The 57,671-nt window shown below is 71.0% G+C and carries 50 protein-coding genes; 34 read left to right on the top strand and 16 right to left on the bottom strand.

Annotated features, from left to right (window positions below; all coding sequences use genetic code 11):
• Positions 1-7 precede the first annotated feature (7 nt).
• Positions 8-550 (top strand): hypothetical protein, encoded by a 543-nt coding sequence (locus BL253_RS28135; protein ID WP_198946427.1) that lies wholly within the window; start codon positions 8-10, stop codon positions 548-550.
• Between the two features lie 179 nt (positions 551-729).
• Here BL253_RS28135 and BL253_RS28130 read toward each other — a convergent pair whose 3' ends face one another.
• Together BL253_RS28130 and BL253_RS28125 are read right to left on the bottom strand one after the other, a co-directional pair.
• Positions 730-1,461, bottom strand: a complete 732-nt coding sequence (locus BL253_RS28130; protein ID WP_076820320.1) for a flavodoxin family protein — start codon at positions 1,459-1,461, stop codon at positions 730-732.
• 84 nt (positions 1,462-1,545) lie between these two features.
• Positions 1,546-2,982 (bottom strand): aminotransferase-like domain-containing protein, encoded by a 1,437-nt coding sequence (locus BL253_RS28125; protein ID WP_076820319.1) that lies wholly within the window; start codon positions 2,980-2,982, stop codon positions 1,546-1,548.
• Positions 2,983-3,046: 64 nt separating this feature from the next.
• Here BL253_RS28125 and BL253_RS28120 point away from each other — a divergent pair, with 64 nt between their 5' ends.
• Positions 3,047-4,162 carry a pyridoxal phosphate-dependent aminotransferase gene (locus tag BL253_RS28120; protein WP_081438768.1) on the top strand — a complete coding sequence of 372 codons (1,116 nt, stop codon included), beginning with the start codon at positions 3,047-3,049 and terminating at the stop codon, positions 4,160-4,162.
• A gap of 37 nt (positions 4,163-4,199) precedes the next feature.
• Here the strand turns inward: BL253_RS28120 and BL253_RS28115 are convergent, their stop codons facing one another.
• Positions 4,200-5,987 carry a serine/threonine-protein kinase gene (locus tag BL253_RS28115; RefSeq protein WP_076820318.1) on the bottom strand — a complete coding sequence of 596 codons (1,788 nt, stop codon included), beginning with the start codon at positions 5,985-5,987 and terminating at the stop codon, positions 4,200-4,202.
• 321 nt (positions 5,988-6,308) lie between these two features.
• Here BL253_RS28115 and BL253_RS28110 point away from each other — a divergent pair, with 321 nt between their 5' ends.
• From BL253_RS28110 to BL253_RS28100, 3 genes are all read left to right on the top strand, one after another.
• Positions 6,309-6,746 carry a cupin domain-containing protein gene (locus BL253_RS28110; protein ID WP_076820317.1) on the top strand — a complete coding sequence of 146 codons (438 nt, stop codon included), beginning with the start codon at positions 6,309-6,311 and terminating at the stop codon, positions 6,744-6,746.
• Positions 6,747-6,752: 6 nt separating this feature from the next.
• On the top strand, positions 6,753-6,983 hold the full coding sequence (locus BL253_RS28105; protein ID WP_076820316.1) for a hypothetical protein: 231 nt from the start codon (positions 6,753-6,755) through the stop codon (positions 6,981-6,983).
• A 151-nt stretch (positions 6,984-7,134) separates the two neighbouring features.
• Positions 7,135-7,548: a nuclear transport factor 2 family protein gene (locus BL253_RS28100; RefSeq protein WP_076820340.1), complete on the top strand. Its 414-nt coding sequence runs from the start codon at positions 7,135-7,137 to the stop codon at positions 7,546-7,548.
• Positions 7,549-7,556: 8 nt separating this feature from the next.
• Here BL253_RS28100 and BL253_RS45530 read toward each other — a convergent pair whose 3' ends face one another.
• Positions 7,557-8,273 carry a tetratricopeptide repeat protein gene (locus BL253_RS45530; RefSeq protein WP_081438767.1) on the bottom strand — a complete coding sequence of 239 codons (717 nt, stop codon included), beginning with the start codon at positions 8,271-8,273 and terminating at the stop codon, positions 7,557-7,559.
• Positions 8,274-8,833: 560 nt separating this feature from the next.
• Between BL253_RS45530 and BL253_RS28085 the strand changes: the two genes are divergently transcribed.
• The 5 genes from BL253_RS28085 (at position 8,834) to BL253_RS28070 (ending at position 14,315) form a co-directional block, all read left to right on the top strand.
• Positions 8,834-10,360, top strand: coding sequence for a P-loop NTPase family protein (locus tag BL253_RS28085; protein WP_241835226.1), 1,527 nt, complete (start codon positions 8,834-8,836; stop codon positions 10,358-10,360).
• 105 nt (positions 10,361-10,465) lie between these two features.
• Positions 10,466-10,651, top strand: coding sequence for a DUF6174 domain-containing protein (locus BL253_RS44105; RefSeq protein WP_338013756.1), 186 nt, complete (start codon positions 10,466-10,468; stop codon positions 10,649-10,651).
• Between the two features lie 217 nt (positions 10,652-10,868).
• Positions 10,869-13,010, top strand: coding sequence for a phosphocholine-specific phospholipase C (locus BL253_RS28080; RefSeq protein ID WP_198946426.1), 2,142 nt, complete (start codon positions 10,869-10,871; stop codon positions 13,008-13,010).
• Positions 13,011-13,167: 157 nt separating this feature from the next.
• The gene (locus tag BL253_RS28075; protein WP_076820311.1) at positions 13,168-13,338 is read left to right on the top strand and encodes a CsbD family protein; all 171 of its coding nucleotides are present in this window, start codon (positions 13,168-13,170) and stop codon (positions 13,336-13,338) included.
• Between the two features lie 245 nt (positions 13,339-13,583).
• Positions 13,584-14,315 (top strand): type 1 glutamine amidotransferase domain-containing protein, encoded by a 732-nt coding sequence (locus tag BL253_RS28070; RefSeq protein WP_076820310.1) that lies wholly within the window; start codon positions 13,584-13,586, stop codon positions 14,313-14,315.
• Positions 14,316-14,334: 19 nt separating this feature from the next.
• On the opposite strand, the gene BL253_RS28065 is transcribed toward BL253_RS28070, so the two are convergent.
• Entirely contained in the window at positions 14,335-14,991 is a 657-nt protein-coding gene (locus BL253_RS28065; RefSeq protein ID WP_076820309.1) for a TetR/AcrR family transcriptional regulator, read from the bottom strand.
• 54 nt (positions 14,992-15,045) lie between these two features.
• On the opposite strand from BL253_RS28065, the gene BL253_RS28060 reads away from it, so the two are divergent.
• The 5 genes from BL253_RS28060 to BL253_RS28040 all read left to right on the top strand — a co-directional run bounded on the left by BL253_RS28060 (position 15,046) and on the right by BL253_RS28040 (position 21,499).
• Positions 15,046-16,773: an N-acyl-D-amino-acid deacylase family protein gene (locus tag BL253_RS28060; protein ID WP_076820308.1), complete on the top strand. Its 1,728-nt coding sequence runs from the start codon at positions 15,046-15,048 to the stop codon at positions 16,771-16,773.
• A gap of 19 nt (positions 16,774-16,792) precedes the next feature.
• Positions 16,793-18,010 carry an amidohydrolase family protein gene (locus BL253_RS28055; RefSeq protein ID WP_076820307.1) on the top strand — a complete coding sequence of 406 codons (1,218 nt, stop codon included), beginning with the start codon at positions 16,793-16,795 and terminating at the stop codon, positions 18,008-18,010.
• Between the two features lie 289 nt (positions 18,011-18,299).
• Positions 18,300-19,463, top strand: coding sequence for an acyl-CoA dehydrogenase family protein (locus tag BL253_RS28050; RefSeq protein WP_076820306.1), 1,164 nt, complete (start codon positions 18,300-18,302; stop codon positions 19,461-19,463).
• Between the two features lie 5 nt (positions 19,464-19,468).
• On the top strand, positions 19,469-20,431 hold the full coding sequence (locus BL253_RS28045) for an acyl-CoA dehydrogenase family protein (protein ID WP_241835224.1): 963 nt from the start codon (positions 19,469-19,471) through the stop codon (positions 20,429-20,431).
• 51 nt (positions 20,432-20,482) lie between these two features.
• Positions 20,483-21,499: an LLM class F420-dependent oxidoreductase gene (locus BL253_RS28040; RefSeq protein ID WP_241835223.1), complete on the top strand. Its 1,017-nt coding sequence runs from the start codon at positions 20,483-20,485 to the stop codon at positions 21,497-21,499.
• A gap of 77 nt (positions 21,500-21,576) precedes the next feature.
• Here BL253_RS28040 and BL253_RS28035 read toward each other — a convergent pair whose 3' ends face one another.
• Both BL253_RS28035 and BL253_RS28030 read right to left on the bottom strand, forming a co-directional pair.
• Complete coding sequence (locus BL253_RS28035) at positions 21,577-22,803, bottom strand: acyl-CoA dehydrogenase family protein (RefSeq protein ID WP_081438766.1); 1,227 nt, start codon at positions 22,801-22,803, stop codon at positions 21,577-21,579.
• The gene (locus BL253_RS28030; protein WP_241835222.1) at positions 22,793-23,872 is read right to left on the bottom strand and encodes an acyl-CoA dehydrogenase family protein; all 1,080 of its coding nucleotides are present in this window, start codon (positions 23,870-23,872) and stop codon (positions 22,793-22,795) included. The genes BL253_RS28035 and BL253_RS28030 overlap by 11 nt, the downstream gene beginning before the upstream one ends.
• 246 nt (positions 23,873-24,118) lie before the next feature.
• Between BL253_RS28030 and BL253_RS28025 the strand changes: the two genes are divergently transcribed.
• The 4 genes from BL253_RS28025 (at position 24,119) to BL253_RS28010 (ending at position 27,537) form a co-directional block, all read left to right on the top strand.
• On the top strand, positions 24,119-24,916 hold the full coding sequence (locus tag BL253_RS28025; protein ID WP_076820304.1) for an enoyl-CoA hydratase/isomerase family protein: 798 nt from the start codon (positions 24,119-24,121) through the stop codon (positions 24,914-24,916).
• Positions 24,913-26,550 (top strand): class I adenylate-forming enzyme family protein, encoded by a 1,638-nt coding sequence (locus BL253_RS28020; RefSeq protein ID WP_076820303.1) that lies wholly within the window; start codon positions 24,913-24,915, stop codon positions 26,548-26,550. Before BL253_RS28025 ends, BL253_RS28020 begins: the two co-directional genes overlap by 4 nt.
• A 97-nt stretch (positions 26,551-26,647) precedes the next feature.
• Complete coding sequence (locus BL253_RS28015) at positions 26,648-27,055, top strand: nuclear transport factor 2 family protein (RefSeq protein WP_076820302.1); 408 nt, start codon at positions 26,648-26,650, stop codon at positions 27,053-27,055.
• A 53-nt stretch (positions 27,056-27,108) separates the two neighbouring features.
• Positions 27,109-27,537 (top strand): nuclear transport factor 2 family protein, encoded by a 429-nt coding sequence (locus tag BL253_RS28010; RefSeq protein WP_076820301.1) that lies wholly within the window; start codon positions 27,109-27,111, stop codon positions 27,535-27,537.
• A 147-nt stretch (positions 27,538-27,684) separates the two neighbouring features.
• Here BL253_RS28010 and BL253_RS28005 read toward each other — a convergent pair whose 3' ends face one another.
• The 3 genes from BL253_RS28005 to BL253_RS27995 all read right to left on the bottom strand — a co-directional run bounded on the left by BL253_RS28005 (position 27,685) and on the right by BL253_RS27995 (position 32,299).
• Positions 27,685-29,013, bottom strand: coding sequence for an ABC transporter substrate-binding protein (locus BL253_RS28005; protein WP_241835221.1), 1,329 nt, complete (start codon positions 29,011-29,013; stop codon positions 27,685-27,687).
• Positions 29,014-29,823: 810 nt separating this feature from the next.
• Complete coding sequence (locus BL253_RS28000; protein ID WP_198946425.1) at positions 29,824-31,434, bottom strand: AMP-binding protein; 1,611 nt, start codon at positions 31,432-31,434, stop codon at positions 29,824-29,826.
• A gap of 94 nt (positions 31,435-31,528) precedes the next feature.
• On the bottom strand, positions 31,529-32,299 hold the full coding sequence (locus BL253_RS27995) for an SDR family NAD(P)-dependent oxidoreductase (protein ID WP_076820300.1): 771 nt from the start codon (positions 32,297-32,299) through the stop codon (positions 31,529-31,531).
• 292 nt (positions 32,300-32,591) lie between these two features.
• On the opposite strand from BL253_RS27995, the gene BL253_RS27990 reads away from it, so the two are divergent.
• The 5 genes from BL253_RS27990 (at position 32,592) to BL253_RS27970 (ending at position 37,990) form a co-directional block, all read left to right on the top strand.
• Positions 32,592-33,758 (top strand): Rv3169 family protein, encoded by a 1,167-nt coding sequence (locus tag BL253_RS27990; RefSeq protein WP_076820299.1) that lies wholly within the window; start codon positions 32,592-32,594, stop codon positions 33,756-33,758.
• Positions 33,755-34,954, top strand: coding sequence for a cytochrome P450 (locus BL253_RS27985; protein WP_076820298.1), 1,200 nt, complete (start codon positions 33,755-33,757; stop codon positions 34,952-34,954). Before BL253_RS27990 ends, BL253_RS27985 begins: the two co-directional genes overlap by 4 nt.
• Before the next feature lie 99 nt (positions 34,955-35,053).
• Positions 35,054-36,154, top strand: coding sequence for a phosphotransferase family protein (locus BL253_RS27980; RefSeq protein ID WP_076820297.1), 1,101 nt, complete (start codon positions 35,054-35,056; stop codon positions 36,152-36,154).
• Between the two features lie 96 nt (positions 36,155-36,250).
• Positions 36,251-37,105, top strand: coding sequence for an SDR family oxidoreductase (locus BL253_RS27975; RefSeq protein WP_241835220.1), 855 nt, complete (start codon positions 36,251-36,253; stop codon positions 37,103-37,105).
• A gap of 213 nt (positions 37,106-37,318) precedes the next feature.
• A complete protein-coding gene (locus tag BL253_RS27970; RefSeq protein WP_076820334.1) occupies positions 37,319-37,990 on the top strand; it encodes a TetR/AcrR family transcriptional regulator in 672 nt (223 codons plus the stop codon).
• A 65-nt stretch (positions 37,991-38,055) separates the two neighbouring features.
• Here BL253_RS27970 and BL253_RS27965 read toward each other — a convergent pair whose 3' ends face one another.
• A complete protein-coding gene (locus BL253_RS27965) occupies positions 38,056-38,973 on the bottom strand; it encodes an amidohydrolase family protein (protein WP_198946424.1) in 918 nt (305 codons plus the stop codon).
• 501 nt (positions 38,974-39,474) lie between these two features.
• Between BL253_RS27965 and BL253_RS27960 the strand changes: the two genes are divergently transcribed.
• Complete coding sequence (locus BL253_RS27960) at positions 39,475-40,665, top strand: amidohydrolase family protein (protein ID WP_076820295.1); 1,191 nt, start codon at positions 39,475-39,477, stop codon at positions 40,663-40,665.
• A 175-nt stretch (positions 40,666-40,840) separates the two neighbouring features.
• On the opposite strand, the gene BL253_RS27955 is transcribed toward BL253_RS27960, so the two are convergent.
• Complete coding sequence (locus BL253_RS27955; RefSeq protein ID WP_076820294.1) at positions 40,841-42,079, bottom strand: ABC transporter substrate-binding protein; 1,239 nt, start codon at positions 42,077-42,079, stop codon at positions 40,841-40,843.
• A gap of 741 nt (positions 42,080-42,820) precedes the next feature.
• On the opposite strand from BL253_RS27955, the gene BL253_RS27950 reads away from it, so the two are divergent.
• The 7 genes from BL253_RS27950 to BL253_RS27920 all read left to right on the top strand — a co-directional run bounded on the left by BL253_RS27950 (position 42,821) and on the right by BL253_RS27920 (position 49,499).
• Positions 42,821-43,201: a YciI family protein gene (locus tag BL253_RS27950; RefSeq protein ID WP_076820293.1), complete on the top strand. Its 381-nt coding sequence runs from the start codon at positions 42,821-42,823 to the stop codon at positions 43,199-43,201.
• On the top strand, positions 43,183-44,301 hold the full coding sequence (locus tag BL253_RS27945; RefSeq protein WP_076820292.1) for an RNA polymerase sigma factor: 1,119 nt from the start codon (positions 43,183-43,185) through the stop codon (positions 44,299-44,301). The genes BL253_RS27950 and BL253_RS27945 overlap by 19 nt, the downstream gene beginning before the upstream one ends.
• 94 nt (positions 44,302-44,395) lie before the next feature.
• Positions 44,396-44,938 carry a LapA family protein gene (locus tag BL253_RS44100; protein WP_241835219.1) on the top strand — a complete coding sequence of 181 codons (543 nt, stop codon included), beginning with the start codon at positions 44,396-44,398 and terminating at the stop codon, positions 44,936-44,938.
• Between the two features lie 805 nt (positions 44,939-45,743).
• On the top strand, positions 45,744-46,169 hold the full coding sequence (locus BL253_RS27935) for an ATP-binding protein (protein ID WP_076820291.1): 426 nt from the start codon (positions 45,744-45,746) through the stop codon (positions 46,167-46,169).
• A 199-nt stretch (positions 46,170-46,368) separates the two neighbouring features.
• Positions 46,369-46,557, top strand: a complete 189-nt coding sequence (locus tag BL253_RS27930) for a hypothetical protein (RefSeq protein WP_076820290.1) — start codon at positions 46,369-46,371, stop codon at positions 46,555-46,557.
• A 534-nt stretch (positions 46,558-47,091) separates the two neighbouring features.
• Positions 47,092-48,432, top strand: a complete 1,341-nt coding sequence (locus BL253_RS27925; RefSeq protein WP_241835218.1) for an ATP-binding protein — start codon at positions 47,092-47,094, stop codon at positions 48,430-48,432.
• A complete protein-coding gene (locus BL253_RS27920; RefSeq protein ID WP_076820288.1) occupies positions 48,429-49,499 on the top strand; it encodes a tetratricopeptide repeat protein in 1,071 nt (356 codons plus the stop codon). Before BL253_RS27925 ends, BL253_RS27920 begins: the two co-directional genes overlap by 4 nt.
• Here the strand turns inward: BL253_RS27920 and BL253_RS27915 are convergent.
• The 4 genes from BL253_RS27915 to BL253_RS27900 all read right to left on the bottom strand — a co-directional run bounded on the left by BL253_RS27915 (position 49,496) and on the right by BL253_RS27900 (position 54,798).
• Entirely contained in the window at positions 49,496-51,460 is a 1,965-nt protein-coding gene (locus tag BL253_RS27915) for a choline/carnitine O-acyltransferase (RefSeq protein ID WP_076820287.1), read from the bottom strand. The genes BL253_RS27920 and BL253_RS27915 overlap by 4 nt on opposite strands.
• A 235-nt stretch (positions 51,461-51,695) precedes the next feature.
• The gene (locus BL253_RS27910; RefSeq protein WP_076820286.1) at positions 51,696-52,670 is read right to left on the bottom strand and encodes a methyltransferase type 12; all 975 of its coding nucleotides are present in this window, start codon (positions 52,668-52,670) and stop codon (positions 51,696-51,698) included.
• Between the two features lie 179 nt (positions 52,671-52,849).
• The gene (locus tag BL253_RS27905; RefSeq protein ID WP_076820285.1) at positions 52,850-53,743 is read right to left on the bottom strand and encodes a HalD/BesD family halogenase; all 894 of its coding nucleotides are present in this window, start codon (positions 53,741-53,743) and stop codon (positions 52,850-52,852) included.
• A 308-nt stretch (positions 53,744-54,051) separates the two neighbouring features.
• Complete coding sequence (locus BL253_RS27900) at positions 54,052-54,798, bottom strand: SAM-dependent methyltransferase (protein ID WP_076820284.1); 747 nt, start codon at positions 54,796-54,798, stop codon at positions 54,052-54,054.
• A 527-nt stretch (positions 54,799-55,325) separates the two neighbouring features.
• Between BL253_RS27900 and BL253_RS27895 the strand changes: the two genes are divergently transcribed.
• Together BL253_RS27895 and BL253_RS27890 are read left to right on the top strand one after the other, a co-directional pair.
• The gene (locus BL253_RS27895) at positions 55,326-57,179 is read left to right on the top strand and encodes an MOSC and FAD-binding oxidoreductase domain-containing protein (protein WP_076820283.1); all 1,854 of its coding nucleotides are present in this window, start codon (positions 55,326-55,328) and stop codon (positions 57,177-57,179) included.
• 146 nt (positions 57,180-57,325) lie between these two features.
• On the top strand, positions 57,326-57,671 hold a 346-nt coding region (locus tag BL253_RS27890; protein ID WP_338013708.1), incomplete at its 3' end, for a DUF6444 domain-containing protein.

Here is a 57,671-nt window from a genome sequence, read left to right as displayed (position 1 = left end):
TTCGAGGATGCTGAGAACAGCAAGGCCAAGGAGAACACGCTGGGCGCTGGTGCCGGTGCTGCTCGCCGCGTCGTTCGCGCTCATCGCGAGCGGGGCCGGCGCGGCCCAGGCCGGCGGCGTGCCGAGCGCGAGCTGCGGCGGTACCCGGACGGACATCATCGTCCCTGGTACGGACGCTCCGGTTCACCCGGCCGTCCACGTCGAGACCGGCTTCTACGCGCTGAGTGGATACTACTGGCCGCCGACGACAATGATCACCTGCCGTACCCAGTTCAAGGTGGGCCACCCCGTCGTGCGCACGGGCGGCACCGGCTGCCACCAGGGCGCGCTGCCGTTCCAGATCCCGAGCGAGCTACCACCGGACTACTCGACGCCCCTGACAGTCGACTGGGGGACGTTCCTGCCCGGTGGCTGGTACTTCGGCGGTGATCGCGGCGCCGAGTGGGCGACCGTCTGCTGGTACCCGCGGCAGCCGGCGAACGACGGCACCCCGGCCGGCGCGCCGACGACGAGCCTGCCCGCTCTCCCGGYGGTACCGACGCCCAGCTGAGGCCACCCGCCGCGCCCTCGACGGCGCGGCAGCCCCGCCGAGACGCGCGCGCGCACATGTATATGTGCGCGCGTCTCGGCGGCCTGGTGGAAGAAGCCGGCCTACCTGTTCGAGGCGGGTGACTCTGCCCAGTAAGGGAACCCGTCCCGAGGTGGTCCCATGATCTACCCGTCGCCGAGTCAGGAGCGGTACTCGGGATTGGGGAAGTCGAAGCGCGCGCCGGCGTCCCACTCCTGCCGCTGATTGCCATGGGCCGGGAACCCGCCGGCGGAGCGGAGAAGGCGGGCGAGGTGCATCAGGTTCCAGGTCATGAAGGTGGTGTTCCGGTTGGTGAACTCGTTGTCAAGCCCGACGCGGGCGCCGTTCTCGAGCGTGTCGCCGTAGCTCGGGCCGGGGCCGGCCTCTCCGATCCAGCCGGCGTCGGACTGGGGGGCGACGCTGTAGCCAATGTGCTRCAGGCTGTACAGGACGTTCGACGCGCAGTGTTTGATGCCGTCCTCGTTCCCGGTGATGAGGCAGCCGCCCACCTTGCCGTAGTAGAGCCACTGTCCCTTGTCGTTGAGTTCACCGGAGTGCGCGTAGAGCCGCTCGATGATCTTTTTGGTCTCGCTGCTGTTGTCGCCGAGCCAGATGGGGCCGGCGATCACGAGGATGTCCGCGGCCAGGACCCGTTCGAACAGCTCCGGCCATGCGTCGGTTGGCCATCCGTGCTCCCGCATGTCGGGGTAGACACCGGTCGCGATCGGATGGTCGACGGCTCGGAACTGGTCGACGCGTACTCCGTGCTTCGTCATGATCGACGCGCTGGCTTCGACGAGCAGTTGGGTGTGGCTGATTCCGGGCGATCTGGTCAGCGTCGTGTTGATGAAGAGCGCGCTGAGACCGGAGAAGTCGGTGTTGAGGCCGTCCATGATCGAAAATCTTACTGATCACCGAGGTCGAGAGTCATTACCTGGTCCTTACGGCTTTCAGCTCCTTGCGTGCTGGGCCGGCGGTCAGATCGCCAGGGTCGGGGTGGAGGGGGTGGGGTGGGGCTGTGGGCGGTAGGCGTGCCAGGCGGTGGTGAGGCGGCGGACGGCTTCGCTGAGGTCCTCCGGGGTGGCGAGGAAGTGCAGGCGCAGGTATTCGTGGCTGCCCGCGTTCGCGTCCAGGCCGGTGCCCGGGAGGACCGCGACGCCGTGACGCAGCGCCGTCTGGGCGAACGAGGTGCCGTCGCCGTGGGGGAGGCGGACCCACAGCGTCTGGCCGCCGGGCACGGCGGGCGCGTCCCAGTCGGGGAGGTGGCGGGCGAGCTCGGCGCGCAGGTGGTCGTGGTGGGCCTGTCGCCGTGCGGCCTCGCGGCGCTGGATGGTGTCGAGGCAGCCCAGCAGGTCGGCGGCGGCGAGCTGGGCGGGGATGTTGCCGCCGAGGTCGTGCACCGCTCGTAGCCGGCCCAACCGGGCGACGAGCGGCGCCGGGGCACGCACCCAGCCGACTCGCAGGCCACCCCAGACGGCCTTGCTCAACGACCCGATCGTGATCACCTGGTCGTCGTGGGCCGCCAGCGGCGGCGGTGGCTCCCCGGCGCCGGGGAAGCCGAGGTCGGCGAGGGCCTCGTCGTCGATGAGGGCGACGCCCGCGGCGGCCGCGGTCCGCGCGAGGCGCTGGCGGCGCAGGGTGGGCAGGACCGCGCCGGTGGGATTGTGGAAGGAGGCGATCACGTAGGCGAGCGCGGGCCGGTGCCCGGCGGTCGCGGTCGCGAGCCGGTCGAGCTTGTCGAGCCCGACCGGCAGCCCGCGCACCAGCGCGCCCTGTCCACGGAAGGCCTCCAGCGCACCGGGGTAGGTGGGTGTCTCGACGAGCACCCGGTCGCCCGGCCGCAGCAGAGCGCGAGCCAGCAGGGACAGCGCCTGCTGCCCGCCGCTGGTGACGAGGACCCGGTCGGGCGTGGTGGGCACGCCCCGCCGCTGGTAGCGCTCGGCGATGGCGCGGCGCAGCGCCGGGAGGCCCATCGGGTGGTAGCCGATGTCGCCGGTGATGCCGGCCAGCCGCGGCACGGCCCGGGCGTAGGCGTCGATCAGCTCGGCGGGCGGGGCGTCGGGCGCGGCGCATGCCAGCAGGAGGACACCGTCCCTCGGCTCGAGCAGGTGCAGGAACGCCGGCGTCTGCGCGGTCGCCCGCGGCGGCTCGCGGGAGTCTCCTGCTACCCGGGTTCCGCTGCCCTGCCTGCGCGTGATGCGGCCTTCCACAGCCAGCAGGTCGTAGGCGGTGACGACCGTGCCGCGGCCGACGGCGAGCGCCGCCGCCAGCGCGCGGTCAGGCGGGAGGCGTGCCCCGGGGGGCAGGTCGCCGTCGTCGATCAGCGCCCGTATCCGCGCCGCGAGCAGCACGTACAACGGCCCGCGACCCGACGACCACCGGCCGAGGCGTTCCACCCATCCGATTGGCTCCATCGGCGGTCCAATCTAGTGGGATTGGCTCTGCTCTGGCGGCGGTCCCGTTCCGACGATGGACACCATGACGACGTTCGCGCCCAGCGCCATCTCCGCCCTGATCGACAGCCCGGTGCGTCACGACCTCGGCGAGAGCACCTGCCCGCCGCTGAGCCTCGGCGAGCTCGTCGAACCGGCCGAGCTGAAGGACGTCGCGCTCGGCTACGGCACCTCGCACGGCGACGAGGAACTGCGCGGGCTGATCGCCGCGGGTGCCGGAGTCGGCGCCGACGAGGTACTGGTGACGGTCGGCGCGATCGAGGCGATGTTCCTGCTCACCCAGGCGACCTGCGCGCCGGGCGACCGGGTCGCCCTGGTCACGCCGTGCTTCCCGCCCGCCCGGAGCGTTCCGGAAGGCCTGGGCGCGCGGGTGGACCTGGTCACGTCGTCGTTCGACGGCGGCTACCGGCTCCCGCTCGACGCGCTCACCGACGCGCTCACCGAGCGGACCCGGCTGGTGTCGGTCGCCTCGCCGCAGAACCCGTCGGGCGTCCGGTTCACCGACGACGAGATGCGCGCCCTGCTCGCCGCGGTCGCCGACCGCGCGCCCGGCGCGGTCGTCCTGGTCGACGAGACCTACCGCGAGTCCACCTACGGCGACGGGCCGGTCCCGCCGTCCGCCGCGGCCCTCTCGGCCCGGGTCGTCACCTGCTCGTCGCTGTCCAAGGCCCACGGCGCGCCGGGCCTGCGGCTCGGCTGGCTGACCACCACCGACGCCGACCTGTCCGCACGGCTGCGCGAGGCCAAGTTCGTCACCACGATCGCCTGCTCCACCCTCGACGAGCTCCTCGCCGTCCACCTGCTGCGCCAGCGGGCCGCGATCCTCGCGCCCCGGGCCCGGCGGCTGGAGCGCGCGCTCGCCGAGCTGTCCGCCTGGGCACAGGACCAGCCCGTGGAGATCGTGCGCCCGGACGGCGGGGCCATCTGCTGCCTGCGCCTGCCCGCCGACCGGTTCCCGGACGACGCGGTCGCCGGCTTCTACGCCCGCCTCGCCACACTCGAGACCCGGGTGGCGCCGGGCTCCTGGTTCGGCGAGCACGACCGGGTGTTCCGGGTCGGCTTCGGCCACCTCGCGCCCCACGACTTCAGCGCGGCGCTCGACCGGCTCGCCACCGCCCTCACCACCGCCCTCGCCGGCTGAGCCTCCCGGCGGCCGGCTCGCCCGGCGGGCAGCCGGGTCATCTCCGCGAGATGCTTCCCTGGGTGTCGACGTACACGGGAGAGCATCTCCTGCCGGTCGGGTCGTTCTGGTTCCAGATACAGATCCGCACGGAGAACTTGTAGTAGCCGAAATAGAGGAAGGCCGGCGGACTGGAGTTTGCCTCGGTATGGTTCGCCGCCGTGAGGCTGACGCTCGAAGGCTCGGCTCCATAGGCTTCGTCGGTGGTGGTGACCTCACCGGCGCAGGAGGCGGCTCCGGCGGAGAGCGTTCCGTAGAGAAGGTTGGCGTAGTCCATCCAGCCGGCGCAGCCGGGAACGTCGACGGCCGAGCCCTGCTGATAGTTCGGGTCGTTCTCAGGGCTCGCGGGGCCGGCCTGGCCCGGGTTGGGCGGCGGGTTTGTTCTGGCCGGCGCGGTCCCGGACGCGACGGCCGAGGAGGCAGGGGCCTGGGGCTGAGTACTGATCGCGGCCGCGGGGGCCGATGTGCCCAGCGCGGTGGGGGTGAAGGAGGGATGTGTCGTTTCCGAGGCGGACGTGGCCGGGACGTCCTGAGGACTCGCGGTGACGAGCGGATCGGTTCCACCTCTCGCCGCCGGCTGATCACCCCCGGACAGGAATTCGGGGCCGAACAGCACCGCCGGTATCGCCAAGGCGGCCGCCACGACCGCGCCGACCGCGGCCAGCCGTGCTCCGCGCCGCGACCCGCCTTTGGCAACGCCCGCTTTCGTGTCCGTTTCCGCGGGCGGCGACGACGATCCAACGAGTGGCTCGAGCGCGCTGCTGGCGGAAGGCTCCGGTGGCACGGCGGCGGGAGACCTCCGCGGCGCAACCAGCGACGCGGGCTCGGTCGCCTGTGCGGTGACGGGCTGGGGTGTCTCGGAGCAGGCCGGGGCGTTTGGCTGGCTGGCCGGTCGGTCCTGGGAGTCGTCGGCGGCACGGCGGACGGCGTCATCGAGATGCAGCGGCAACCCCGCACGGGCGGTCCAGCCGGAGCCGAGCGCCTGGGTGGCGGCGCGCGCGAGGTCGAGCGCGAACGCGGTGGCATCCGGGTGCCGGTCCTCGGGGGATTTCGCCAACGCGCGGAGAACCACGGCGGCGAGCCGGGGGTCCACACCCGTCATCGGCGGTGGTGGCTCGGTCGCGTGCTGGAACCACAGGGCCGGCGCCGGCAGCTTCGGATCAAAGGGCGGCTGGCCGGCCAGCAGCCGGTAGAGCACCATCCCCAGCGCGTACAGGTCGGTTCCCGGCCCCAGCCGACCGCCCTGGATCTGCTCCGGCGCCATATACAGCGGGGTGCCCACCATCCGGCTGGCGGTGGCCGCCGACCCCTCGAGCAGCTTCGCGAGTCCGTAGTCGCTGACCTTGGGGGTCCCGTCGGCGGCGAACAGGATGTTGCTGGGCTTGATGTCACGGTGCAGCACCCCGTGGCCGTGCGCGTGCGCCAACGCGCCCGCCACCGCCAACCCCACCGCGCAGGCCTGCTCCGGCCCGATCCCCACCTGGCGGTCGGTCAGCGTGCCCCCCGCCAGCAGTTCCATCACCACGAGGCACAGACCCTCGGCCTCGACATAGTCGTGCACGCGCAGCACGTGGGGATGGTCCAACGTCGCCAGCACCCGCGCCTCGGCGGCGAAGCCGTCCGTCGAGTCGCCGGCGTCCTCAGTGCCCATTACCTTGATCGCGACTGGGCGGCCTATCCGCAGATGCTCGCCGGCCAGCACAAGCCCGGACGCTCCGGACCCCAACCGCTCGGCGATGTGGTAGCCAGGCAGCGCCTTCTCCACCCGCTCCCGGTCAACGATCACCGAGTGCCCCGGGGGGCCCTGCCGCCCGACTTTCGCTGCCGCGCCATGGTGAGGGCAGTCTAGTCATCCGGCCACGGATCGCCGCAAAGCGGTCACGTTCCGGCGATCACGTTGACACCGGCCGTGGTGGATACCCCGCTTGCCGGTCAGKGGCTGGGCCGGTCGCCGTGTCGGCGGTCCACCTCTGAGCTGTGGCTGAGTCGTGGCGTGCGGCCGGTCGCGCCGGGGATAGCCAGAGGAGCGAGCCGCCGCGGCCCGCGAGGTTGCCTGGTCTCGTGAGACCAGAGGACCCTCCGCATTGCTCTCCAGGGAGATCTTTCCATGTCGGACGTCGAGCCGTCGACCGCCTCGCGGAAGCCGCGATCGGACGCGTGGCGGTCGGCGATCACCGTGGTGCAGGAGGTGGAACCTGCTTTCGTCCCGGCGGGTGCGCACGCGATGACCATCGTCGTCGAGTTCCCGCCGGGTGACCCTGGTACGCCGCCACATCGGCACTCCGGGCCGGCCTTCGGCTATGTGCTGGCCGGCGAGATGGTGTTCGAGCTCGAAGGTGAGCCGGCGCGTGTCGTCCGGCCCGGCGAGGCCTTCTGGGAGCCGGGTGGCGACGTCATCCACTACCAGGACGGCAACAACCGCGACGACATCCCGGTGCGCTTCACCGTCACGATGCTCTGCGAACCAGGCAAACCGATGCTTACGCTCGTGGACGAGGACGAACTCGTCCGACGTCAGGGTCGCCGAGCCTCGCGCACCGACTGACCGAGTTTGACCCAGGTGATCCGACCGGCCGCCGGCTCGGGCGCGGCCGGCGCGGCCGGCGCTGCCGGCGCGGGCTTTCGCGTGGATCTGGCCACCGCTGGTGTCGGCGCGATCGACGGCGCTGAGGGCGCCGTATGGTCCGGCGCCGGCGCGCCGCTGCTGGGCGCCGTGGAGCAGGCTCCAGGGTCGGTCGTACCCGGAGAATCCGGCGTGCGGAAGCAAGGGCAGGTAAGTTGACGAAACATGATCGGCATCACGGCGCCTGACCCAGGTGCCCGCGCCGACCTGGCCGGCGCCGGCGCTCGGCGCCCTCCGTGACCGGCCGTTCGGTCCACATCGAGCTACGTCGAGCAAGACCTGATTTCGGATAGGACGGCGAGTGGGACTCGTGGAAGACATCGAGCCGATCAAGCAGCTCAAGGCCCAATACTGCCGGTTACTCGACACAAAGGACTGGGCGGGTTTCCGCCAGCTCTTCACGGATGATCTGGTGATCGACACGACGGATTCTGGTGGCAACGTCGTCACCGGCGCGGATGCGTTTCTGGAATTCCTGGTGGTCGCGCTCGCGGGCACGGTCACGGTCCATCAGTGCCATACCCCGGAGATCGGCATAACGTCACCCTCGACGGCCGACGGTATCTGGGCGATGGAGGATCGAGTTCGTTTCCCGGATGGATCCGACCTGATCGGGTTCGGCCACTACCACGAGACCTACGAAAAGAACGACGGTTCCTGGCGGATCAAATCCTCAAAGCTGACTCGCCTCCGGATGGACATCAGCAAGCMGAAGAACGACTGACCAGGCGGTCACGCTCGGCTCGGCACCCGCGCGATCGGCGGGGCGAAAAGCCGCACGACAGTCCTGATGACGTCGCCGACGCCCCGTACGCATCTGGGGCGGCGGCCGGCATGCGCCGGTTGGACGGGCGAGCGAACGGTCAGGTGCGCCGGCTTTGCCCGTGGCGAGCGAGGGCTTCCAGGATCTCGTCGCGGTTCTGGCGGTCGATCGAGGTCGCGCCGCCGCCGGCGATCGCCGCGTCGACCGCCGCCAGCGCCTCGGCGTACTGGCCGAGGTCGAGCAGGATCGCCGCCCTGACGCTCTGGCCGGTGGCCCGGTTGGTCCGGTCCGGCAGCGAGCCGACCCCCGCGCCGGCGCGCTCGATCTCCAGGCCGCGCGCAGGCGGCCAGGGCGTCGTCGAGACGGTTCATCAGGTGCAGGACGACCGCCTTGTCCAGGTGGCCGAGTACGAAGTTCGGCTCTGCCCGCAGCGTCTGCTCGCAGACGGCCAGCGCCTCGTCCAACTGGTCGCTCCGCAGGTACAGCCGCCCCAGATTGAGCAGGGTTCCCAGGTGGCCCGGGTCGATTCCGAGGACCTGGCGGTAGGCGGCGGCCGCCTCGTCCGTACGGCCGAGATCGTTGAGCATCAGACCCTGGTAGAAGTGCGCGTCTATGTAGCGCGGTCGCAGCTCAAGCGCCTCGTTGAACGCGGCGAGCGCCTCGCCCTCGCGGCCGGAGCGGGCCAGTCCGTTGCCGCGCTCGACGAGGTCGACCTCGGCCGGGGCGGCCCGATCCTTGACCTGCGGCTAGTCGGCCGGGTCGGTGAGCGTTCCGAGACACCGGGGGCACAGCGCGGCGCCGAACAACCGCGCCTTCTCCTGCACACACTGGTGGCAGAAGCGGCGTTTGCAGTCACCGCAGATCATGTGCTGGCCGGCGAACGAGCCCGGGTTGGCGCGAGCCACCGGGTTGCCCCCGGGAATCGCCGAGACCGAGATCATCCGGTCGCAGAAGTAGGCGGAACAGTAGTAGACCGCCACGCTCGCCTCCAGTGGCGCGCCAGGACCACCCACCCGATGCGGATGCGGCCCGCGTAGATCGACATCGCAAGGCTCCCACGCACCAGTGACTCCCCGCGGCCGGCGTCGGCCGCGCGACAGCGCCTCGTCGCGCGGGAGAAACCGCTGATCGTTGATCACGCGTAGGGTGGTGCGCGGAGCAGGCGCTGGTCGCCAGGCGTTGGAGGGCGGGGTCGATGGGTCGTCGGTTCAACACGGCTGGGCCGTGCCTGCCGACGGAGCATTACATGATCCCGGCGCTGTCTCGGTTGCCGGAGGCGCCGGGGCTGGTGGATCTCAAGGCCTACTTCGTCGTGCACGCTCCCCGCCAGACTGGCAAGACGACCGCGCTGCGGGCGCTCGCGCACGAGCTGACGCTCCAGGGCCGCCATGCCGCGTTGCACTTCTCGTGCGAGGCTGCTCGTGCGGCTGGAGACGATTTCGGAGCCACCGCGTTGGGTCTCCTTGAACGGATCAAGGAGGCCGCGCGGTGGCAACTGCCGTCGGAGCTGCGTCCGCCGACGTGGCCCGCGGCGCCTGAAGCGGCGCTGCTCAGTACCGCGCTGGGCGCGTGGGCGGAGGTCTGTCCCAGGCCGTTGGTGCTGTTCTTCGACGAGATCGACGCGTTGCAGGGGCAGAGCCTGCTCAGCGTGCTCGGGCAGCTCCGCGACGGCTATAACAGTCGGCCGGCTCCGTTCCCGTGGTCGGTCGCCCTGTGCGGGCTACGCGATGTCCGCGATTACAAAGCCGCGTCTGGTGGCAATCCATCCCGGCTGGGGACGGCGAGTCCGTTCAACATCAAGTTGGAGTCGCTCCGTTTGGGCGACTTCACGCCTGATGAGGTGGCGGCGCTCTACGGTCAGCACACCGCGGACACCGGTCAGCAGTTCGCATCCGGCGCCGTCGAGCACGCCTATGAGCTCACCGCTGGGCAGCCGTGGCTGGTCAACGCCCTCGCCCGTGAGGTTGTCGAGAAGATCCGCGTCCCTGTGGCGGAAGCGATCACGGTCGCGCATCTGGAGCGGGCGAAGGAACAGCTCATTCTCACGCGGGCAACCCACCTGGACTCGCTCGCGTCGAAGCTCGCTGAACCGCGGGTCCGTAACGTCATTGGCCCACTGCTCGCCGGCGACCCACTCGTGCTCGATCCCTATGACGACGACCTCAGCTACGTTCGCGACCTTGGTCTCGTCGCGCCCACCGCGCCTGTTCGGCCCGCGAACCCCATCTACCGCGAGGTCATTGCCCGGGTCCTGTCCTCGAGCATCCAGGAAAGYGTCACCGCCAACCCGCGTTCGTTCATCCGCTCCGATGGCACCTTCGACCTTCCCAAGATGCTCGACGAGTTCGCCGACTGGTGGATCGAGAACGGCGAGTTCCTCACCAGCACCGGGTACTACAGCGAGGCCGCACCCCAGCTGATTCTCATGGGCTACCTACAGCGTGTCGTGAACGGTGGCGGCCAGGTCGAACGTGAGTACGCCGTCGGCTCCGGCCGTATCGACCTCCACCTCCGCTGGCCCTACAAGGCCTCCGACGACAACCGCCACGTCCAGCGCGAAGCCATCGAGATCAAGGCCTGGCGCACCGGAAGACCCAACCCACTTCCCGCCGGCCTCAAGCAGCTCGACCGCTACCTCGACCGCCTCCACCTCGCCACCGGCACCTTGGCCATCTTCGACCAGCGCGAGGCCGCTCCCGCGATCGACGAACGCACCACGATCACCACCACCACGAGCCCGGCTGGCCGGACCGTCACGGTGCTCAACGGCTGATCCGCCCGGAGACCCGCTCCGCCCTCACGTCGTGGGAGGGCGGCCTGAACTCAGGCCCGAAGCTCCAAGCGACGAAGTCGCGGCGTCCGCGTTCGGCCTCTTCGACTGGCCTCATTCAAGCGTAAGACGATCAACGACCTCATCGCGATCACCAACGATCCCGACATCGACGAGGTGTCGGTCGAGTGGCGGCGGGGTGACGCCTACCCGACGAGGGTCGTCACCGACCCGGTCAGGCAGTCCACTGACGACGAGGTCACCTACACGGTCTCCAACGTCACCATTGGTTGATCAGTTCTGGGCCGGCCAATTCGTGACAGGCGGCCCGGCTCGGTGCTTTGTCGTGCGGTCCCGTCCCGTGGCGGACCACGATGTTCATCTATTACCAACAGTTTGACGGGCAATGGACAGGCGGCGTTCCTCCGGGTTTCACCGAAACAATCCGGACGCGGATCGAAGCATGCCAGTAACGTCGCGACGTTCATCTCGGTCCCGCCAAAGGAGCGTTATGGCCAAGCCTCTGGACAGCTACAGCGGAGTAAATTTCGACGACCCGGGATCCGGCACCGACTATCGCGCCCCGCAGCCCTTTGTGGCGTCCGTCAACCGCCGCCGCTTCCTGCAGCTGGGCGGCGCGGCCGTCGGCGCGATGGCGCTGGCGGGMACCGGCGGAGTCGCCGGGGCCACGGCGGCCAGGGCGAGCGCGCTCGCGGCCGGCTCGACCGGGACGATCTCGGACCTCAAGCACGTCGTGATCCTGATGCAGGAGAACCGCAGCTTCGACCACTACTACGGCAGCCTGCAGGGCGTCCGCGGCTTCGGCGACAGGCAGGCGTTCCGGTTCCAGAGCGGCAACACCATCTTCCAGCAGCCGGACACGGGCCGGGCGGACGGCGGCTACCTGCTGCCGTGGCGCATGAACTCCGCGACGATGAACGCGATGAACGCCGGCGACCTGGACCATTCCTGGTCCGGCGACCACAGCGCCCGCAACTCCGGGCTGTGGAACAAATGGGTATCGGCCAAGGGTGAGCAGTCGATGGGTTACCTCACCCGCGCCGACCTGCCGTTCAACTACGCGCTGGCCGACGCGTTCACCATCTGCGACGGCTACCACCAGGCGATCATGGGGCCCACCAGCCCGAACCGGATGTACTTCTGGACCGGGACCTCCAGCGGGGCGACCACCAACCCGGCCGACTACACGGTCAAGTTCACCAATGTGAAGACGTACCCGGAACAACTCACGGCGGCCGGTGTCACCTGGCAGGTCTACACCAACCACGAGGTCGGCGACGGCAGCGGCGCCAACGGCTGGGTCGGCGACTACGGCGACAACCCGCTCTGGTTCTACAAGCAGTACCAGACGTCGATGAAGGCGACGACCGCCGCTGGCCAGCAGCTGGCGATCCGCGGCGCGGTCCAGCCCTGGAAGGCCAACGCGGGCACCGCGCTCGGGCCGAACCACGTCAACCACGTCCTGGCCCAGTTCCTCGCGGACGCCGCCGCGGGCACGATCCCGCAGGTGTCGTGGATCGTCGCGCCCTACTCCTACTCCGAGCACCCCTCGGCGAGTCCCGCCTACGGCGCGCACTACATCCGCGCCGTGCTCGAGGCGCTGATGGGCAACCAGGCACTGTGGGAGAGCACGGCCCTGTTCGTCACCTACGACGAGCACGACGGGTATTTCGACCACGCCCTCCCGCCCGCGCCGGAGACGAGCTACACCAACGAGTTCATCACCGGCCAGCCGATCGGCATGGGCACCCGCGTGCCGATGCTCATCTGCTCCCCGWGGACCCGTGGCGGCTGGGTCGACTCCAACACCTACGACCACACCTCGATGAACCGGTTCCTCCAGACCTGGACCGGGGCTCCGCTGGTGAACGTCACCGCCTGGCGCAACCTGGTCAGCTCCGATCTCACCGCGGCGTTCGACTTCGCGAACCCCGACTTCTCCATCCCGACGCTGCCGGACACGGTGCCGCTGATCACCCAGTCGGACGCGGCGAAGAGCCTGCCGGCGGTCAAGCCGCCCGCCTCGGGCGCGCAGGTCGCGCCGGTCCAGGAACCGGGTACCCGCCACCACCGGCCGACCCGCCACATGCCGCACGCGGACGTCGCGGTCAACCGCACTACCGGCGTGGTCACCGCCACCATGTCCAACACCGGCAGCCTGGGCGTCTCGCTGTTCGTCTTCCCCGACAAGTACCTGACCGCCACGGCGACTCCGTTCACCGTGGTCAGCGGCACGAACAAGACCTACACCTGGAACACGTCGTCGACGTCCGGGAAGTACGCCTTCTCCATCTACGGTCCCGACCGGTTCGTCCGCTCGTTCGCCGGCACCGTGGTGGCGGCCAGCCAGACCACCGCCGCGGTCCCGCAGGTGTCGGCGGCCCCGGTCACCTCGGCGGCGGGCGGCGGCGTCGCCTCGCTCACGATCACCCTTGGCAACGCCGGGCAGCCGCAGGTCACCTACACCCTCACACCCAACGACTACGCCGGAACCACGCAGACCGTCGCGGTCGCCCTCAACGGTTCCACCACGGTCGCCTGGCCCGTCGACGCCAACGGCTACTACGACGTGATCATCACGGCGAACACCGCTGACGGCTACACCCGCCGCTACGCCGGCCGCATCCAGTGAGGAACGTCCGGTAGGGAACCGGCGGTCGCCGGGTGGCTCGCCTCGTACCCGTGCGCTCGCCGGCGACCGGTACCCGTCCGCGTGGGTGGCGGACCCAAAGTCTGGGTACAGCCGCGACGCAGCCACAAGCGAACGGTCACTCGACGAGGAGTCCGCGATGAGCATGGTCGACAAGATGCGAAACACCCTGCAGCGGGTCACGGGTCGTGGCAAGCGGACCACCGGCCGGGTCGCCGGGGACCGCGACCTGGAGGCCCGCGGATCCATGGAGAAGTCGGGCGGGGACATCAAGCAGGCCGGCGAGAACCTGAAGGACGCTCTCCGCTGACATTGATCGCCGCGAGGGCGGCGTCCGCCACCAGATCTGGTCGGTGGCGGACGCCGCCCTCAGCCATCTCCCGGTTCCTGAGGCCCAGGCGCCATCAACTCAGCCATCAACTCAAAGGTGATGTCCGGCCGGTCCCCGTCCGTCGGGCGGTTCGCGCAGTAGGTACCCGGATGTTCCGGGTCGTGTGGGTACAGGACGCGCGGCAGGGCAGGGATATGGGCGACTGAGGATGAGGAGGAGAGTCAATGACGGATGCACTGACCGGTCGGCGGGTCGCGTTCCTGGTCGCGCCCGAGGGCGTCGAGCAGGTTGAGCTCACCGAGCCGTGGCAGGCGGTTCGCGAGGCCGGTGGAGTCCCGGTGCTGGTCTCGACGAAGGACGGCCGGGTCCAGGCGTTCAACCACCTCGAGAAAGGCGAGACCTTCGCGGTCGACGAGACGGTCGAGGGGGCGGATCCGGCGTCGTTTGACGCGCTGGTGCTGCCGGGCGGGGTCGCGAACCCGGACTTCCTGCGCTGGCAGCCAGGCGTCGCTCAGTTCACCCGTTCGTTCTTCGAGGCGGGCCGGCCGGTCGCGGTGATCTGCCATGGTCCGTGGACGCTGATCGACGCGGGTGTCGTGCGGGGCCGACAGCTGACGAGCTGGCCGAGTCTGCGGGCCGATCTGGCCAACGCGGGCGCGGTCTGGGTCGACGAACAGGTCGTCGTCGACCAGGACGGACCGAACGTCCTGATCAGCAGTCGTCGGCCAGACGACCTGAAGGCGTTCACCCACGCGCTCATCGAGGAGTTCGCCCGGACGGCGMGCGGCCGGACCCAGGCGGCCGGTGCCGGCGTCTCGGACGCGGACGCCGCGCGCGAGGTGGCCGCCCAGACATCCGCCGATCTCAAGGCGACCGACGTCTTCGCGCGGGAATCCGGCGGCGTGGCCACCGACACCGAGGCGGCCAAGGCCGGCGGTGACGATCTCACCCGGTGAGGTCGCCGCCCGCCGGATCTCAGGACCGCGAGTCGTCGGGGCGTTCGAGGGCTGAGGTGATCCAGGCCTGGCAGGTGTCGCGCACGCGGCCCATCTCGGTCAGGCCGGCGTCGGTGAGCAGGGTGGCGGCGACGCCGCGGACCAGTCCCTGCAACAGGACCGCCACGGTCTGGGGATTGAGGTCCGGTCGGATCGATCCGTCGCGCTGACCTGTCTCGATCAGCCCGGCCCATCCCTCGAGGCTGCGCCGATCGGCGTCGATCATTCCCTCCACCGAGGCCTGCGTGGGGAACGTGGCTCCCCACATGACGATCAGCGCGCGGTCGCCGGAGCTGGGATGTTCGAAGCGCTCCAGGAACGCGTCAACCGTGGCCCGCACGAGGTCGAGGCCGTGGGCGTCCTGGACGTTGYGCACGCGCCGTTCCAGGGCGGCCCACGCCGAGTCGTCGATCTCGTTCTGCGCGCGGCGCGCGAGCCGTGCCACGAGGGCGTCCTTCGACCCGAAGTGATGGGTCGGGAGCCCGCGGCTCGTCCCAGCGCGCTCTCCGATGCTGGCCAGGGAGGCCCGCTCGACGCCACGCTCGGCCACCAGATCGGCGGCGGCCTCGAGCAGGGCCTCCTCGGACTCGTTGCGCCGTTCGACCTGGGTCCGGCGTCGAGGAGCAGCTGCGTTCACAGCCCGAGCCTACTTACTTGATGTGCGACCAACAAGTTAGGTACGGTCCGGCGTATGGCCAGGTACGACATCGTCATCAAAAACGGCACCGTCATCGACGGACTCCGTACGCCTCGCTACAAGGCCGACGTCGGGATCAAGGACGRCAGGATCGCGCAGATCGGCGTGATCGACGCGAGCGAGGGTGCCGAGGTGGTCGATGCCGCCGGCAAGATCGTCGCGCCCGGCATCGTCGACATCCACACCCACTACGACAGCCAGCTCTTCTGGGATCCCTGGTGCACGATGTCCGCCTGGCACGGCGTCACCACGGTCGTCCTGGGTAACTGCGGCTTCGGCTTCGCGCCCTGCAGGCCTGAGGACCAGGACCGCACGATGCTCAGCCTCTCCCGCAACGAGGCTGTGCCGATCAAGACGATGCGAGCCGGGATGCCGTGGGACTGGGTGACCTATCCCGAGTTTCTCGACAGCGTCGAGCGCACACCCAAGGGCGTGAACGTCATGTCCCTGGTCCCGCTGGCGCCGCTGTACACCTACGTCGTCGGCATCGACAAGGCCAAGAAGGACCGGGCATCCGACGAGGAGCTCGAGCGGATGTGCGAGCTCCTCGCCGAGGGCATGGAGGCCGGTGGCTGCGGCTGGAGCTCGCAGATCTCAGGCGACCTGTACAACGTGCAGCTCGACTACGACGGTTCGCCGATGGTCACCGACATGATGACGGAACGCGAAGTGACCGCGTTCGCGCGGGCGCTGAGGAAGATCGGCCGCGGCAGCACGCAGATCACCGGGCAGCTGGAGACCGCGGCGCTGATCGCGCGGGAGAGCGGCCGGCCCATCATCTGGAACGCGCTGGCGCCCACCGGCTCGGTCAACCAGCACGGCGAGTCCCAGTTTCCCCACCGCGAGACCATCAGCCGCCTGGAGGCGCTGAACTCGGAGGACGGCCTGCGCGTCTTCGCCTCCGCCCAGATCGTCCGCTTCCAGTCCGAGATCGTGCTCGAGAACTACAACCTCATGGACATCTTCCCCGCGTGGAAGGACGCCGGGCTCGGCACGCTGGAGGAGAAGATCGCCAAGTTCTCCGACCCCGGGCGTCGCCCGGCGCTTAAAGMGGCGGTCGACGAGCTCGATGGCGGCTTCGGCGCGGCTCGCTACCCGATGGCCGAGATCACGGTGAACTGGATAACCAGCGACGCCAAGGACGCTCTGGCGCTCAAGGAGCGCTACGAGGGGTTCACCCTCGGCGAGATCGCCGAGCGGGAGAACAGGCACATGGTCGACGTCATGCTCGATATCGCCGTCGCGGGCAACCTCAACGTGGGCTTCGGCACAACCATGATCGATATGGACACCGAGGCGGTGAGGGAGGTGGCGTCCTGCTCGGTAGCGCTACCCGGCATCAGCGACGGCGGCGCCCACACCAAGTTCGTGACGACCGCTCGCTTCGGTACCGAGCTGCTCGCCCACTGGGTCCGCGACCACGAGATCATGTCGCTCGAGGAGGCGCACTGGCGCCTGTCCTCCTACCCGGCCATGGCCATGGGCCTGCGCGACCGCGGCTCGATCGCCGAGGGCCGGCCCGCGGATGTCATCGTCTACGACCTCGAACGGCTGGAGGCGCTGCCCCAGGAGCGCCTGTTCGACTACCCGGCCGACGAGTGGCGGCTGGTCCAGAAGGCCGTCGGCTACGACCGGATCATCGTCAACGGCAAGACCACCTTCATCGACGGCGTCTGCACCAGCGAGACGCCCGGCAAGCTGCTGCGCCACGGCACGGCATAGGGCGGACTGAGGACCTGAGATGAACGAGACCGGTACGACAACCCCGAAGCTGTTCGACGCGGACAACCACTACTGGGAGACGAGCGACGCGTTCATCCGCCACCGCGACCCGAAGTTCGCCGACCGCGGCGTCCAGGTCAAGGAGGTCGACGGCGTGCCGCGTTATCTCGTCGACGGCCAGCGGACCGAGTGGCTTCCCGGCCCGGCCGACGTGCACCCGCGCCCGCTGCCGGGCGCCTTCCTGGACTACTTCCAGGGCGGCACCAGCCGCGACGTGTTCCTGTCGGGCTTCACCGAGCAGCCAGCGGACCATCCGGACTGGTACGAGCGCGAGTCACGGCTCAAGGTGATGGACGGCCAGGGACTCGAGGCCACCTGGCTGTTCCCCTCCCAGGGCGTGGTGATCGAGCCGCTGCTGCACACGGACATCGAGGCCGCGATCGAGTGCTACCGGGCCTTCAACAGGTGGCTCGACGAGCAGTGGGGCTTCGCCTATCAGGACCGGATCTTCGCAGCCCCCTTCATCACGATGTGCGACCCGGACGAGACCGTGCGGGAGCTGCGCTGGTGCCTCGACCAGGGCGCCCGGGTGGTGAACATCCGCCACGGCGCGGCGGTCACCCGTTCCGGCAACCGGTCGCCCGCCGACCCGATGTTCGACCACTTCTGGGGCCTGGCCGCCGAGGCGGGGGTGGTCGTCGCCACGCACGACGGCTCGGACGAGACGTACACGCCGGTGAACGACCTGATGGCGTCCGTGTGGGGTGAGGCCCACCTGGCGGGCATCGCTCCGGGCGACACGAACCACCTCGGTCAGTCCTCGACCTTCTCGGGCCTCATGAAGCACCGGACGGTCCACGACTTCGCCTACGTCCTCGTGGCCCACCGGCTCTTCGAGCGCTTCCCGAAGCTGAAGGTCGCCTACATCGAGAACGGCTGCGCCTGGGTGCCGTCGCTGCTGCTGGCGCTCGACTACCTRGGTCACGGAGAGGCTTTCAGGACCAGCCCGCGCGACCAGTTCATCGAGCACTGCTGGGTCGCGCCCTTCGTCGAGGAGGACGTGCGCGACCTGTCCCGCCACCTCCCCGTCGAACGGATTCTCTTCGGCTCCGACTGGCCCCACGGCGAAGGCTTCCCCACCCCCAGGGACTTCCTCGCCAACGTCGCCGACTTCACCCCGGCCGAGCGGCAACGGATCATGTACGACAACGCGCGGGAGCTCACCTTCCCGCGCTGAGGTCGCGGTCAGGCGGGATCCGCGGTCCAGGAGCGAATGTGCCAGTGGGCCGTCGCCCGGCGCCCGAGTCATTCGTCTGCGCCCGCGCGTCGCCGTGCCGGCGGCAGGGCCGGGTCGAGGGCGCGCGGACGAGCCTGGCATATGCCATACTCTCGATGTCGACGTCGACCTCGACGTTCGGCCGAGATGAGGTGCGGCGATGACGGTGCGGCTGGACGGACCGACGGTGGGCAACAGCGCGGGCTGTCGGCGCCGCTTCGAAGCCCACTAGTCCGGCCGGTAGACGTCGATGCTGGACATGACCTCCGGCAACGGCCATGGCCCGTTGCGCGCCGACGTGCCCGCCTACGCCGCCGCGGTCGAGGCGTGGTTGGCCTCGCGCCCCGCCGCGTTCGTCGCGGCGGCCCGCCCCGTCGCGTCCTATGCGCGGCGGGTCGCCGTCACATCCGACCTCATGCGCGTCCTGTTCGACGAGGGCTGGGCACGCTACGGGTGGCCCGAGGCGGTCGGTGGCCTGGGCGGCGACATCCTGCACCGGGCGGCGATGTGGGAGGCGCTGGCGCGCCACGGGCTTCCCGCGATGGCGCTGTTCGAGCACCTGGAGATCCTGGCCCCGACGCTCGTGGCCATGGGCGACCAGGAATTCGTGGCGCAGGTGCTGCCGCGCTTCCTGCGTGGCGAGGAGCGCTGGTCGCAGGGGTTCTCCGAGCCGGACGCCGGCTCCGACCTCGCGAGCGTCCGCACCCGCGCTGTTCCGGTCGAGGGCGGGCACGCCATCACCGGCCGGAAGATCTGGACGAGCTGGGCCCGGTACGCCACCTGGTGCCTGGTCCTCGCGCGGACCGGGACCACCCAGTCACGCCACCGTGGCCTGACCGCGTTCGCCGTCGACCTGCGCTCGCCGGGCGTGGAGGTCCGGGCGATCGAGCAGGCGAACGGCACCGACGAGCTGGCCGAGGTCACCTTCGACGAGGTCCACGTCGGGCCGGGCCGGATCGTCGGTGAGCTGGACGGCGGCTGGCGGGTCGCGATGCACATCCTCGCGCACGAGCGGGGGACGTTCGGCTGGTTCCGGCACAGCTTCCTGTACCGCCAGCTGTTCGACAGCCTCGCCGAGGGATCGCCGTCGCCGGCGGGGGACACGCTGCTCGGCGACGCCCTGCTCGACCTGGCCGCGGTCCGCGCCAGCAGCCACGCGGGACTGCGGGCCCATGCCGCCGGAACGGCGCTCGGCCCGGCGGCGGCGTTCGTGAAGCTGCTGCCGGCCGCCGGCGAGCAGGCGGTGGGCGACTGGGTGCTCGCGACCGACCCGGACCTGGCGGTCGGGACGCAGGACGACGACGTGGCCGTGCGCCGGCAGGACTATCTGTTCTCCCGCATCGTCTCGGTCTATGGAGGCTCGCGGCAGATGCAGCTCGACACCATCGCCAAGCAGATCCTGCGGCTGCCGTGACGCCGGTGGCGGAACAGGCCGACCGCGAGTTCCTKGACGCGGCGCGCCTCGCGCTGCGTGCCCCCGCCGGCGGTGGTGACCCGCTCGAGGCGCTGGGCTGGTGGGACCTGCTGCCGGAGCTTTCCGACCGGGACGCCCGGGCGGCGGCGTTCGCGCTGTTCCGTGCCCAGGGCCGGGAGCTTGTCAGCTCCGCCGCGCTGGGTGGCCTGCTGGCCGCGCCGTTCCTCGCCGCGACGGGGCTGGCCCCTGGCGCGTTGGTCGCGACGGTCAGCCGCCGGTCGCCTCGGCGCGGCGAGCGGCTGGTGGCCATCGGGGATGTCACCGGCGCGGCGCTGCTCGTCGACCGCCCAGGCCACGGTGCGGCGGTCCTGGCGCACGACCAGGTCAGCCTGCGCCCCGTCGCCGTCGCCGGGCGGCTGGCCGTGCACGAGGTGGAGCTGGACCCGTCCGCCTGGAAGGCCGCCGTCCCGGAGAGCGTGGCCGCGCCCGCGCGCGTCGCTGGCCGGTCTCTCGGTCGTCTCGCGCTGGCCCTGGAGATCCTGGGCGCCGCCGAGGGCGCGCTGGCGCTCGCGGTGGCGCACGCCGCCGCCCGGGAGCAGTTCGGCCAGCCGATCGGCGCGTTCCAGGCAGTCCGCCACCTGCTCGCCTGGGCGCGGACCGACTGCGTCGCGCTGGACGCCGTCACCACCGTCGCGGTCCGCCTCGGGGAGGCGGCGCCGCCCCGCCACGCCGAGGTCGTCAAGGCCCTGGCGGGCCGCAACGGCCGCCGGGTCTGTGAACGAGCCCTCCAGGCGCTGGGTGCCATCGGGTTCACCACGGAGCACGACCACCACCACTTCCACAGCCGGGTGCTCGCCCTCGACGCGTTGCTCGGGACGTCCGCGGAGCTGACCCACGCGCTGGGTGCCTGGTTCCGCGAGACGGGCACCGACCCGGCCGTGCCCGCGGCCGTGCTGCTGTCGGATTAGCCGTGCCACTGCCGGAGCAGAGGAAATCGGAGTAAGGGAAAGAGGAGAGACGTGCCGGTGTCGAAGGTGGAGCTGGGGCTGAGCCTCGCGGGGATCCCTCGGGACGCGGCCACGCTCGCCGCGGTGGCGCGGCGAGCCGAGGAGTCCGGGTATGGCTCCGTGTGGACCGGTGAGGCGTGGGGGAGTGACGCCTTCACGCCGCTGGCCTACGTGGCCGCGCTCACCAGCCGTATCCGGCTGGGCACGGCCATCGCGCAGATGCCGGCGCGGACGCCGGCCGCGACCGCGATGACCGTGCTGACGCTGCAGCAGCTGTCCGGGGGGCGTCTTGTGCTCGGGCTGGGGGCGTCGGGGCCGCAGGTCGTCGAAGGATGGCATGGCGTGCCCTACCGCACGCCGGTCCAGATGACGCGCGAGTACGTGGCCGTGCTGCGCAGGGCGCTCGCCGGGGCCGAACGCCTGGAGTTCTCGGGCTCGGTCTACTCGATTCCCTACACCGGGACAGACGCGACCGGTCAGGGACGGGCACTGCGCACCACGATGCCGCCCGCCGCGGACACGCCGATCCTCGTCGCCGCCCTGGGCCCGAAGAACGTGGCGATGGCCGTCGAGGAGGCCGACGGCCTCCTTCCCTACCTGTGGAGCCCGACCCGGTGGGACCGGGCCTGGGGAGACACGTTGGCGAAGGCCCCTGAGGGGTTCGAGGTGGCGCCGACGGTCGTCGCCTGCGTCGGCGACGACCTCGACGCCTGCCGCGACCGGGTGCGCCCGCAGCTCGCGCTGCACATCGGCGGCATGGGCTCGAAGTCGAAGAACTTCTACACCGCGCTTGTCGCCCGCTACGGGTACGAGGCTGAGGCCACCCGCATCCAGGACCTCTACCTGAGCGGCGACCGCGCGGGCGCCCGCGCCGCCGTTCCCGACGAGCTCGTCGACGACCTCGCGCTCGTCGGGCCGCTGCCCCGGATCGCCGACCAGCTCGCCGCGTGGCGTGAGGGACCGGTGACGACGCTGATCGTCGAACCGACCGATCTCGCCATGCTGGAGCCGATCGCGAACCTGTGGTGACCTGACCCGGCGGTCGTGCGCGGCGAGGCCGCCGTCCGCCGGCCGTTCGCCCGGCCTGCGGGATCTGGCGGAAGGGCTCAGGCGCGGGGCAGACCGAGCAGCTGGCGGCCGATGAGGCCGCGCATGATCTCCGACGCGCCGCCGGAGATGGTCAGGGCCCGGCCCCAGAGGAAGTTGTGCCGCCACCGGTCGGCGACCGCGAGGCCCTCGTGGTCGACCGACGCGGCGGACGCGAGGATCTCCATGGCGAGCTCCGTGAGGGCGACGTTGGTCTCGGTGTAGGCGAGCTTGGCGACGGGCCCGTCGCTCGGGTGCTCGTCGTCGACGAGGATCCGTTCGACGGTGTCCCGGACGATGAGCCGGACCTCCTCGACGCGGGTGAGCGCGTCGGCGAGCTTCGCCTGGACGTCCTCGTGCCGCAGTGCCGTCGTACCGTCGGGAAGACGGGCGGCGCGGGCGAGCGTGACCAGGTCGGCGAACAGCCGCTCGAGCTGCACCGCGTTGGCGCCGACGAAGGCCCGTTCGGAGGCCAGGCCCGACGTGACGAGCTTCCAGCCGCCGTTCACCTCGCCGAGCACGTGCTCGCGGCCGAGCCGGACGCCGTCGAGGAAGACCTCGCAGAACTCGGCGTGGCCGGTCATCTCGCGGATCGGCCGCACGTCGAGGCCGGGYAGGTCCATCGGCACGACGAAGGCGGTCAGGCCGGCGTGCCGGCCCGCGGTCGGGTCGGTGCGGGCGAGGAGCAGGCCCATGTCCGCCCACTGGGCATCGGTGCTCCAGATCTTCTGCCCGGTGACGAGGAACCCGTCGCCAGCCGGCTCGGGCTCGGCGCGGGTGCGTAGCGAGGCGAGGTCGCTGCCGGCGTCGGGCTCGCTGAACAGCTGGCACCAGACGTGCTCGCCGCGGCGGATGCGGGGGAGCAGGTCCCGCTTCTGCGCGTCGGTCCCGAACTCGATGATCGCGTGACTGGCCAGCATCACCTGGTCGAGCGGGCGATAGGCGTCGCCGCGGATCAGCTCCTCCATCAGCACGAGGTCGTGGAGGGGCCGGTGGCCGGCCCGGCCGCCCCACTCGACCGGCCAGCCGGCGCCCAGGTAGCCAGCCTCGTAGAGGGAGCGCAGCCAGCCGCGGATCGCCTTCTCCTCGTCGGCGTCCCGGGGGACCCGCACGCCCTCGCCCCGCATGGGCACGCCCCGCTCGGCGATGAACGAGCGGATCCGCGCGCGATAGGCGTCGACGTCGGTGTCTGCCGTGCCGCTGGTGTCTGCCGTGATGTCGGCGTCTGCCTTGATGTCAGTGGCCATCGGTCCACCCCTCCGCGTCTGCGAGTGATCTCTGTGCGGCGCGTGGGTTCGCGGCCAGCCGGGCGTCCTGGTGGGCGCGGCGCTCGTAGAAGTGCAGCCCGTACTCCCAGGTGAAGCCGATGGCCCCGGTGAGCTGGAGCAGGTCGTGCAGGATGCGCGTGGCGCCGGRGCTGACGCTCAGGGACGCCAGGGCGACGTGCCGGCGGGTCCGGCGCTCGTCGTCGTCGAAGAGCCGGGCGGCCTCGGCGACGGCGAGCGCCATGCCCCGCGCGCGTACGGTGTGGTCGACGAGCCGGTGCTGGACGGCCTGGAAGCCGCCGATCGGCCTGCCGAACGTCTGGCGCTGGCCGGCGTAGGCGACGGTGCGCTCCAGCATCCGCCGCACGCCGCCGACCGCGTCCGCGGCCAGGAGCAGTTCGTACAGCGCGACGGCCCGCCGGGCGGCGTCGCCCGGCACGGTGACGCGGCGGCCGCGGCCCGGCGCCGGGGTGACGTCGGCGCAGGTCCTGGTCCTGTCGAAGCCGTGGCGGGACGAGTCGGCGGTCCAGTCCGCCGGGTCGGACAGGAGCAGCAGGTCGTCCCGCCGGCGGTCCAGCAGCAGCGGCGCGTCCGCGCCCGGCGCGCCGTCGACGAGCCGGGCGACCAGGCTGTCCTGGTCGAGGCGTCCGAACGCGCAGACGCGCTCCCCGGCGAGGACGCCGGCCAGCAGGTCGTCGGCGATCGGGTCGCCGGCGGCGTGGGCGAGCGCGTGGACGCTCGCTGTGAGCCCGGCGAACGGGCCGCCGTGCAGCGCGGCACCGAGCTCCGCCGCGGCGGCGACGGCCGCGTCGGCCCGCAGGCCGAAGCCGTCCTTCTCCTCCGGCGCGCAGAAGGCGGCCAGGCCGAGTTCGGCCAGTACCGGCCAGCTGGTGCGCCAGTCGGCGTCCACCGTCGGCGCGAGGTCGTGGCGGGTGGTGCCGAGCGCCCCGCGCAGGGCCTCTCGCAGGGCGGCGATGTCGTCGGCGGCGACCGTGGTGGTCAGAACGGCGTCAACTCCTTTGGCTCGCCGGTTCGCCGGGAGTCCGCGCAAACCTCGACATTGGTATCGAGTTCGATATTCTGGGCGCGACAGGTCGGGCGTCAAGCCGAGCTCGACGCGATCGGGACGCGCGGCGGATCGTGGCGGTCCGGTGCCAGGTCCGGGCCTGGTGGTTCCCGATCGTCGTTCGACCGGCAGGGCCGCGATCCGCTACACCCTGATCTGACCTGATCTCCCGATGGGGCGGAGACGACACGGGAGATCTCGATGCCAGCAGAGACGACGTATGGGAGTGACATGGCCGACGGTCGGAGCACGCAGGGCCCGCTGCTCGTCGAGGCGCGCGGGGCGGTGCGGGTCGTGACGCTGAACCGGCCCGACGCTCTCAACGCCGCCGACGAGGCGCTGCACCCGGCGCTCGCCCAGGTGTGGCCCGAGCTGGACGCGGACCCGGAGGTTCGCGCGATCGTCCTCACCGGAGCGGGCAAGGCCTTCTCCGCGGGCGGCGACCTCGGCCTCCTGGACAGGATGACCAAGGACGTCGACCTGCGCACCCACATCATGGCGGAGGCGGCGGACATCGTCCGTGGGATGACGTCGGTGCGGGTGCCGATCGTCGCGGCGGTCAACGGGCCGGCGGTCGGTCTCGGCTGCAGTCTCGCGGCGATGAGCGACCTGGTGGTCGTCGAGGAGCACGCGTACTTCGCCGACCCGCACGTGGCGCTGGGGCTGGTCGCCGCCGACGGCGGGGCGCTGACCTGGCCGTTGCTGATGAGTCTGCTGCGTGCCAAGGAGTTCATCCTGCTGGGCGACCGACTGCCGGCCGCCGAGGCGCTGCGCCTCGGCCTGGCCAACCGGGTCGTCCCGACGGGGACGTCGGTCACCACGGCCGTGGAGCTGGCGACGCGGCTGGCCGCGCTGCCCCCGCAGGCGGTGACCGAGACCAAGGCGATCCTCAACGGCGCTCTGCGCCACGGGATCACGTCATCGCTGTCGGACGCGCTCGGTCAGGAAACGGCGTCCTTCGACGAGCCGGCGTTCCAGCGCAACCTCGCGGCCATGCTGAGCCGGGCGGCCGGCGGGGCAAGCCGGTGAGCGCACCCGCCGAGCTCCCACGGGCGCGGGGAGAACGCGCCGCGCGGTACCGCGCGGACGGGCTGTGGGACAACCGGCTCCTCGCCGACGGCGTCGAGGCGGGCGCGGATCGCGGTCCCGGCGTCGTGGCGGTCGCGGACAACGACCGTCAGCTCACCTACGCCCAGCTGGCCACGGCCGTGGCGACGGGGGTCGCCACCCTGGCCGAGCGGGGCGTCCGGGCGGGTGACGGCGTCGTGCTCGTCAGCGGTAACACGCGTCATGGAGTGATCGCCTACCACGCCCTGCTGCGTGCCGGCACGACGGCCGTCGTGCTGGACCGCCGGTGCGGCGTCGCCGACCTGCGCGTCGCCCTCGACGCGCTGCCGGGGCGGCCTCGGGTGATCGTGCCGGCCGGTGAGGCCGACCGGCTCGCCGAGCCGCTGGCCGAGGCCGCCGGTGTCGTGCCGCTGGAACTGTTCGACGAGGTGGACGGCCCGCCGGCCGGCTCCATCGGCTCACCGGGTCCCACCGGACCGGCTGGGTCGTCGCCATGGGCGCCGACCTGGGCGGAGCCCGACCGGGACCGCGCCGCGGTGGTGCTGTTCACGTCAGGCACCACCGGCCGGCCCAAGGGTCTCGTTCACTCGCTCAACACGCTCACCGCAGGTGCCGACAACATGGCGCGGTGCGCGTCGGCGGGCGGGGACTCGGTGGTCTTCCTCGTCAGCCCGCTCACCAGCATCACTGGCCTGTCGCAGATCCACCTCGTCGCGGACCGGCACGCGACCCTGGCGCTGGAGGACCGGTTCGAGCCGGAGCGAACGCTGCGCCGGTTGAACACGCTGGGCGCGACCCTGCTTGGCGGCGCGCCGGTCATCGCCGAGCGGTTGCTCCGGGCCGCCGCGGCGGCCGGCCCGGACGGCACCGGGATCGGGATCGGCCTGCGGACGCTGGCGCTGGGTGGCGCGATGCTGCCACGTCCCCTGCTGGAGCTGGCGACGGACACCTTCGGGATCGAGATCGCCCGGGTCTACGGCTCCTCCGAGGCGCCCACCTTCTCCGGGAGCCTGCCGGGCGACGACCGCGAGCGGCGGCTGTCCGACGACGGCGCGCTCCTGCCGGGCAGCGAGGTGCGCGTCGGCTCCAGCCAGCACCCGCGGGAGGGCCTGTTGCGTGGCCCCAACCTGTTCCTCGGCTACCTCGACGCGGCGGACAACGAGGCCGCGTTCGAGGACGGCTGGTACCGCACCGGCGACCAGCTCGAGCTGCACGACGGCCGGCTGACCGTCGTCGGCCGGCTGAAGGAGGTCGTCAACCGCAACGGCCTGAAGATCTCGCTGACCGAGATCGACGCGGCGCTGACCGGCCTGCCCGGAGCCGCCGAGGCCGCCTCCTTCGGCCTGCCTGACCCGTCGACCGGCGAGCGGCTCGCCGTGGCGGTCTGGCCGGCGGGCGACGCCATGGTCACCCTCGCCGACGTCGTCGCCCATCTGACCGCCCAGGGGGCGGCGACGCGCAAGCTGCCCGAGCAGCTCGTCCGCTGGGACACGCCGCTGCCTCGGACCGCCTCGGGCAAGGTCGTCCGGTCCCGGCTGGTGATGGAGGCACCCGGCAGGGACAGCGACCTGGCCGCCCGGCTCGCCGGCGGCTGACTCCGAGACCCCGGTCGGGCCGCCGGCCCCGCGGCCCGACCGGCCGGAGATCGCCACATATGTCGAAGTCGATGTCGATATTTACTATACTGACGCCGTGACCGACTTAGCGATCGAGGACCAGTTCGCCGTGCGCGCGACGCTCGCCCGGTACTGCCACCGGTGTGACGACGGTGATCTCACCGGTGTCGTGGCGCTGTTCACCTCCGACGGCGTCTTCGTCCACGGCGACCGGACTGCCCGCGGCGAGGTCGAACTTCTGGAGCTCTTCCAGAGCACGCAGGGCAGACCCAGCCAGCGAGGAAAGCACGTGACGGTCAACCCGGTGCTGGAGTCCGACGGGCGAGACCTGGTCCGAGTGGCGGCCGACTTCGTGTTCCTGCGCTTCGCGGGTGACCGCCTGGTTCCGGCGATCACTGGCCGCTACCGCGACGAGATCGTCCGGGTCGACGGCGCCTGGCGGATCGCCCGGCGCGAGGTGCACACCATGGAGAAGCCCGGCTGACCGGCCCGGCCAGGATGTTCGTGCACCTCTGACGGCTGCCAGGAGGAGTTCTGATGCTTCCCTCTCCCGAGGACCAGGTGGCCATCAGCGGCCTGCTGGCCCGCTACTGCCTGACGCTCGACCTGGACGACGTGGAGGGCTGGGTCGGCCTGTTCACCCCGGACGCCAGCTACCAGGTGTACGGGCGTTCCTTCGACGGACACGAGGCGCTGCGCGCCATGATGACCGCGGCTCCGGGCGGGCTGCACCTCGGTGGCCCGCCGGTCATCGACGTGGTCGGTCCGGACGAGGCCCGCACCACCCGCAACCTGCTCTTCGTCGACCGTTCCGACGGGATCGCGCGGCACGCGGTCTACAGCGACGAACTCGTCCGGACTCCGGACGGCTGGCGGATCAACCGCTGCCGGTGCCAGTTCATCACACCGGACGGCCTGTCCGATCGGCCCGCGCGCACCAGGAAACCCGCCCCGGAAGGTTCGTGACGGCTTCACATCCTCCTGGAGCGGGACGTCGTCGTCCTGAAGGTGCGTGGTGTGGTTGCCTGAGATCAGCGCGCGGCGGGGGCCGCCGGTCAGCGGCCCCCGCGTCCTGCGCCGGTGCTCATCCGGCTGTGAGTTCGGCCGGACTTGTCAGTCCGGGATCGGGGTGTTCGCCTGCACCTTGAAGCCGGTCGGCTCGCCCTTGTCGTCCAGGGTCGTCGTCAGCCCGCCCCGGGTGCACACGGAGGGCGATTCCGGGTAGGCCTTGCCGTTGCAGCGGAACCTCAGCCCGCCGGCGCCCGGCAGCTCCTTCTCCGGCATCGCCTTGATGGCGGCGTTGACCGTGGCCGGGGTGATGTCACCCTTGACACCGTCGGTGGCCGTCATGAGGCCCGCGAGCGTGACGAACATGCCGCGCCCCACCGTCGCGGACGGGTCGATGTTCTTCCCGTAGGTGCTGATCACCGAGTTGTAGAGGGCGGTGGACGGGTCGTCCCCGCCGACCGGGAAGGCCGCGGCGACGGTCATCCCCTTGAGGATGCTGCCGGAGACGGCCTTGCGGGTCGCGTCGGTCATGCACTGGGATATGGCGCTGATCGGGCCGTCGAAGCCGACCTGGCGCAGGCCATTGAACGCGCTGATGCAGAATGCGTCGTTGCCGATGACGAACGCGACCGAGGGGCCGCCGGTGGTGGCCGCCTGCAGCTGCGCGGTCATGTCAGCGGTGCCCGGGGGGATCCGGATGAGCTGGTAGTCGAGGCCTGCGGCCTTCATGAGCCCGGGTGCGACGTCCTGGACGCTGGGGAGGATCGCGGGGACGTCGATGACGACGGAGACGACCTTCTTCGCCTTCGCCTGCTGCGCGCTGGCGATGGGCAGCTGCTGGATCGCGAAGTTCGGGTCGCTGACGGAGTAGATCGTCGGGTCCTTCAGGATGTCTGGCGTGGTCAGGCCGTAGAACATCGCGGGGATGTCCGCGTCGGCCAGCGGCTTCGCCACGGCGTCACCCACGGATGACTCGCCGACCGCGACCGCCACRACGTCCTGCTCGACCAGCTGGTTGCCGCAGTCGGTGCCTTTGGCCGGGTCTCCCTGGGTGTCGCACTTCACGATCTCGATGGGCCGGCCGCCGAGGCCGCCGCGGTGCTCGTTGAGCCACTTGACGGTCGCCTCGGCGACCTCGAACTGGACCGTGTTGTCGAGAGCGGGGGTCTTCCCGTCCGAGACGATTCCGATCTTGACGGGTGCGCCCGTCGCCTTGTTGACCGCTCCGAGCGCGTCCGCGCTCCCGGAGGCCGCCGTCGTGGGGCTGCCGCCGCTGTCACCGCCGTCGTCCGAGCCGCCGCACGCGGCGGTGAACAGGAGTAGAGCCATCGGTGCCGATAACAGCACGCCCGCCGAAAGCCGCGGGTACCGCCGCCTCGCCTTGGCGAGACGACGCGGACCTGTCGCTTCCTGCATCTGCGTCTCCAACCGCATAACGCCATCCCTACTATTCCTGTGGAGTAGCTGTATGAATGGATTCGGTCGGTCGCGACAGGCCATGTCTGGAGGCCGTCGACCGACCTGGGACGCGACCAGCCGGCGACGCGAGCCGAACCGCCGGCCGCGCGTCGCCGCTGCCTGCGCGTCGGCCCCGATCGTGCGGCGGCCGTCGGTGACGGGTAGGCGACCGTAGCCGGGCCGGGCGCGCGGTGCGCCCGTCGCGGCCACGTGAGTGACGGTCCGTAGGTGGCGGGCGTCCTGCCGGCCGCCCCAGCCTCGCGCAGGAGCGGAGCCAGACCCGATGCGGCGTCGTCAAGGTCCAGGACGCTCAACCGGTCGCCGAGTCTTCCGGTGACCCGCGATACCCGAGTCGGCGCGTGCTGGTCTCGCCTCGCGACCAGCGAGCTGGCGAGCCAGCCTCTGTTCTCAGGCTCCCCTCCAGCCCCGGACCCACGCCTCAGCGAACGTCGACATCGATGTCACCCTTGATATTGGGAGTGAAGCTGAGGCGAGTCAAGGCACTACCTCGGACGGCGCTGTTGCGTTCGGTCAAGGGGAGGCGTGGCGGACATGTGCCGGTGCCCTGGTCGCAGGGCCAGAGCGAGTCGAACTCGAAGTTGACATCTATATTGACATCTGGCACGGTGGGCTCACCATCAGCCCGGTCAGTCGGACGGACATGCGGCGGCGGTGGGGTCCAGGGCAGGTCAGCCACGCCGGTGCTGCCTGCCCTGGCTCGCCCCCGAGGCGGACCCGTTCGCCGCTGAATCAGCCGCCACCGTGATTCGCGCCTGGTCCGAGCGGTCAGCCGACCTGGCGGGCCGCATCTGACCAGTAGCGCTGGCGCAGAGCTTTCTTGTCCGGCTTTCCCACGGCGGTGAGCGGGAGGGCGTCGACGAACTCGACGCTCTTGGGGGCGTGGTGGGAGCCCTTGCGCTCCTTGACCAGCGCGGCGAGCTCCGCCGCCAGCGCGTCCGCGGGCGCCGACGTGCCGGCGCGCAGCACGAGGACGGCCTTGACGGCCTCGCCCCATTTCTCGTCGGGCACGCCGATGACGGCGGCCGCGGCCACCGCCGGGTGCGTCGAGAGCACGTCCTCGATCTCGCGGGGGAAGACGTTGAAGCCGCCGCTGACGATCATGTCCTTCTTGCGGTCGACGATGGTGTGGAAGCCATGCTCGTCCTCGCGGGCGATGTCGCCGGTGTGCAGCCAGCCGCCCGCCAGGGCCTCGGCGGTCTGCGCCGGCTTGTTCCAGTAGCCCTTCATGACCAGCGGCCCGCGCACGCAGATCTCCCCGGGCTCGCCGCGCGGCACCTCGCTCCCCTCGTCGTCGAGCAGCGCGACCTTCAGCCACGGCACCGGACGCCCGCAGGAGGCCAGCCTGGCGAGGTCGTCCGGGTCGTGGTCCTCCTTGCGCAGCACGAACACCGTCTGGGGCGCCTCCGTCTGCCCGTAGAACTGGAAGAAGACCGGCCCGATTCGTCGGATGGCCTCACGCAGCCGGGTGGGCGACATCGCCGAGGCCCCGTAGAAGACCGTCTGAAGGCTGGACAGGTCGGTCTGGTCGAGCCGTGGATGGTCGAGGATGGCGTAGATCATCGCCGGGACGAGGAAGACCGACGTGACKCGGTGGCGTTCGATGGCGTCGAGGACGGCGCCGGCGTCGAACCTGGGCAGCACGACCACGGAACCGCCCTGGTGCAGCACCGGGACGATGAAGRGCGCGCCCGCGTGGCTCAGGGGTGTGCAGACGAGGTGGCGCAGATCGGTCGGCCACTGCCATTCTGTGAGCAGGATCTGCGTCATCGCGGCGCTGCCGCGGTAGGTGGCCATCACGCCCTTCGGCTGCCCGGTCGTCCCGCCCGTGTAGGCCACCGCGGAGATCCCCTCGGCATCGAGGCGGGGCGCGACCAACGGCAGCGGGTCGTAGCCCTCCGCGAGATCACTCAGATCCTCGCCGACGTCGCACGGCCCGAACGACAGCAGCCGCTTCAGGGTCGGCACCCGCTCCTGGAGCCGCGCGGCCCGGTCGGCGAAGGACGGGTCGAAGACCAACGTCTCGACCTCGGCGTCCTCGACGACGTAGGCGTGGTCGTCGAGCGAGCCCAGGGGATGCAGCGAGGTGTTGCGGGCGCCCGCGACCATGTACGCGCCCATCGCGTACAGCACCTCGGGGCGGTTCGTGGAGAGCATGGCGACGCCGCTGCCCGGCCGAACCCCCTTCGCGACGTAGACCTGCGCGTACCGGCTGATCCGCGCGCCGAGCTGGGCGCCGGTCAGGACGCTGTCCCCGAGGTGGATCGCGGGCTGGTCGGGATGGCGGCGCAGCGCGGCGATCAGCAGGTCGGGAAGGAACGCGCCGCGATACAGGTCCTGGTGCAGGTCCGCCGCCTCGTCGGGCAGTGCGCCGCTCATGGTGGTACTACCTCCTGCGTCCGCTGATCCTGGGACGGCCGCCGAGTGCGCGAATGAAGATCATTTGTGCGCACTCTTTGGCGCTCTGGGCCGGTCACTTGGCGGGGAACCTCTGCGCGGCGTCGAGCCGGATGTTCTCCCCGTTGAGATAGGGATTGCGGACGATCGCCTCGACCAGCAGGGCGAACTCGACGGGCCGGCCCATGCGGGGCGGGAAGACGATGCTGCCGACCAGTTTGTCCCTCAGCTGCTGGGACGCGCTGAGCATGAGGTCGGTGCCGATGGTGCCCGGCGCGATGCCGCACACCCGGATTCCCAGCGGCGCCAGGTCACGGGCGAGGGGCAGCGTCATTCCCGGGACGGCGGCCTTCGCCGACGCGTACGCGACCTGGCCGGCCTGTCCTTCCAACCCGGCCAGCGACCCCGTGTTCAGCACGACGCCGCGCTGGCCGTCCTCGTCCGGGGTGTTCTCAGCCATCGCGGCGGCCGCCAGCCGGGTCACGTTGAACGTGCCGAACGCGTTCTTGGCCATCGTGTCGACGAACGTCCGCATGTCGTGTGGTGCTCCGTCGCGGGCGACCGTGCGCGCCGGGCGGGTGCCACCGCCGGCGACGTTGACCACGATCGACAGGGTGCCGAGCGACCGGGCGGCGTCGATCGCGCTCTGGACGTCGGTGTCGGCGGTGACGTCGCCGGGGACCGCCGCCGTCGCGGGCCCGAGCTCGGCCGCGAGGTTCGTCGTGCGCTTGACGTCCCGGTCGAAGATCACGACGCCGACGCCGAGTTCGACGAGGTGCCGCACGGTGGCCGCGCCGAGGCCGCCCGCGCCGCCGGTCACGATCGCCGACGCGTCTGTGAGGTCCATGAGGCACCTTCCGTGATGAGGCCCGCCGTCCGGCCCACGCTCCGAGCCGCTACAGAATCCATTGGCTGTCTCATGTTGGGTCGATTGATTGCTCCTGTCTCGTCATGCGGCCAGGCTCGGTCCTACGGCGCGCCACCGGGTTGACGTCTGATCTGGCCGGTGGCCTCCAGGGGGGTGGGTCGCTGGCCGCCGCTTCTTGAAGAGGATGAGACAGAAGTGCAATAGTGTGTCGCCATGCGACATGCTCACCGTCGTGAGTCGCAGTCGTGCCGCGTCGTGAGGAGACAGGCAGATGGCACCGAAGGACATCGGCGCGTTGCGTGKCGCTGACGAGACGTTGAACCATCAGTTAGCGGACACGTTCGCCACCGTCGCGGAGTCCGATCTCGCCTGGACCGAGAAGATCTGGGGCTCGCTGGCGAGTGTCGACGGGTCCCTGCAGGTCGGCTTCGGGCTGGGCAAGTACCACAACCGGGGCATCATCGACGGCTTCGCGGGTGTCTCCCGGGGCCGTGCGCAGTGGACGGTCCGAGGCAGCCGGGAACTGCGGAGCAACCCGGAGGAGACGGCCGTCGGCCCGATCCACTACGAGGTCGTCGAGCCCCTGAACCAGGTGCGGTTCCGGCTGGAGCCGAACGACGTCCAGCCGATCTCGTTCGACCTCGTCCTTTCCGGGGTGACGCCGCCGTTCTTCGAGGACCGCAACCTCGTCCGCAACCGTCGCACCGGCCGGGTGGACGTCAACGTCATCCGCTACCACCAGGGCGGCTGGGCGTCGGGCACCGTGACGGTCGACGGTGAGACCCACGAGGTCCGCCCCGACGCGTGGTTCGGCTACCGGGACCATTCGTGGGGTGTCCGGCAGGCCGTCGGGGCGCCGCCGACGGACCTGATCCAGAGCCGGGCGCCGCGGCAGGAGACACAGGTCAAGGGCGGGATGAAATGGACGCCGGCCTTCCTGCGCCGGCCCGACGGCTCCTACTACGAGACCGCCATCTTCATCGCCGAGGGGGCCTGGGGATACACCTCCGCCTATCTGAACTCCTCCGACGGCACCCAGCTGAAGATCCGCGAGGCCGAGCCGCGCATTGAGTACGACACCCGCACGCGATTCGTGAAGGGCGGGGAATTACGCCTCACGATGGACTCCGGCGAGAAACGGATCATCGAGGTCGAGGCCCTCGGCGAGTCCGGCTTCTTCCTGAAGACCGGCGGGTACGGGTCATGGGGTGGGCACATCCACGGGTCGTGGCTGGGAAGGCTGCATCTCGACGGCGAGTACTTCGAGGACTGCTGGAGCGAGGAGAACCTGCGTGTCCTCGGCCAGCTTCGCGATACGCCGGTCCGGGTCCGGGAGGGCGACGCGGTGGGCTACGGCATCCTGGAGAGCCTCATCCACGGCGAGTGGCCCGAGCTCGGGCTGACGGTGGACTCCGACCACCAGGTGTCGTTCGCGTGACGACGGTGACGGCCGCGGACGAGCGGGTCAACGTTCTTGATCCCGAGTTCTACGTGGACCCGTGGGACTCGTAYCGCTGGCTACGCGACGAGGCTCCGGTCTTCTGGGACCCGGCGCAGAAGCTGTGGGTCGTCTCCCGGTTCTCCGACGTCCTCGCGGTCGAGAAGGACGGTGCCCGGTACTCGTCGTTCTACGGCTCCCGGCCGCACATCGACCTGCGCGAGGACCGGTCCATGATCAATATGGACGATCCCGACCACCAGGACCAGCGCAACGTGGTGGCCCGGCGGTTCACCCCGCGCGCCGTGYGCGGCCACGAGGAGCACATCCGCGGCGTCGTCACGGAGATCCTCGACGCGGTGACACCGCTGGGGGAGTGCGAGGCGATCGAGGCGATCGCCTCGCGGCTTCCCGCCATCGTGATCGGTGACCTGCTCGGGTATCCCCGGGACCTGTGGGAACGGGTCCGGTACTGGTCGGAACAGATCATGCTGCTCTCGGGCAAGACCTCGCCGGACGGCCCGCCACACGTCACCCACCCCGGGATCATCCCCGTCATCAAGGACTTCGTCAGGACCACCGCGCAGATCATCGAGGCCCGCCGGGCCGAGCCCCGCGACGATCTCATCTCGCTGTGGGTGACTACCCCGGGATGGGACACCAAGCGTGTTCTGGACGAGACCATCCTTGTTCTCGACGGCGGGGCGGAGACGACCCGGACCGTGATCGGCACGATGATCCGTGACCTCGCGCTGCAACCCGAGCAGCGGCGGCTGCTGCTGGAGCGGCCCGAGCTGCTCGCGCACAGCGCGGTCGAGGAGTTCATCCGGTGGGTGTCGCCCGTCCTGAACATGAGGCGCACCGCGACGGAGGACCACGAGCTGCACGGGCGGCACATCCGCTCCGGTGACGAGATCCTGCTGCTCTACGCGGCCGCGAACCGCGATCCGCGGGCGTTCACCGACCCCGACGTCCTCGACGTGTCGAGAACGTCCGAGCGGCATGTCGCCTTCGGTTTCGGCACCCACGTGTGCCTCGGCGCGCACCTCGCCCGCCTCGAGATCCGGGTGATGTTCGAGGAGCTGCTGCGCAGGATGCCGGACTGGGAGCTGGTCGACCCGGACGAGCCCGCGATACTTCCGGCCACCTTCGCCAGGGCGTACGACCGCATCCGCATTCGCTTCACCCCGAGCTGACCAGGGCTCACCCGAGCTGATCGGCCGCTCGTCCGAGCTGGCCACGGCTCACCCGGCTGACGAGTTGGCTGGTCGTGAACACAGGGAGCATGTCGAGCGATGCGAACCGAGGACGCTCTTGAGCGGCTCGCCTCATGGTTACAGGAGCGGATCCCGTCCGCGACCGACGTCCGGGTCGAGAATTCCAGCCGCGTCACCTTCGGCCACTCCGCGGAGATGCTGATGCTGACGCTCGTCTGGCACACCGGAACCGGGCCTCATCGCAGGGAGGTCGTGCTGCGCCTGCGCCCGCCGTTTCCGGGCCTGCTGGAGCCGTACGACATGGCCCGGCAGTTCACCATCCTGCGGGCGCTGGAGAACACCGACGTCCGCTGTCCCGCCGTGCTGTGGCTCGACGAGTCGGGCGAGGTGCTCGGTCGGCCGTTCTATGTGATGGAACGAGTGACTGGGGACGTCTATGAGCAGGAGGTCCCGGCGGGGCTGGCGGAGCGTCCGGCGACGATCCGCCGTATGACCCAGGCACTCGTCGAGCAGCTCGCCGCGATTCACGCGGTGGACCTGTCCGGTGGCGGTCTGGCGGCTCTGGGCGACGGCCGGTCGTACATCGACGACCARCTCGATCACTGGACGGCCGAGATGCGCCGGGTCCAGCGCGCCGAGCTCCCGTCGCTGGAGCGGCTGCTCACCGAGCTGCGGGACCGCAGGCCCACCGCGTCCGAGCKCGTCACCCTGGTTCACGGCGACCCGAAGCCCGGCAACTTCGCGTTCGTCGACGGCGAGGTGACCGGCGTGTTCGACTGGGAGATGGCCGGGATCGGGGACCCGCTCGCCGACGTCGGATACCTCGACCTTCTCTGGAAGACACCCGGCTTCTTCACGAGCCGGCCGTCGGCCCTGACCGCCGACGAGGCGCTCGCGTACTACGAGGAGCTCACCGGCGTACCGGTCCGGCACCGAGAGTGGTACCGGGCGTTCCAGTCGTTCAAGACCTGCGTGATTCTCCTCGTCGGCGCCATGCTGTTCGACGCGGGTGGCACGGACGACCTCAGGTTCGGCCTGATGGGGATGGGCATCGTTCCCTACGCCCGACGGGCGCTGCGCGACTTCGGCATCGACGAGCGGCTGCCTTCCGGACCCGTCGAGCCGCGGCCCGAGCGCCTCAGGGAGGCCCGGGAGAGGTCGGCGGCCCCGGCCCGCTGACGGCTCGCGAACCCGAGCCCGCGCTTACATGAGCCCCCACTCACCCGAGCCCGGGCCGACACGCTCGCACGATCGGAGGAAGACGGAGACATGGACATGACGAACGAGGCCGACGGGCTGTCGGTGCTGGTCACGGGTGGCGGCACCGGCATCGGCGCGGGCGTCGCGCGGCGGCTGGCGTCCGAGGGCGCCTGGGTCACCATCTGCGGCCGTACGGAGGCCACCCTGCGGTCCACGGCCGAGTCGATCAACGACGAGGCCAGCCGTGAGGCGGTCCGACACCACGTCGCGGACGTCACCAGCGAGCCGGACATCCAGCGAGTCATCGAGGCGGCGGCCGGCTGGCGGCAGCGCCTCGACGGTGTGGTCGCCAACGCTGGCGGCGGTGGCGCTCTCGCCCCGCTGCACGCCCAGAAGGTCGACGAGTTCACCCGTGTCCTCACGCTGAACGTCGTCGGCACGCTGCTGCTGGTCAAGCATGCGGTTCCGCTGTTCGCCCGGGCCGGCGCTGGCTCGTTCGTCGCCATCTCCTCCATCGCCGGGCACGTCACCCACCCCTACTTCGGGGCCTACCCGGTGGCGAAGGCCGCCGTGGAGGAGCTCATCCGCAACGCCGCGGACGAGTACGGGGCGGCGGGTGTCCGGTTCAACGCCGTCCGCCCGGGCCTCACCTCGACGGAGATCATGAGCTGGGCGACACCGGGCACGCCGGTCTACGAGAGCTACGACGAGAACACGCCGCTCGGGGGCGCCTCCGATGTCGACGACGTCGCGCAGCTCGTCAGTTTCCTGCTGTCGTCGCGGGCCGGCCGGGTGACCGGGCAGATCGTCAACGTCGACGGCGGCCACAGCCTGCGCCGAGGCCCGGACTACTCCGCCCTGGTCGCGCCCCGGTTCGGAGGGACGGACGCCCTGCTGGGAAAGGCGGAACCGGCCCGCACCGGATCGTGAGGCGAACGACGAGCGGCTGGACGACGCGCGTCGGCCTTCCCACCGAGGCGTTCCCGGCGGTCGCCGGACCCGCCGTTCGCGGTGCCGTTCACGGCTCCCCGCGCCCGCGCGGCGGTCCGCTCCCGCCGCGGGCCGTGCGGGCCGCGGGCTGGTGGGGGGATCGGCCCATGTCACGGAGACGGACGGATGCCGCGCCGCCTCTACGATGGCTGCATGACGGTGGTCGCCGAAGAGGACGGCGCGGGACAGCGCGCACCTGGTTGGTGGGGTAGCGACAGTGCGCTGCTCGATGACGAGGAGGCGCGTCGGCGCCTCGTCGCGGCCACGGGTCGCTGCCTCGCGCGGCGAGGCAGCAGCCGGATCCGCGTCGAGGAGGTCGCGGTCGAGGCCGGGGTGTCCCGCTCGACCGTCTACCGGTATTTCAAGGGCCGCAACGAGCTGATCCTCGCTGTTCTGCTGAGCAGGGTCGACGCCGCCATGCAGGGCGTTGTCAGTTCTCTTCCGCGGCCGGCGGACGCTTTGAGCTCGATCGTCGACGTGTTCCTGAGGTGCACGGACCTGATCAACGGCGACGCGGTCAGCGAGGCGCTCTTCACCCCGGGAAGCAGGCCCCTCGCGGAGTCGCTGGAACTGACCGAGGAACCCATCGTCGACGCGGTGTACCGCCACCTGCGGCCGCTCCTGCGGCAGTGGCAGGAGAGCGGGCAACTCGCCGCCGATCTGGACCTCAAGGAGACCGTCCGCTGGATGATGGCCGCGGGCGTCATCATCATGAGCCCCCCGTGGTCCAGCTGGTCGCCGGCAGGGAAGCGGGAGTTCGTCGACAGGTACATCGTGCGCGCACTCGTCGGGCCGCGCGGCGCGCCCGAGACGAAGAACGCCTGATCCGAGGCGAGGAAGAAGACGGGCGACGCCGCTGTCGCGGACGCTGGAGTTCCGGCGTCGGAAGCTCAGGCGTCGGCGGTCAGGCCGAGGACGCGGGCGGCATTGTGGCGCAGGAACTTCGGCCAGACATCGTCCTTGAAACCGACGTGGGGAAGTTCGGCCATGATGCGGTCGAGGGTGAGGCCCATGGGGAAGTAGCCGCCGTAGAGGATTTTGTCGGTGCCTCGGGTGTTGGCGTAGTCGATGATGTTCGCGGGATAATAGCGGGGGGCGAAGGCGCTGGTGGAGTAGTACAGGTTCGGCCATTTGAGCATGAGTTTGACGGCGAGGTCGGTCCACGGCTCGGCGCCGTGGCGCATGACGAACACCAGGTCGGGGAAGTCGTACATGACCTGGTCGATGAGCTCGACGCGCTGCGCCATGGACGGTACGCGGGGCCCGGCGATTCCGACCGTCACGAAGACGGGGATGCCGAGCTCGACGCACTTGGCGTAGACCGGGTACATCTGGGGCGCGTCGATGGCGACCTGCGGCTGCCCGCCGTGCGGGAAGACAGTCGCGGCTCGGACGCCCCATGTCTCGTGCGCCCGGACGAGCTCGCGGATGCCGGCCATCCCCTTGTTCGGGTCGCAGGTCCACGAGCCGGTGAAGCGGCCGGGGTGTTCGGTCAGTGCCCGGCCGGCGACCTGTTCGTTCGCGCTGACGCTGAYCAGGGCGATCTCGATGCCGTGTCGGTCCATTTCCCCGAGCACGAGCTCGACGGGGTCGACATCGTCGGGGACGTGGCTCTCGGGGATGTCGTGGAACATGTACTGCGCCGGCATCGCGAACTCCTCGCGTGACTGCCGGTCGCGCAGCACCGCGCGGATCTGCTGGTAGAGCGCGGCCGGGTCCTGCGGGAACCCGACCATCGTGTCGATCACCCCGACGTCGAACGGCCGGGGCCGGGCGGCGGACGGGTCCGGTGGGAGAGCTGAGGCCACCTCGGCACCTTTCGTGTCGTTGCTGTCGGGACGGCGCGGCCAGGACCGCCGCCGCGGGCTGGATGCTCGCGGCGGCTGGGCATCGCCGCGGCGTCGTTGCGCCCAGTGTCGGTGCGCCGGTGTCAGTCGCCTGGTGGACGGCTTCGACCATAGCCATGATCGTCGTTAATGTCGACATCGATATTGACATGAGGTAGCGTCCGCCGCGGCGGTGGATGTTTCGCGTCTGCCCGCGGCGGGCCCCACCCGTGGTCTGGTTCCCGGTCGCGCGGGGCTCGACGCGGGTGCCGGCGGCGGGCGGCCGAGCCACCTGGTGACCTGAGGTGTCACGCGTCTGGCGTGACCGGGCTGCGCTGGCGGTTGGCCGTCTGCTACTCCGGTAGAAGGCGGCTGCCGCGGATGGGTGCCGAGGGTCTCTGGYGGTGCCGGATACGACGACCACCACCGAGCAACTGTCTATATCGACGTCAACATGAACAATCGACATGCGGAGGCGGTGTCATGGGTGGCGTGGGACGGGACGCGTGGATCTTTGACTTCGACAGTCACTACTACGAGGCGCGCGACGCCTTCACCCGGCATCAGGACCGGTCCCTGGGTAGCCGGGGTGTCCGCTGGGCGGAGATCGATGGCCGTAGCCGGCTGATCGTCGGGGGCAGGGTCAACAGCTACATCGCGAACCCCACGTTCGACCCGGTCGCGCGCCCCGGTGCGCTGTACTCGTGGTACCGCGGGAACCCCGAGGGCAAGGGCATCCGAGAGGCGTTCGGCGCGCTCGAGCCCATCCGGCCGGAATACCGGGACCGGGACGCCCGGATACAGGCGCTCGACGAGCAGCACGTGACGGGCAGTCTGCTGTTCCCCACCCTCGGGGTAGGCCTGGAGGAAGCGCTCAAGGACGATCCGGACGCCGCCGCCAAGGTGTTCCACGCGTTCAACCGGTGGCTCGCGGAGGACTGGGGCTACCGGTATCAGGACCGCCTCTACGCGGTTCCGTACGTGCCGCTGCTGGAGCCGGCGGCCGCCGTGGCCGAGTTGCGGGCGGTGCTCGACGCCGGGGCCCTCGCGGTGAACGTCCGTAACGCGCCGGTGCCGGTGCCGGGTGGCTATCGCTCGCCGTTCGATCCCGCGTACGACGGGTTCTGGGGGCTCGCTGAGGAGGCGGGCGTCGTCGTGGCCACCCATGCCGGCGTCGACGGTTACGACGCGCTGGTGCAGATGTGGGAGCCGGGGCGGGAGGAGCAGTCGGTCCTGCGCTCGCCGCTGCGGGGAGTGCTGACGAAGGGCCGGGCGGTCTCGGACTTCTACGGTGCGGCGCTGTGTCACCTGGTGTTCGAGCGTTTCCCCGGGCTGCGGATGGCCAGTGTCGAGAACGGGGCGAGCTGGATTCCGGACCTGTTGCACCGGCTCGACGACGTCGCCAGCCGCAATCCCGGCTACTTCAGGGAGCACCCCCGCGACGTGTTCGGGGAGCACGTCTGGGTCACGCCGTTCTGGGAGGACCGGGTCGACGTCCTGCTCGCCGACGTGCGCGTCGACCGGCTGCTGCTCGGTTCGGACTGGCCGCACGCGGAGGGCGTCGTCGAGCCGGTCGACTTCGTCACCGAGTCGCTCGCGGGTCTGCCCGAGGGCGACGTGCGGAAGATCTCTCATGACAACGCGCTGGAAGTCCTGGCCCTCCCCAGCACCTGACCAGCGGTCAGCCCACCGCCGGAGCGACGCCCGGTCGGCGGGCGGCGCGGCGGAGTCTCCGCCGCGCGGCGGAGACTCCGCGGTGGGCGGTCATGCGGACCCGCGGGAGGAGGCGACCGGCCCGTCGCCGGTCGCCTCCTCCCGCGGTCAATCCAGGTCCCCGGGCTGCAGGCGGCTACTGGTCGAGCCGGTGGCCGCACCAGCGGTCGCGGCCGGTGGGGTCGGGGACGATGTCGTAACCAGTGCCGGCGTCGTTGACCCGCATGAAGGTGTAGCAGGTGGCGATCTGCCCCCAGTCCTTCGTCAGGTCGACGGGGCCCGGCAGCAGGCCGCCGGCGTCGTATGTGCTCGCCCGCAGGGTGTCGATGTACTGGGCGCGGGTGGGACAGGCACCGGCCCTGTCGAGGCCGTAGAGGAACAGGTCGGTGAGGACGTAGGTGACGAGGGCGATCTCCTGGTCGGGTGGCTGGATTTCAGGGGCGTAGCTGTCCATCGCGGCCAGGTATTTCTGGTGGGCCGGCCCGCCTATCTCGAACGGGATGTAGTTGACGGCGGCGGTCAGCCCGCTGAGCGTCTGACCGTACGTGTTGAGYAGTGACTTGTCATAGCCGCTGGGCGCAAGAATGACCTTCACGGGTGCGCCGGCCTCGCGGATGCCGCGGACGACCTCGGCCAGGTCGGTGCCGGCGAATGCCGCGGTCACGACGTCGGCCCCGGCCTGCTTCAGCTGCTGGCCCAGCTGGACCGGGTTGGTGAAGTTCGGGTTGTAGGTGAAGCGGCCGGGCACCAGCGGGATGCCGGCCGTCGTCAGACTGGTGCCGATCTTCGATCCGATGTCGTTTCCGGCGGCGGTGACGTCGTTCTGGATGACAGCCGCCCTGGTGCCGCCCTGGGACTTCGCGAAGTCGCCGAAGGTCGAGACGGACGGGCCGTCGCCGAACAGGTACGTGTAGGCGAACATGTTCCGGTAGCCGTGGTCCGCCCAGAAGGCCTCGGCTGGTATTCCCGTTGCCGGGACGCCGTGGTCGCGCAGATAACCGGCACCCTGGGCGGCGGCGATGGATGCCTCGACGAGTCCGAAGACCTTCTGGTTCTCGACGAGGTCGCGGACGACCTCGAGGTTCTGGGCGGGCGCGCTGGTGTCGTCGCGCCAGTCATAGATCAGCTTGCGGCCGTGGATCCCGCCGGCCGCGTTCGCCTCCGAGATCCGCGCGGCGAACCCGCTCCTGGCGACGCTCAGGGACGAGGAKCCCGCGCCAGTGCCGGGATAGACGAAGCCCAGCCGGATTTCGTTGGCGCTGTACCCGGGGGTACCGCAGCCGGCGACCGGACCGTCGCCCGCGCCGCCACCGGACGCCGAACAGGCCGTGGCCAGCGCTGTCACCAACGCGGCGACAAGCGCCGTGGGCGTCATCCCACGCCAGGTGCGGTGGTGACGGCGATTGACGTTGTTCCGACTAGCCAAGGTGGTCTCCGTGTCCGTTCTTTTCGAGATTCGTCAGGGTCTGGGACATGCCGCGTGGCGATGCCGCGCTCGGGGCGGTCGGCGACGGTAATGGCGCCGTCCCGAGGCCGTCGGCCAGCGGGGGGAACGCCCTGCGCCGTTCCTGCGTGAAGTCGTCCGCGACGGCGTGCGACGGCCCCGGCCCCGCCGCCGCGACGGACGGCGACGGCCTCGACGAAGCGTGGTTCATGACGCTTTTGCTCCCTGACCAGCTATCAACGTTGACGTCGATCTCGACATCCGCGAACCTTAGCGGGTAGGTGGTGGCCCAGCGACGACGGGCCGGGCGACGCGGCCCCAGTGCGGCCGCCGGAGCGACGGCGCCCTTCCGGCGACGTCCAGTGGGCGGGTCGGCACCCGCGGAGAGAGCTGGCTGGCACCTGGAAAGCGCGGAGGCGAACTGGTCGGGGAGGCACTGGCGGCCCGCTCGGCTTCACCCGCGGCCGCAACGACAAGGCCGACGTCCTGGGCTCCGTCGGCGTAGCGGGCGCGACCAACCGACGCGCCTAGTGTCAGCTCGCGCGGTGGCGGGGCACCGTCGGCGTGCCGGGTGCGGGCGGCTCGGCCGGCATCCATCCCCGACCTGTCGATCTGCTCCCTCGTCACTCGTCACTGATGTGTCAGCGTCGAACCGATCCGAGAGGACGTCCCATGCGCTACACGATCCTGCTGCACTACCCGGAGCTGATGGCGGCGGGCGAGCTCGACGAGGCCGCCGTCCAGGAGGGTATGGCCGCCTTCCAGAAGTACGCCGCCGACCTCGACGCGGCGGGCGCTCTGATCTCCGCCGAGGTGCTCGGCGACTCGTCGGCCACGACGACCGTGCGCAGCGTCGACGGCGAGTTCCGCGTTCAGGACGGCCCGTTCGCCGACACCAAGGAACAGCTCGCCGGCACGTTCGTGATCGACGTCGCCGACCTGGACGCGGCGCTGGGGTGGGCGAAGCGGGCGCCCTCGGTCGCGTGGGGGCCGGTCGAGGTGCGGCCGGGCATGACCCACTGGCAGGACGGCGCGTGGACGTCGAGGCGGTGACCAACCTGCCCGGAAGCGTCCCCGACGAGGTCCGCGCCGCCGCCGAGGGCGCGGCGCGGACCTCGTACGGCCGCCTGATCGCCCTGCTCGCCGCGCCGACCCGGGACATCGCCCTCGCGCAGGACGCGCTCGCCGACGCCTTCGAGCAGGCGCTGCGCACCTGGCCGGCCTCGGGCATCCCTGGCAACCCCGGAGGGTGGCTGCTCACCGTGGCCCGCAACCGTCAGCGCGACGTACTCAGGTCGGCCGCCCACCGCATGTCGGTGCCCCTTCCCACCGCCGCCGACGCCGATACGGGCGCGGCCGTCGCGATCGACCCACTCGCCGCCGTCGACCCGGACGCCATCCCCGACAAGCGCCTGGAGCTCCTGTTCGCCTGCGCCCATCCCGCGATCGCGCCCGAGGTGCGGACCCCGCTCATGCTCCACACCGTCCTCGGCTTCGACGCGGCCAGCATCGCCGCCGCGTTCCGCGTGCCGTCGGCGACGATGGCGCAGCGCCTGGTCCGGGCGAAGCGCCGCATCCGCGCCGCCGGCATCCCGTTCGTCATACCGACCCGCGCGGACCTGCCCGAGCGGCTCGGCCACGTCCTTGAGGCGATCTACGGCGCTTACACGATCGACTGGGAATCGCTCGGCTCTCCCGACGCCCGTGTCGCGCCGCAGGAGTCGCTCGCGGCGGAGTCGCTCTATCTCGCCGTCACCGTCGCGGCGCTGCTCAAGGTCGAGCCCGAGGCCTGGGGGCTCGCCGCGCTCATCGCGCTCTCGTCGTCCCGCGCCCCCGCGCGCTGGCCTGGCGGCGTGTTCGTGCCCTTCGCTCAGCAGGATCCCGAGCACTGGGACACAGCCCTCATCCAGGAGGGCGAGGCCTACCTGCGCCGCGCCCACGCGCTCGGGTCGCCTGTCGGCCGGTTCCAGCTCGAGGCCGCGATCCAGTCGGTCCACGCTGACCGCCGGCGTACCGGCACGACCGACCGGGACGCCCTGCTCCGGCTTTACCGGGCACTCGTCACCATCGCGCCGACCCAGGGCGCCCGCGACGCACTCGCCGCCGTCGAGAGAAACCCAGCAGGAGAGATCTCCCGGGCACGGGACTCATAGCGGCGCCCGGGCCGCCACGGCGCAGTCGTCTCTGGAGGTCCGTCGAGAGGGCCATAAGGGGCCTAACCAGGCTGTGGCGGGGTAAGGCGCAGGTATGACAACGATCGACCCGGTACCGGACTCACGGCCACCTGAGACTGACGCGCCGCCGCCCGCCCTCCAGCAGCATGTCGTGCGCCCGACCCGCCTGAGCCGGGCCTGGTCGGCGATCATCTTCTTCGCGCTCGTGCTCGTACTTCTTCTGATCTTCATCCTGCAGAACGGCCAGCGGGTGAAGGTGTCATTTCTGGGCGCCCACGGTCATCTGCCGCTGGCGGTCGCGATGCTGTTCGCCGCCATCGCGGGTGCCCTGCTGGTCGCGATTCCCGGGATCGGCCGCATGATCCAGCTGCGGCGCGTGGCGCGTCGCCACCGCGACGCCGATGCCCAGGCGCTGCCGCAGGCCCAGGCGGTGCCGCAGGTCCTGGAAGCGCCGCAGGCCCAGACGGTGCCGCAGGTCCAAGAGGTACCGCAGGCTCAGGCGACGCGGCAGGGCCAGACGGTGCCGCAGGGCCAGGCGGCACCAGCGATGCCCGCCACACACGGGAGGACATGGCGGTTCCGAAGCAGGGTGAATCAGGGCGCGCCGCGGATGTGACCGTGACATCCCGGGCGGAGAACCGGCGCCGGTATCGCCGCCCAGGTCCACATCCTCGGCTTCGGGCCTGATGTCGAGGCTGGTGACGGCACCCTGGCGTGGCATGCCCGTTTTCGCGGTACGACGCGGTTCGCTATGTGGCCGCGGGTGTCATCCAGACGTGTGGGGCTGAACAAGCGAGCTGCTCGACGAGGCCGACTAGCACGCGGCGGACCGGTCACGAGCGTCGAGGAACTGGCCGAGGCGCCAACGGCCGGATACTCACCGGTCAGTGTTGCATACAGATGGTGGTGGGATGAATCCGCCGTGTGTCGATCGGGCGTGCGGGAGTCGCGAGAGGGCAATCCCGTTTTTGGTGGTGTGGCGCCGGCCCCTTTTTTTGGTGGTGTGGCGCCGGCCAAGGTGCGTTTGAGTGGCGCGGTGGGTGGGATAAAGGCCACGAAATCACGATGGACGATCGTCGAATGTGCTTCGTCGACCTGGTCGACGGCGGATCCTGGTCCAGGTGGGCGGCGGCCCCGGCCCGTGGCCGCACACCGCATCGCCTCAGTACGTCGGCGGCCCGACAGGAGCCCGGYCTTTCCCCACCGTCCATCCGGTGCGAGGCTCCTCGCGAGGGACATGGCAGCGAAGCTCGAGAACGTCAGTCGGACACTGGACTCGGCACCCGGGAATCGGGAGAAGAAATAGTGGMTGGACGCGAGGAACGTCCGCTCACCCGGTGCTGTCCTGGCCACGCCGGCTCGCGATCAGCCGATTCAGGATGGCATAGGCACGGGTCACGGCCGCTACACAGGCACCCCACATGGTGAGCGAGCGGACCGAGGAATTCTGGCTCGTGCCCGATCCGACGATGGTCCGTGAGACCCGGCACGCCGTGCGACGGTTGTGCCGGGACGCCGACCTGGGCGCCGACACCTCCGATGCCGCTGTCCTGCTGGCCAGTGAGACCGTGACGAACGCCATCGTGCACGGCGGTCCGCCCACCCACCTGGTCATCCGGGCCTCGGCCAGTGGTATCCGCGTCGAGGTCACCGACGGCACCGCGCTCCTGCCCGTCGTCGGGCCCGCACGGCCCGACGCCACGAACGGCCGGGGCATCCGACTGATCGACGCGCTCGCGACCCGGTGGGGAGTGCAGCGGCACCCCGACGGTAAGACGGTGTGGTTCGAGATCGCGTCGGCTTCGCCGACCGCCGCGCCCGCGCAGACCTGGCCCCTGACCGACTGACGCGCCCGGCGGATCGCGGTCTGTCTCGCCGGAGCCGATCGACGACGCCACGCTGTCGAACTCCCGGGGATCCCGCTCGTGGAACGACCTTCGTGGCTGTGCGCGTTTCTCGACCGCCGATCGGATGGTTAGCGGGCGACGGCCGGGGAACAAACCGCGCAGAGCCGTCCGCGGCTACCAAAACAGGGAGCTGACCTACGTGAGTGTGTTCGACAGCCTGCTCAACGGACTCGACGACGGTACCCAACGTCGCACCCGGGAACTGATCACCGAAAGTGTCACCGCGGACCGCGAGGGAGTTCTCGCCGGCCTCAATCCGGAACGGCGGGTCGACACCGGAGGGCGAGAGCGCCGGCGCCGTTCCGCTGGTACCTCTGACTCCGAATAGCCTGGTCGTAGTCTTCCTGTTTCTCTCCGTGAAGCGTGACGACGGCTGACCTCCGAGCGAGTCGGTCCGCCGGGATCTACTGGTCGAATCGCGGGATACTCGGCCGACGCGACAGTCCCCGCCGCGGAATACACAGTCCACGCCGGCACCTCGCGACAATGCGATCCGCGCCTTTCTCCGCGAAGCAAAGAAACGCGCCGTCTCCGTGAGATGGTGATTGGGCGTTGCCAGGTCCGCGCCGTCTCCGGCCGTGTCCACCGGCCGGCCCGCGCCGGTCCGGACGTTTCGGTCAGTCAAGCCAGGTCGGCGCCGTGCCGCGGGCGGGGGTCGCGTCTCGGAGAAACGCGGTCAGGTGGATGAAGGTGCCGCGGCCCTATCTCCGCGGGGAGGCGCCCGTGCCATAGGGGTCCTGGCTGCCGGTCGCGTCCCGTTTGTGCGGTGCCCGGGCCTACGATGCGATCTGTGACGATCCCTCCTGGCACGGAAGATGGGGCCGGCCCACTTCTCGACAGCCTTCGGCGCGCGGTCTCGGCGATGCCGGACGAACTGCCGCTGCGGCTCCTTCTCGCGGAGCACCTGTTGCGGGAGGGCCTGGGGGCCGAGTCGGTGGCCGCGTGCGCGGAGGCGCTGCGGCGGGCACCTGACAATGCGCGGGCCCGGGAGCTCATGGTCCAGGCCCTCCAGCCGACCGCGACGCCCGAACCGAACACGCAGTCCCCGGCCACGTCTGGAGCCGCGGACGGCGCGCCGGTTCGGCCGGTCGGCCCAATCGGCCCGATCAGCCCGGCGGGCCTGGGCGGACCGGTCGACCCGACGTACGTGCGGCCGCCCGTCGGCTCGTCCGAGCCGGAGGCCGAGGTCCCCGTCGCCGGTCCGCCGGCGACGGGCGCTTTCGACTGGGGCGCCGCGGAACGCGACGTCGACGGCGTCGTCCCGCCGGCCTTCGTCGGCGCCGAGCCGGTCGAGGTGTCGCCGGGGGCGCCGGGTACCGGCGACGCGTGGGACGTGGTCGGCGCCGGGGTGACGTTGGCGGACGTCGGCGGGATGGCGCAGGTCAAGAAGCGGCTGGAGCAGGCGTTCCTGGCGCCGATGCGCAACCCCGAACTGCGGCGGATGTACGGCAAGAGCCTGCGGGGCGGGCTGCTGCTGTACGGCCCGCCCGGTTGTGGCAAGACGTTCGTGGCCCGGGCCGTGGCGGGGGAGCTGGGGGCGAAGTTCCTCTCGGTGGGGCTCGCCGACGTGTTGGACATGTGGGTGGGCTCAAGCGAGCGCAACGTCCACGAGCTGTTCCAGCTGGCCCGGCGGGAGGCCCCGTGCGTGGTCTTCCTCGACGAGGTGGACGCGCTGGGCCAGAAGCGTTCGCAGACTCGCCAGTCGGCGACGCGGGGGGCGGTCACCCAGCTGCTCGCGGAGCTGGACGGAGTGGACGGCCTCAACGAGGGCGTGTTCGTCCTGGCGGCGACGAACCACCCGTGGGACGTGGACTCGGCCCTGCGGCGCCCGGGCCGGCTGGACCGCACCCTCCTGGTCCTGCCACCGGACCAGGCCGCCCGGGAGGCGATCTTCCGGCACCACCTCGCGCAGCGTCCTGTCGGGGGCATCGACCTGGGCCGGCTGGCCAAGTCCACCGACGGGTACTCCGGAGCCGACATCGCCCACATCTGCGAGACCGCGGTCGAGCGGGCGCTCCTGGACAGCGTCAACACCGGCCAGGCCCGCCTGGTGGGCATGCCCGACATCCAGGGGGCCATCGCCGAGGTGCGCCCCTCGATGGGCCCCTGGTTCGACATCGCCCGCAACGTCGTCCTGTTCGCCGACGACGACGGCACCTACTCCGACCTCCGTGCCTACCTCAAGAAGATCAGGCGGCTGTGACCTCCCCTCATTCCTCCGGTGAGACCACGGGACTCGACCGCGCCGCCGCCGTCGAGGTGATCCAGAACCTGCTCGACGTCCGCCGGTTCGCGGACGCCCGGACCCGTGCCGCGGCGCTGCTCGGCGAGCAGCCGGACGACCCGCGGGTGCTGTGCCTGCTCGCCCAGGCCCTGCTGAACCTGGGCGAGCACGCGAGCGCGCTCCAGACGGCCCAACGAGCCATCGCCGTCAGCCCCGAGGAGGAGTGGGGCCATCGCCTGGCCAGCCACGCCTACGAGGAGCTCGGGCAGTACTGGTTCGCCCGGGAGGCCGCCCAGCGCGCCACCACCCTGGCGCCGTACCACTGGCAGACCTGGGCACAGCTCGCCGACACCGCCCACGCCCTGGGCTCCGAGCACCAGGCGCTGCACGCCGCGACCGAGGCGCTGCGGCTGGCTCCCCACGAGGCCACGACGCACTTCGTCTACGGCAGGATGGTCATGGAGCGCGATCCCGCCCGTGCRCGGTCCGCCTTCGAGGAGGCGCTGCGCCTCGAACCCGGCAACGCCGCCGCCCGGAACAACCTCGCCGTGCTGGACCTGCGGACCAGCAACCTCCGCCAGGCCGGCGAAGGCCTGATCCGGGCCGCCGCCGCCAACCCCCGGGACACGGTCGCGCAGCACAACCTGCGCGTGACCGTCCACGCCATCGTCGCGCGGACCTGCTTCGCCGTCTTCGTCTTCACCCTTCTGGTCGCGCGGACCCTGCTCATCGTCGGCGAGGCCACTGACCGGGTCCAGCTCCCCTTCACGCTCATCTGGATCGTCACCGAGGCCCTGGCTCTGGGTTACCTGGCCTGGTGGCTGCGCCAGCTCACCGCTCCGCTGCGGCGGCACCTCTGGTATCTGGTCAGCCGGGACAGGATCCTCAGCGCTGTGATGGGCGGCCTCGCCGTCGTGGGCGTTCTCGGCACCGTCGGCGTCGTGACCTCCGGGCCTGTCGGGCTCACCACGCGGGTCCTCGCGCTGCTCGTCGTCATCGCGGTCCGCGTCCTCACCGGCATCTCCGCCCRCCGGCTCGATCACTAGGAGCGGGCGAGGCCCGTGGTGAGCAGTTCGTCGAGCTCGCCGAGGGCCTCGCGCAGGCGGTCGGCGAAGGCGTGCATCCCGGCGGTCACCGGGCGCGGGGTGCTCAGGTAGATGTTCAGCCGGTCCGGCAGCAGCACGTAGGCGATGCCGATGCACTTCCCGCTGGTCGAGCCGAAGCCGAAGTACTCGATGTTCGCCGACGGGGCCGAGCTGGTGCTCAGGTAGTCGTCCCGCATCACCAGCCAGCCCGGCGACTCGTAGAGCGGCGAGGCGGTGGGCACGCCGAGCTCGGCGCCCTGGCGTCGCTGGATGAACGCAAGCTCCCACAGGTGCTGCTCGGGAGCGTCGCCGCGCTGGCACTCGCCGGCCCGCCGCACGTGAGCGTTGGCCGCCGCGCGCAGCGCCGCCAGCCGGGTGGCCGGATCGGCGGCCGGATCATCCATCGTCGCGGCGAAGGTCAGCACCTCCGGCGTGACGACACGCATCGCCTCGGTGCGCCCGTACCGCCACTGGCGGGTGGCGATCGACTCGTACGTCGCGCCGATCTGACCCTTCGCCCGATAGTGCGCGAGCTGGTAGGCCAGCTGCACCAGTGCGTCCGGCGAGATCCGCAGCGTCTTGGACCGGTCGGCGCCGTGCTCGGGGAACGACAGCGCCACGGCCACGGTCTCCTCGCCGAACTCGGCGAACGACTCCGACGCCGCCTGAATGTCGGCTCGCAGCGCCGCGTCGAGGACGAAGGAGACCGGGCGCACGGCCGGTCGGCCGTGCGACTGGGCTCCTGAGCGGGTGGACAGCTCGGCGGGCGGCGCGGCGAGCAGTTCGTCGACGAAGCTCAGGACGGTGGTGCCGTCCAGCCCGCAGTGCTCGATGTTGATCCCGGCGCGGCCGTTCGGGAAGACGACGAACGAGACCGACTTGTCGTACCAGCGGCCGGCGGCGCTGCCGTGCAGCAGCTGGTCGCAGGTGGCGAGGGTGTCCGGCGGGACGACGTGGTCCAGGCAGACGCAGAACAGCGCCCGCTCGATCTCCTCCAGCGCGGCCGCGTTCGCCGGGTCGTGGGCGATCAGCGACGCCCGGCTCCGCGCCCACGCCGCGCGGGCCTTGGTGGTGAGATGTCCGACCGCGGTGTCGTCCGGCGCCGGCGCGGGACCCGCGGCGGCCACGACGGCGGCGAGCCCGGCGGCGAGCTCCGGGAGGGTGTGCGGGGTGCCGTCCGGGCCGAGCACGTCCATCCGGAACATCTGCCCGTGCCGGAACACCACGACGTGGCGGGCGTCCGACGGGCCAGGCCACGCGGCGCTGTACGGCACCCGGACGGTGTCCTGGTCCTGGCCGGGGATGCGGGTGGTGGAGAACAGGAACCGGTTCTGCACCATCGACTGCGGCTGGCCGCGCCGCACCAGCGGCGGGATGCGCTCCGCGTCCAGCCGGATCTTGTAGTCGAGCGCGGCGGCGATCAGGCCCGCGGCCCGCTCGACCTGCGGGTCACCGGGCGGCGTGGCGGCCGGCGCCGGCGCCGGGGTCGGGGTCGCGGTCCGCGTCGCGGTGGCGGGCGCGGGCACGGCGTCCCGGAACAGGAAGAAGAAGTTGGCGTTCAGCGCGATCCGGTCCCGCCGGCCCAGGTAGCGGGCGGGCCAGAACTCGTCGAGCCAGCTGTGCACGCCGTCGCTCGCGTCGAACCGGGCCAGCTCGGCGTGCAGCGGCCGCCCCGGGCCGTCCGGCGCGAGGAAGTCGTTCACGGCCGTCTCGGTCGCGGCGAGCTGCTCGGCGGTGAGCAGCGGGGCGCACCAGTCCAGGAACCGCGCGCAGCTGTCCGCCAGCTCGGGCAGCGGGACGCGAGGGAGGCTGTCCTCGTTGTCGAAGGTGCGCACGGCCGGCGCCGTCTCGGTCGTGGCCAGGGCCGCGGTCGTGGACGGTGCCTCGGTCGTGGCGGCCTCGCGGCCGGTCTGGACGGTCATCCTGGTCGTCTTCCTCGTTCTGGTCGTGGCCGTGGGCCGTGGGTTGTGGGTTGTGGGTTGTGGCGACGGTTGCCGACAGGGGCGCGGAACCGGGCGGCGAGCTCAGAACCGGACGACGCGGGCGGCCGCGTCCGGCCAGGTGGTCGAACCGGCGTCCTGGCTGGCCAGGACGCCGGGGGCGCCATTCCGGCCGTCGCCGCGCCCCGCCCGTGACGTTCTCACAGCGATCGGATGCTTAGAGGGATTCAGGCGGACGGGAGATGAAAAGCTGGGCGTACAGCCATCCGTCGGCCTCCAGCCCATGTGGATCCACCCCGACCGCCGAGAGGGTCGCCAGCACCTGGTCGTGCTCCTGTGGCGAGGCGAACTGGCGCTGCTCGAACAACCGGTCCACCGCCACCGTCTGGTAGCCGAACCCGGCGAGGGTCTCGGCGATCGGGTCGAACGGGAACATACGCAGCGTGAAGTGCGCCATCCACGGCAGACCCGGCCTACCGTCGGCCGCCGCCGCGTAGGGCCCCGCGACCGCGTCCGGGCTGGTAGCCGCGGTGACGATCTGGGTCAGGGTCCGGTCGGTGACGTAACCGAGGCAGCCGGTGGAGATGACCAGATCGACACCGGCGAGGCGGGCCCGCTCCGGTTCCGTGAGCTCGCGGGACTCCAGATCCGCGTGCAGCGCGTCGTCGAGGAAACCGGCGTCGAGAGCGTAGGCGAGCGCGGGACCAGACGCGTCGAGACCGATCACCTCGATATCGATGGCGCCGCCGCGGGCCGTTGTCAGTGCCTGGTCGCTGGCCACGAGCATCGCCCTGGTTCGCGGGTCAGCCGCCAGGCCGGTCGTCGTCCCGGCAGCCTCGGGTGCCGCGGTCATCCGACCATCGACGGATCCACCGTCACGCCCCTGACCGTTGCCGCCCGGATGGCCGACGGTCCGCCCGATCTCGCCGGCGTAACGGTCGTACAGCTCGTCCATGGCGAGGTCGAGCTTCAGCAGAGCCGCGTTGACGCCATAGGAGGAACCGACGTCGAGCACGCGCAGCCGGCGGCCCGGACGGCTTTCCTGACACTCGTCGATGATTTTGGCGAAGTATGGCTTGGCTAACTGGGGCAGCCGATAGTCGAGTGCGCGCAGCGTACTGAAGTACGAACGCGGGTCGGGCTGGTCATAGACGTGCGCGAGTGAGACTTTTCCAGCGGCGTCGAAATCCATGCTCAGTGCTCCTCTCGATACGCCCAGTGGCGGGGCGATCAGGGTGCGCATCGGTCCGGAATGGTCGGTCGGACTGGGCGGGCTGGAATGCTCGTCGGAAGGCGACGGTCATCGGTGGCGAGGCCGTCTGCGCCGGCGGACCTCGGGAGCGACGTGCACGGCGGTCACGTGCGCGGCGGTCAGTCGAGCAGCGCGTCCATCCGGACGGGCCGCTCGGCCGCCGCTCGGTGTTCCGGCAGCACCCGGCCGAACAACTGCCTGGTGCGGGAGAGACTGCCGACCACGCCCGGCCGCGCGCTGTAGGCGAAGATCACGCTGTGCCGCTGGACCGGGCCGGTCACCCGGCTCACTCGGTGCAGGGAGTAGCGGCCGAGGAAGAGCTGGAGGTCGCCGGGCCGCAGCCGCAGCCGCCGGACGAACCTGTCGCCCCGACCGGCCAGCACGGCCGCGACGTCCTCGACGTTCTCCTCGGCCGCGGACCGGATCTTCGGGCAGTACTCGAACTCGCCGCCATCGGCTTCCTGGGTCAGCAGACTCACCGCGAACTCGTTGGTGTCGAAATGCCAGGGATGCTCCCGTCCGGGAGCGACGATGTTGACGCACAGCCCCGCCAGCGGATCCGCCAGCTCGTGCACGGCGGGCAGCTCGAAACAGGCCGCGACGAACCGCTGGAACGCGATGCTGGTGTAGAGCCGCTGGGCGGCGTGGTCGGCCGGGATGCGGTCCCGGGCGACGAACGCGTTGCCCCGCCGCAGGCTGACCCGCCCGGGATGCCCCGGCGGCAGCGGCGTCTCCGGCGCGATGTTGTACGCGTTCACCGTCTCGTCGCCGTAGTAGGCCAGCGGAGCCAGCGCCGCGCACTGGGCCCGCAGCCGTTCCAGCGCGTCGGGCCTGACGAATCCCGGGAGCACGCAACATCCGGACGCGGCCAGCTCGAGCCGGACACCCCGGACGAGCTCATTCCAGGCCGAGCTGTCCGGGGGCGCGAACAAGGGGTACAGCCCGGTGTTAACAACGGTCTCRACCGCCGTGGCCATCGTGACGTCGTCAATGACGCTCTCGGGGCTGGTCACGGAAATCCCTCCATCAACCGTCCACACGACGCGCCGTCCGGGAAATCAACGCCACGGAGAACTCAGCACAGTTTTCCGGTTGGTATCCGCGGAATGTCCTGAAATGTGACATGTAACACGACGGTCATCTCGCGGCCTCATCACGGACCCGATCTCGTCTTCGCCGGCAAAAGCGCAGGTAGAACGCACCTCGAGCGCGGGACGGTGGCGACACCAGCGACCCGATCGGGTTGCCCTGATCGACATCGCGGGAGCGGGGTGTGCCGGCCGCGCGGGATGGGTGTCCCGCGCGGCCGGCGGTGGTGGGGTCAGCGGCGGGCGAGGAGGACCAGGCGAGGCGAGCCCAGCTCGTACGGGGCGCCGTCCGGGCTGGCGTGGCGGCCGGTCACGGTGAAGCCGCCCGCTCGCAGGAACCCGGTCAGCTGACCGCTGGTGTAGATGTGGTGCACCGCCGTCGTCTCGAGGACCTGGTCGCCGCGACGAAAGGTGTACCGGCTGAGCAGCCGGCTCTCCGCCAGGTCGTATTCGGTGCGCGTCTCGACCTCGATGTCACCGGTCCGCATGACGTCTCGTTCGCCGGTGAAGCCGGGCAGGATCGACTCCGCCGTGGCGCCGAAGTCGATGACAAGGCCGCCGCCCGGGCGTACCGCGCCGGCGAGCGCGGAGACGAACTGGGCGGTGCCGGCCGGATCGAGATACCCGAAGCTGTTGCCCAGGCACAGGGCCGTGTCGAACGCGCCGGTCCGCGGGACGTCGCGCATGTCGCCGACGGTGAAGTCGACGTCGAGCCCGGCGGTGGCGGCCGCCGCGCGGGCGTGTGTGACGGCCTCGGGCGAGATGTCGACGCCGGTTACCCGGTGGCCCCGGGCGGCGAGCAGCAGGCTGTGGCGGCCGCTGCCGCACGGTGCGTCGAGAATCCGTGAGCCGGGAGCCAGCCCCAGCCTGGACACGATGAAGTCGACGTCGGCGACGGTCCATTCGGGGGTGGCGGCGCGGCGCCAGAACTCGTTCGGCAGTTCGGTGAAGAAGGTTCGGTACCAGTCCGGATTGGACAAGGTGGTGCTCCGTTCGAGGCGTGCGTGATCACGGGGTCGTTGCGCAGACGAAACCCGGGCACACCGAAGGAAGCCGGTGACCCGGGTATCAACCCGGGGCAGGCATGGCTTCCTCCACGGTCACGGTCGGGGGTACCCCGACGAACTACGCGGGACGCTACCAGCCAACCTCCCGAGCGCAAGCGGATTTCCCGCCAGGCGCTGGCCTCGATGGTGGGAGAGCTGCGCCCGGGTGGCTAGGTTGGTCGTCGAGGACGCGGACCCGACATTGCAGCCGCTTGCCTGCCACGGCCGCGCCTTTGATTTCGGCGTGGGGCCGTAAACCGCGATAACCCGGGGGTGATCCAGCCGGTAGCGCCGGCTATCTCGCGACATGGGCGTCGCCCCCACGGCCCAGCGGCAGCGCGTCGGCGGGATCGGCGGTGCCGGCGGCGGCATACAGGGGACACTGCCGCTGGGCGTTCCCGCTCCTGCGCGCCGAGGTGCCTGAACCCGCTCGACGGAACCCGACAGAAGGGGCGCCACCGATGGCGAAACTGCTCTCCGTCAACATCGGAATGCCCAAGGACGTGGCCTGGCAGGGGCGAACCGTCTACACCGGTATCTGGAAGACCTCCGTCGCCGGGCCGCGGATGGTCCGGCGCCTCAACATCGACGGCGACGGGCAGGGCGACCTGGCGGGCCACGGCGGCGAGAACCGGGCGGTGCTCGTCTACCAGATCGACTCATATGACTACTGGCAGCGCCTTTTCGGGCGCGACGACTTCGTCCGCGGCCAGTTCGGGGAGAACTTCACCGTCGACGGYCTCCCGGACGACGAGGTGTGCGTCGGTGACCGGTACCGGATCGGCGAGGCCGAGTTCGAGGTCACCCAGCCCCGGGTCACCTGCTACCGGGTCGGAATGCGCCTCGGTGTACCGGACATGMCCTCGCTGCTCGTCGCCCACCACCGCCCGGGCTTCTACCTGCGCGTGATCACCGAGGGGCGCGTCGAGGCCGGAGACGAGATCGTCAGGACGCGGATCGGGCCGGAACAGTTCACCGTCGCCGACATCGACGCGCTGCTCTACCTGCCCGACCGCGACCCGGAGCGGCTGCGCGCCGCGTTGCGCATCCCGGCGCTGAGCCCCGGCTGGCAGGGGTCCTTCAAGGATCTCCTCGCCGCCGCCGAACATGGCCGGACGTCCGCGCCCGCGATCGGGGTCGAGCCAGGATGGGCCGGGTTCCGCCGGTTGAAGGTCGCGGCCACCGTCGTCGAGAGCTCCACGGTGGCCTCGATCCACCTTGCCGCTGATGACGGCCGCCCGCTCCCGGCGGCACTGCCCGGCCAGTACCTCACGCTGCGCGTCGCCGGAGCCGGGGAGCCCGCKCCGGTGCGCAGTTACTCCCTGTCCTCCGCGCCGGGCGACAGTGAGTACCGGATCAGCGTGAAGAGGGAGAGCCACGGGGCGGTGAGTGGCTACCTGCACACGAAGCTGCACCCCGGGATGGTGCTCGACGTGGCCGCGCCGCGGGGTGACTTCGTCCTCGACGGCGGCGACGCCCCGGTGGTCCTGCTCTCCGCCGGAGTCGGTGTCACCCCGGTCCTGGCGATGCTRCACCAGCTGGTGGCCGAGGACAGCCCGCGCGACGTCTGGTGGGTCCACGCCGCCCGGAACGCGGACGAGCACGCGTTCGGCCATGAGGCCCACTACCTGCTCACCCGGCTGCGCAACGCGCACGAACACGTCTTCTACACCGCCGCCTCGCCCGGAGCTGCCGCGTCAGGCCTCAGAACCCCCGTCGGCGTCGGTGCCCGCCCCGCAGCCTCATCCACAGCCGAGTCCACGGCCTCCTCCACGACCGGCGCCCGGGCGGCATCCCTGATGGCGGCCCTGGGYGGCCGGATCACCGTCGGACGCCCCAACGCGCGGGCGCTGTCCGACATGGGAATCCCGCCGGACGCCGGCGCCTACATGTGCGGACCGGCCGGGTTCATGGCCGACATGCGGACRGCCCTCGAAAGCCTCGGGCTGCGCGGCCAGAGCATCCACGCCGAGCTGTTCGGCGCCCTGCCCGGGGTCACCCCCGGCATAGCCGCGCGGCCGGCGCCGCCACCGCATCCGCCGCAGGGGCCGCCCGGCACCGGGCCGCTGGTGACGTTCGCGCGCAGTGGGCTGTCGGTGCCCTGGTCGGAGGAGCGGCGCAGCATCATCGAGCTGGCGGACGCCTGCGACGTCCCGACCCGCTGGTCCTGCCGTACCGGCGTCTGCCACACGTGCGTGACGCCGCTGCTGACCGGATCCGTGCGGTACGCGCCCACCCCCCTGGAGCCGCCGGCCCCCGGCGACGTGCTGATCTGCTGCTCCCACCCGGACGGCGAGATAGTGCTCGACCTGTAGCCACCAACCACGGCGCTGCCGTACCCGGCGGGGTAAACATTCAGGTGCTTTGTTGATGTTGCTTTGGGTCGCTGGCTTCGGAGCCAGGCGCTGATGTTGGTGGTCGCGTGGCGTGCCAGGTCTGGTGCGTGTGGTGAGGTAGGGGCATGGCGCCGGTCGAGGAGATGCCCCCTGAGGGCCTCCTCGCGGTGGTGCGCGCCCAGGCGGAGCTGATCGCGGAGTTGCGGGCGACGGTCGCCGAGCAGGCCCGGCAGATCGCGGAGCTGACGGCGAAGGTCGCTGACCTGGAGCGGAAGGCGTCGCGGAACTCGCGGAACTCGTCGTTATCGCCGTCCAGCGACGGCGCGATCCCGGGTCGGAAGCCGCCCGAGCCGCCGGCGGGCGGTGGCGGGGCGGGGAAGAAGAAACGCGGCAAGCAGCCGGGCGCGGACGGGTTGACGCTGGCCTGGCGGGAGGACCCAGACCGGGTGGAGGGGCACTTCCCGACTGGGG

It is taken from the genome of Pseudofrankia asymbiotica, assembly GCF_001983105.1.
GTDB classification, from domain to species: Bacteria; Actinomycetota; Actinomycetes; order Frankiales; family Frankiaceae; genus Pseudofrankia; species Pseudofrankia asymbiotica.
This window is presented reverse-complemented; position numbering and strand designations above follow the sequence as displayed.

What these genes read in the sequence shown, in the direction of transcription:
- BL253_RS28125 (WP_076820319.1), bottom strand. Translation starts at nt 2,982, where the DNA reads ATGGAGCCAATCGGATGGGTGGAACGCCTCGGCCGGTGGTCGTCGGGT.
- BL253_RS28120 (WP_081438768.1), top strand. Translation starts at nt 3,047, where the DNA reads ATGACGACGTTCGCGCCCAGCGCCATCTCCGCCCTGATCGACAGCCCG.
- BL253_RS28110 (WP_076820317.1), top strand. Translation starts at nt 6,309, where the DNA reads ATGTCGGACGTCGAGCCGTCGACCGCCTCGCGGAAGCCGCGATCGGAC.
- BL253_RS28075 (WP_076820311.1), top strand. Translation starts at nt 13,168, where the DNA reads ATGAGCATGGTCGACAAGATGCGAAACACCCTGCAGCGGGTCACGGGT.
- BL253_RS28050 (WP_076820306.1), top strand. Translation starts at nt 18,300, where the DNA reads ATGCTGGACATGACCTCCGGCAACGGCCATGGCCCGTTGCGCGCCGAC.
- BL253_RS28025 (WP_076820304.1), top strand. Translation starts at nt 24,119, where the DNA reads ATGGCCGACGGTCGGAGCACGCAGGGCCCGCTGCTCGTCGAGGCGCGC.
- BL253_RS28010 (WP_076820301.1), top strand. Translation starts at nt 27,109, where the DNA reads ATGCTTCCCTCTCCCGAGGACCAGGTGGCCATCAGCGGCCTGCTGGCC.
- BL253_RS27995 (WP_076820300.1), bottom strand. Translation starts at nt 32,299, where the DNA reads ATGGACCTCACAGACGCGTCGGCGATCGTGACCGGCGGCGCGGGCGGC.
- BL253_RS27975 (WP_241835220.1), top strand. Translation starts at nt 36,251, where the DNA reads ATGACGAACGAGGCCGACGGGCTGTCGGTGCTGGTCACGGGTGGCGGC.
- BL253_RS27970 (WP_076820334.1), top strand. Translation starts at nt 37,319, where the DNA reads ATGACGGTGGTCGCCGAAGAGGACGGCGCGGGACAGCGCGCACCTGGT.
- BL253_RS27960 (WP_076820295.1), top strand. Translation starts at nt 39,475, where the DNA reads ATGGGTGGCGTGGGACGGGACGCGTGGATCTTTGACTTCGACAGTCAC.
- BL253_RS27950 (WP_076820293.1), top strand. Translation starts at nt 42,821, where the DNA reads ATGCGCTACACGATCCTGCTGCACTACCCGGAGCTGATGGCGGCGGGC.
- BL253_RS44100 (WP_241835219.1), top strand. Translation starts at nt 44,396, where the DNA reads ATGACAACGATCGACCCGGTACCGGACTCACGGCCACCTGAGACTGAC.
- BL253_RS27935 (WP_076820291.1), top strand. Translation starts at nt 45,744, where the DNA reads ATGGTGAGCGAGCGGACCGAGGAATTCTGGCTCGTGCCCGATCCGACG.
- BL253_RS27925 (WP_241835218.1), top strand. Translation starts at nt 47,092, where the DNA reads ATGCCGGACGAACTGCCGCTGCGGCTCCTTCTCGCGGAGCACCTGTTG.
- BL253_RS27915 (WP_076820287.1), bottom strand. Translation starts at nt 51,460, where the DNA reads ATGACCGTCCAGACCGGCCGCGAGGCCGCCACGACCGAGGCACCGTCC.
- BL253_RS27910 (WP_076820286.1), bottom strand. Translation starts at nt 52,670, where the DNA reads ATGGATTTCGACGCCGCTGGAAAAGTCTCACTCGCGCACGTCTATGAC.